48 protein-coding genes and 1 tRNA gene (2 of these 49 running past the window's edge) are annotated in these 56904 nt (G+C 70.0%); 25 read left to right on the top strand and 24 right to left on the bottom strand.

From position 1 onward, the window contains the following. The 6 genes from P2Q00_RS16730 to P2Q00_RS16705 all read left to right on the top strand — a co-directional run. Positions 1-1190, top strand: partial view of a sensor histidine kinase gene (locus tag P2Q00_RS16730; protein ID WP_275773323.1) — the 3' portion only. The gene continues 802 nt to the left of window position 1, outside the view; 1190 of the gene's 1992 nt are visible here — the last part of the coding sequence; its start codon lies beyond the left edge, outside the window; its stop codon occupies positions 1188-1190. A gap of 263 nt (positions 1191-1453) precedes the next feature. Beyond that, complete coding sequence (locus P2Q00_RS16725) at positions 1454-2509, top strand: peptidoglycan recognition protein family protein (RefSeq protein WP_275773322.1); 1056 nt, start codon at positions 1454-1456, stop codon at positions 2507-2509. A gap of 109 nt (positions 2510-2618) precedes the next feature. After that, on the top strand, positions 2619-4421 hold the full coding sequence (locus P2Q00_RS16720) for an ABC-F family ATP-binding cassette domain-containing protein (RefSeq protein WP_275773321.1): 1803 nt from the start codon (positions 2619-2621) through the stop codon (positions 4419-4421). Between the two features lie 166 nt (positions 4422-4587). Then, positions 4588-6231 carry an outer membrane protein assembly factor BamB family protein gene (locus P2Q00_RS16715; protein WP_275773320.1) on the top strand — a complete coding sequence of 548 codons (1644 nt, stop codon included), beginning with the start codon at positions 4588-4590 and terminating at the stop codon, positions 6229-6231. Positions 6232-6295: 64 nt separating this feature from the next. Further along, positions 6296-7987 (top strand): outer membrane protein assembly factor BamB family protein, encoded by a 1692-nt coding sequence (locus P2Q00_RS16710; protein WP_275773319.1) that lies wholly within the window; start codon positions 6296-6298, stop codon positions 7985-7987. Positions 7988-8257: 270 nt separating this feature from the next. Beyond that, positions 8258-8971 carry a helix-turn-helix transcriptional regulator gene (locus tag P2Q00_RS16705; RefSeq protein ID WP_275773318.1) on the top strand — a complete coding sequence of 238 codons (714 nt, stop codon included), beginning with the start codon at positions 8258-8260 and terminating at the stop codon, positions 8969-8971. A 56-nt stretch (positions 8972-9027) separates the two neighbouring features. Here the strand turns inward: P2Q00_RS16705 and P2Q00_RS16700 are convergent, their stop codons facing one another. Together P2Q00_RS16700 and P2Q00_RS16695 are read right to left on the bottom strand one after the other, a co-directional pair. Continuing rightward, positions 9028-9336, bottom strand: coding sequence for a hypothetical protein (locus P2Q00_RS16700; protein WP_275773317.1), 309 nt, complete (start codon positions 9334-9336; stop codon positions 9028-9030). Positions 9337-9357: 21 nt separating this feature from the next. Further along, positions 9358-11037 (bottom strand): sodium:solute symporter family protein, encoded by a 1680-nt coding sequence (locus P2Q00_RS16695; RefSeq protein ID WP_275773316.1) that lies wholly within the window; start codon positions 11035-11037, stop codon positions 9358-9360. A gap of 148 nt (positions 11038-11185) precedes the next feature. On the opposite strand from P2Q00_RS16695, the gene galT reads away from it, so the two are divergent. Genes galT through galK form a run of 3 tightly spaced genes read left to right on the top strand, consistent with a single transcriptional unit; the run spans position 11186 to position 14366 of the window. Then, complete coding sequence (gene galT / locus P2Q00_RS16690; protein WP_275773315.1) at positions 11186-12244, top strand: galactose-1-phosphate uridylyltransferase; 1059 nt, start codon at positions 11186-11188, stop codon at positions 12242-12244. After that, on the top strand, positions 12244-13212 hold the full coding sequence (gene galE, locus P2Q00_RS16685) for a UDP-glucose 4-epimerase GalE (RefSeq protein WP_275773314.1): 969 nt from the start codon (positions 12244-12246) through the stop codon (positions 13210-13212). The genes galT and galE overlap by 1 nt, the downstream gene beginning before the upstream one ends. Then, on the top strand, positions 13212-14366 hold the full coding sequence (galK, locus tag P2Q00_RS16680) for a galactokinase (RefSeq protein WP_275773313.1): 1155 nt from the start codon (positions 13212-13214) through the stop codon (positions 14364-14366). The genes galE and galK overlap by 1 nt, the downstream gene beginning before the upstream one ends. On the opposite strand, the gene P2Q00_RS16675 is transcribed toward galK, so the two are convergent. Beyond that, positions 14359-14802 (bottom strand): GNAT family N-acetyltransferase, encoded by a 444-nt coding sequence (locus P2Q00_RS16675; protein ID WP_275773312.1) that lies wholly within the window; start codon positions 14800-14802, stop codon positions 14359-14361. The two genes, galK and P2Q00_RS16675, sit on opposite strands and share 8 nt — an antisense overlap. A gap of 300 nt (positions 14803-15102) precedes the next feature. Here P2Q00_RS16675 and P2Q00_RS16670 point away from each other — a divergent pair, with 300 nt between their 5' ends. After that, positions 15103-15870 carry a LuxR C-terminal-related transcriptional regulator gene (locus P2Q00_RS16670; RefSeq protein WP_275773311.1) on the top strand — a complete coding sequence of 256 codons (768 nt, stop codon included), beginning with the start codon at positions 15103-15105 and terminating at the stop codon, positions 15868-15870. Here the strand turns inward: P2Q00_RS16670 and tamR are convergent. Then, positions 15829-16326, bottom strand: coding sequence for a MarR family transcriptional regulator TamR (gene tamR, locus P2Q00_RS16665; protein ID WP_275773310.1), 498 nt, complete (start codon positions 16324-16326; stop codon positions 15829-15831). The two genes, P2Q00_RS16670 and tamR, sit on opposite strands and share 42 nt — an antisense overlap. Before the next feature lie 89 nt (positions 16327-16415). Here tamR and P2Q00_RS16660 point away from each other — a divergent pair, with 89 nt between their 5' ends. Both P2Q00_RS16660 and P2Q00_RS16655 read left to right on the top strand, forming a co-directional pair. Next, on the top strand, positions 16416-17228 hold the full coding sequence (locus P2Q00_RS16660) for a trans-aconitate 2-methyltransferase (protein ID WP_275773309.1): 813 nt from the start codon (positions 16416-16418) through the stop codon (positions 17226-17228). A gap of 2 nt (positions 17229-17230) precedes the next feature. After that, positions 17231-17611 carry a VOC family protein gene (locus P2Q00_RS16655; protein WP_275773308.1) on the top strand — a complete coding sequence of 127 codons (381 nt, stop codon included), beginning with the start codon at positions 17231-17233 and terminating at the stop codon, positions 17609-17611. Here the strand turns inward: P2Q00_RS16655 and P2Q00_RS16650 are convergent. The 4 genes from P2Q00_RS16650 to P2Q00_RS16635 form a co-directional block, all read right to left on the bottom strand. Further along, entirely contained in the window at positions 17586-17834 is a 249-nt protein-coding gene (locus tag P2Q00_RS16650; RefSeq protein WP_275773307.1) for a type II toxin-antitoxin system RelE family toxin, read from the bottom strand. The genes P2Q00_RS16655 and P2Q00_RS16650 overlap by 26 nt on opposite strands. Next, entirely contained in the window at positions 17831-18085 is a 255-nt protein-coding gene (locus tag P2Q00_RS16645; RefSeq protein ID WP_275773306.1) for a type II toxin-antitoxin system Phd/YefM family antitoxin, read from the bottom strand. The genes P2Q00_RS16650 and P2Q00_RS16645 overlap by 4 nt, the downstream gene beginning before the upstream one ends. A 61-nt stretch (positions 18086-18146) precedes the next feature. After that, positions 18147-18824: a TetR/AcrR family transcriptional regulator gene (locus P2Q00_RS16640; protein ID WP_275773305.1), complete on the bottom strand. Its 678-nt coding sequence runs from the start codon at positions 18822-18824 to the stop codon at positions 18147-18149. Beyond that, complete coding sequence (locus tag P2Q00_RS16635) at positions 18821-19831, bottom strand: acyl-CoA desaturase (RefSeq protein ID WP_275773304.1); 1011 nt, start codon at positions 19829-19831, stop codon at positions 18821-18823. The genes P2Q00_RS16640 and P2Q00_RS16635 overlap by 4 nt, the downstream gene beginning before the upstream one ends. Positions 19832-20145: 314 nt before the next feature. On the opposite strand from P2Q00_RS16635, the gene ppc reads away from it, so the two are divergent. Next, positions 20146-22899 carry a phosphoenolpyruvate carboxylase gene (gene ppc, locus P2Q00_RS16630; protein ID WP_275773303.1) on the top strand — a complete coding sequence of 918 codons (2754 nt, stop codon included), beginning with the start codon at positions 20146-20148 and terminating at the stop codon, positions 22897-22899. Between the two features lie 76 nt (positions 22900-22975). On the opposite strand, the gene P2Q00_RS16625 is transcribed toward ppc, so the two are convergent. From P2Q00_RS16625 to P2Q00_RS16590, 8 genes are all read right to left on the bottom strand, one after another. Then, the gene (locus P2Q00_RS16625) at positions 22976-23644 is read right to left on the bottom strand and encodes an LPXTG cell wall anchor domain-containing protein (RefSeq protein WP_275773302.1); all 669 of its coding nucleotides are present in this window, start codon (positions 23642-23644) and stop codon (positions 22976-22978) included. A gap of 146 nt (positions 23645-23790) precedes the next feature. Continuing rightward, on the bottom strand, positions 23791-24306 hold the full coding sequence (locus P2Q00_RS16620) for a hypothetical protein (RefSeq protein WP_275773301.1): 516 nt from the start codon (positions 24304-24306) through the stop codon (positions 23791-23793). A gap of 52 nt (positions 24307-24358) precedes the next feature. Beyond that, positions 24359-24961 carry an aminoacyl-tRNA hydrolase gene (gene pth / locus P2Q00_RS16615; RefSeq protein ID WP_275773300.1) on the bottom strand — a complete coding sequence of 201 codons (603 nt, stop codon included), beginning with the start codon at positions 24959-24961 and terminating at the stop codon, positions 24359-24361. Between the two features lie 77 nt (positions 24962-25038). Beyond that, positions 25039-25638 carry a 50S ribosomal protein L25/general stress protein Ctc gene (locus tag P2Q00_RS16610; protein ID WP_275773299.1) on the bottom strand — a complete coding sequence of 200 codons (600 nt, stop codon included), beginning with the start codon at positions 25636-25638 and terminating at the stop codon, positions 25039-25041. A 180-nt stretch (positions 25639-25818) separates the two neighbouring features. Continuing rightward, the gene (locus P2Q00_RS16605) at positions 25819-26799 is read right to left on the bottom strand and encodes a ribose-phosphate diphosphokinase (RefSeq protein WP_275773298.1); all 981 of its coding nucleotides are present in this window, start codon (positions 26797-26799) and stop codon (positions 25819-25821) included. 75 nt (positions 26800-26874) lie between these two features. Further along, entirely contained in the window at positions 26875-28323 is a 1449-nt protein-coding gene (gene glmU / locus P2Q00_RS16600; protein ID WP_275773297.1) for a bifunctional UDP-N-acetylglucosamine diphosphorylase/glucosamine-1-phosphate N-acetyltransferase GlmU, read from the bottom strand. A gap of 121 nt (positions 28324-28444) precedes the next feature. Then, positions 28445-28516 (bottom strand) — tRNA-Gln (locus tag P2Q00_RS16595). Between the two features lie 22 nt (positions 28517-28538). Next, complete coding sequence (locus P2Q00_RS16590) at positions 28539-29399, bottom strand: hypothetical protein (RefSeq protein ID WP_275773296.1); 861 nt, start codon at positions 29397-29399, stop codon at positions 28539-28541. Positions 29400-29566: 167 nt separating this feature from the next. Here P2Q00_RS16590 and P2Q00_RS16585 point away from each other — a divergent pair, with 167 nt between their 5' ends. After that, positions 29567-30874 (top strand): sensor histidine kinase, encoded by a 1308-nt coding sequence (locus P2Q00_RS16585; protein WP_275773295.1) that lies wholly within the window; start codon positions 29567-29569, stop codon positions 30872-30874. Positions 30875-30892: 18 nt separating this feature from the next. Here P2Q00_RS16585 and P2Q00_RS16580 read toward each other — a convergent pair whose 3' ends face one another. Together P2Q00_RS16580 and P2Q00_RS16575 are read right to left on the bottom strand one after the other, a co-directional pair. Further along, complete coding sequence (locus tag P2Q00_RS16580) at positions 30893-31387, bottom strand: SUKH-3 domain-containing protein (protein ID WP_275773597.1); 495 nt, start codon at positions 31385-31387, stop codon at positions 30893-30895. A gap of 62 nt (positions 31388-31449) precedes the next feature. Then, positions 31450-31986, bottom strand: a complete 537-nt coding sequence (locus P2Q00_RS16575; protein ID WP_275773294.1) for a YwqJ-related putative deaminase — start codon at positions 31984-31986, stop codon at positions 31450-31452. A gap of 355 nt (positions 31987-32341) precedes the next feature. On the opposite strand from P2Q00_RS16575, the gene P2Q00_RS16570 reads away from it, so the two are divergent. The 3 genes from P2Q00_RS16570 to P2Q00_RS16560 all read left to right on the top strand — a co-directional run bounded on the left by P2Q00_RS16570 (position 32342) and on the right by P2Q00_RS16560 (position 37892). After that, positions 32342-33340, top strand: a complete 999-nt coding sequence (locus P2Q00_RS16570) for an SMI1/KNR4 family protein (protein ID WP_275773293.1) — start codon at positions 32342-32344, stop codon at positions 33338-33340. Between the two features lie 8 nt (positions 33341-33348). Then, positions 33349-36813 (top strand): SUKH-4 family immunity protein, encoded by a 3465-nt coding sequence (locus tag P2Q00_RS16565; RefSeq protein ID WP_275773292.1) that lies wholly within the window; start codon positions 33349-33351, stop codon positions 36811-36813. Positions 36814-37004: 191 nt separating this feature from the next. Then, the gene (locus P2Q00_RS16560; protein ID WP_275773291.1) at positions 37005-37892 is read left to right on the top strand and encodes a cellulose-binding protein; all 888 of its coding nucleotides are present in this window, start codon (positions 37005-37007) and stop codon (positions 37890-37892) included. Positions 37893-37967: 75 nt separating this feature from the next. Here P2Q00_RS16560 and P2Q00_RS16555 read toward each other — a convergent pair whose 3' ends face one another. From P2Q00_RS16555 to P2Q00_RS16545, 3 genes are all read right to left on the bottom strand, one after another. Beyond that, positions 37968-39581 carry a sodium/solute symporter gene (locus P2Q00_RS16555; RefSeq protein WP_275773290.1) on the bottom strand — a complete coding sequence of 538 codons (1614 nt, stop codon included), beginning with the start codon at positions 39579-39581 and terminating at the stop codon, positions 37968-37970. Next, positions 39578-40024: a DUF485 domain-containing protein gene (locus P2Q00_RS16550; protein ID WP_275773289.1), complete on the bottom strand. Its 447-nt coding sequence runs from the start codon at positions 40022-40024 to the stop codon at positions 39578-39580. Before P2Q00_RS16550 ends, P2Q00_RS16555 begins: the two co-directional genes overlap by 4 nt. Positions 40025-40238: 214 nt before the next feature. Continuing rightward, complete coding sequence (locus tag P2Q00_RS16545) at positions 40239-41651, bottom strand: MFS transporter (protein ID WP_275773596.1); 1413 nt, start codon at positions 41649-41651, stop codon at positions 40239-40241. Positions 41652-42167: 516 nt separating this feature from the next. On the opposite strand from P2Q00_RS16545, the gene P2Q00_RS16540 reads away from it, so the two are divergent. The 3 genes from P2Q00_RS16540 (at position 42168) to mfd (ending at position 49366) form a co-directional block, all read left to right on the top strand. Continuing rightward, entirely contained in the window at positions 42168-42956 is a 789-nt protein-coding gene (locus P2Q00_RS16540) for an ABC transporter ATP-binding protein (RefSeq protein WP_275773288.1), read from the top strand. After that, complete coding sequence (locus P2Q00_RS16535; protein WP_275773287.1) at positions 42953-45532, top strand: ABC transporter permease; 2580 nt, start codon at positions 42953-42955, stop codon at positions 45530-45532. Before P2Q00_RS16540 ends, P2Q00_RS16535 begins: the two co-directional genes overlap by 4 nt. A 303-nt stretch (positions 45533-45835) precedes the next feature. Then, entirely contained in the window at positions 45836-49366 is a 3531-nt protein-coding gene (mfd, locus tag P2Q00_RS16530) for a transcription-repair coupling factor (protein WP_275773286.1), read from the top strand. 87 nt (positions 49367-49453) lie between these two features. On the opposite strand, the gene P2Q00_RS16525 is transcribed toward mfd, so the two are convergent. Further along, positions 49454-49639, bottom strand: a complete 186-nt coding sequence (locus P2Q00_RS16525; protein WP_275773285.1) for an antitoxin — start codon at positions 49637-49639, stop codon at positions 49454-49456. A 204-nt stretch (positions 49640-49843) separates the two neighbouring features. Here P2Q00_RS16525 and P2Q00_RS16520 point away from each other — a divergent pair, with 204 nt between their 5' ends. Continuing rightward, positions 49844-50557 carry an HNH endonuclease family protein gene (locus P2Q00_RS16520; protein ID WP_275773284.1) on the top strand — a complete coding sequence of 238 codons (714 nt, stop codon included), beginning with the start codon at positions 49844-49846 and terminating at the stop codon, positions 50555-50557. After that, positions 50557-51303 carry a GNAT family N-acetyltransferase gene (locus P2Q00_RS16515; protein WP_275773283.1) on the top strand — a complete coding sequence of 249 codons (747 nt, stop codon included), beginning with the start codon at positions 50557-50559 and terminating at the stop codon, positions 51301-51303. The genes P2Q00_RS16520 and P2Q00_RS16515 overlap by 1 nt, the downstream gene beginning before the upstream one ends. A 46-nt stretch (positions 51304-51349) precedes the next feature. On the opposite strand, the gene P2Q00_RS16510 is transcribed toward P2Q00_RS16515, so the two are convergent. Together P2Q00_RS16510 and P2Q00_RS16505 are read right to left on the bottom strand one after the other, a co-directional pair. Next, positions 51350-52066 carry a hypothetical protein gene (locus tag P2Q00_RS16510; protein WP_275773282.1) on the bottom strand — a complete coding sequence of 239 codons (717 nt, stop codon included), beginning with the start codon at positions 52064-52066 and terminating at the stop codon, positions 51350-51352. 245 nt (positions 52067-52311) lie between these two features. Next, the gene (locus P2Q00_RS16505; RefSeq protein ID WP_275773281.1) at positions 52312-52998 is read right to left on the bottom strand and encodes an Rv1352/Rv1906c domain-containing protein; all 687 of its coding nucleotides are present in this window, start codon (positions 52996-52998) and stop codon (positions 52312-52314) included. 213 nt (positions 52999-53211) lie between these two features. Here P2Q00_RS16505 and P2Q00_RS16500 point away from each other — a divergent pair, with 213 nt between their 5' ends. The 3 genes from P2Q00_RS16500 to P2Q00_RS16490 form a co-directional block, all read left to right on the top strand. Further along, positions 53212-55581: an N-6 DNA methylase gene (locus P2Q00_RS16500; protein ID WP_275773280.1), complete on the top strand. Its 2370-nt coding sequence runs from the start codon at positions 53212-53214 to the stop codon at positions 55579-55581. A gap of 138 nt (positions 55582-55719) precedes the next feature. Beyond that, positions 55720-56310: a hypothetical protein gene (locus P2Q00_RS16495; protein ID WP_275773279.1), complete on the top strand. Its 591-nt coding sequence runs from the start codon at positions 55720-55722 to the stop codon at positions 56308-56310. A 38-nt stretch (positions 56311-56348) separates the two neighbouring features. Further along, positions 56349-56904, top strand: partial view of a serine/threonine-protein kinase gene (locus tag P2Q00_RS16490; protein ID WP_275773595.1) — the 5' portion only. It continues 938 nt past the right edge of the window; 556 of the gene's 1494 nt are visible here — the first part of the coding sequence; its start codon is at positions 56349-56351; the stop codon falls past the right edge of the window.

Raw genomic sequence — 56904 nt, 5'->3', positions numbered from 1 at the left:
CGACGGCGGTGACCGCGGGCTTCCTCAGGGGCTGGGACCCGGCGGTGTCCGGGGTCCTCAAGGGGCTCACGGCGGCCGAGACGGAAGCCGGTACGGCGGCCACGGCGAAGGCGGACCCGTTCGGCTGGGACACGCTGGGGGCGTCGGGGATCGCCGTGGTGCTCGGCCTGGTCGGTGTGCTGTTGTCGCTGCTGGTCTCCGTGCTGGTCGGTCGCGGTCTCATCGTCGAGTTGCTCGACCTGCGCAATGACGCCCTCGAAGTCGCTGGGCGCCGGCTTCCGCAGGCCATGCGCAAGCTGCATGCCGGGCAGGGTGTCGACATCGACGCCGAGGCACCCATGCGGCGTCTGGTCGGCGACGAACTCGCCCAGGTGGGCACGGCGTTGACGGCCGTCCAGCGGGCCGCGCTCAAGGCCGCTTCCGAGCGGGCCGAGCTGCTCAGCGGGATCTCCGGGGTGTACGTCAGCCTCGCGCGCCGCAGCCAGGTGCTGCTGCACCGTCAGCTGGACCTGCTGGAGGGGATGCAGCGGCGGCAGCAGGACCCGGTCGAGCGCCAGGACCTGTACCGGGTGGACTACTTGGCGACGCGGATGCGGCGGCACTCCGAGAGTCTGCTGATCCTCTCCGGTATCGCGCCCGGCCGCGGCTGGCGCGACCCGATCCCGCTGGCGGACGTCCTGCGCGCGGCCGTTGCCGAGATCGAGAACGCGCCCCGCGTGCAGATCTGGGCGGTGCCGAAGGTGTCCGTGGTGGGCGGCTCGGTCGCCGATGTGATCCACCTCCTCGCCGAACTGGTCGAGAACGCGGCCGCGTTCTCGCCGCCGAGCACCAAGGTGCAGCTGCGGGCTGCGCGGATGCGCGACGGCGTGCTCATCGAGGTCGAGGACAGCGGCTTCGGCATGAACGAGGACGCCCTCGCCGACGCCAACCGCAAGATCCAGTCGGAGAAGGTCGACCTCCTCGACGCGAAGCAGATCGGGCTCTTCGTGGTGAACCGGCTGCGCGAGCGGCAGGGGCTGCGGGTGGAGCTGCGTTCCTCGCCGAACGGCGGTGTGACGGCGGCCGTGCTCATCCCGGAGCACCTGACCCGCGACGACATGCCGGTGGGCGAACGCACTGCCGGCGGGCGGGGGCTGGCACCGGCCTCGGCGCTGATCGCACGGCACCAGACGGGCGGAGCGGGGGCGTGAGGCCGCGGCGCGATCGGGATCGCCGTACGCGATCTTCGCTCAATCTCCACACGAAAGTGCCGGATTTCTACATGGATGTACTGCAAACGCAGTACTGATGGGGCCAGTGGGGCGAATAGGGTCGGTTGAGATTTCAAGCGCCCGGTGCGGCACACCCGCACCGTCCGGCGCACCTCCGCCGTCTGCACAGCCGAAGGGTCACGCACGTGTCCGAATCCCCCACACCCGCCCATCGTAGGAAGCGCTCTCTGTCCCGTCGTGGCGTGATCGGTGCCGCCGCTGCCGTGGCCGGCGCGGCCGCCGTGACCCCGGCGGTCTTCGCGGCCACCGACTCCGGTTCCGGCGACGGTGACGGCACCGGGTCCGGCTCCGGCGGCTCCGGTACGACTCCGCAGAAGTTCCCCGCCACCCGGACCGAGGCCGCCACCGGCACCGGCGAGGCCACCACCGCCTTCGCCGCCTCCTACGTCGGTCTGCGCTGGTCCGGCGCGAAGGACGGCGCCGCCATCAAGCTCGCGGACGGCGCCTGGCAGACCCTGACCCCCGGCTGCGCGGCCGTCGAGGACGGCGGTACGGCCCTGGTCGCCGCGCAGAACGCCACCGCGTACGCGGTCAAGGCCCAGAGCGACGTCTCCGGCCTGCACTCGCTGGCGATCGACACCACCGACGGCCCCGGCCGCACCTTCGAGGTGCCGAGCGAGCCCACGCGCGTGCGTGGCGTCCGCTACCTCTCGCGTCCGGCCTGGGGTGCCGACGAGTCCAAGCGGTACAAGGACGGCAAGGTCAACTCGCCCGAGAAGTACTACCCGTTGCAGGTGCTCACGGTCCACCACACCGCGACGCCGAACGACGACCCCGACCCGGCCGCGACCGTCCGCGCGATCTACGAGTACCACGCGATCACCAACGACTGGGGCGACATCGGCTACCACTTCCTCATCGACGAGTCCGGCACCGTCTACGAGGGCCGCTACTCCGGCGACGACGGCATCCCGGCCTTCAACGAGGACGGCGACCTCGTCACCGCCTTCCACTCCGTGGGCTACAACTCCGGCAACCTCGGGATCGCCCTGATCGGCACCCTGCAGGACAAGGCGCCCACGGACGCGGCCAAGGCGTCGTTGATCCGCCTGGTCAAGGTGATCTGCCGGATCAAGGGCCTCGACCCGCAGGCGAAGGTCACGTACACCAACCCGGTGAACGGCGTGAAGAAGGACACCAACACCATCGGCGGCCACCGCGACTACTTCGCCACCGAGTGCCCCGGCCAGACGATGTACGACCTGCTCGCCGAGGTCAGGGCGGCCGTAGCCCGCTGATCTGCGGTGATCCGCCGCGGGATCGGTGACCGACCGGCGCACATTACGCTGGGAGGCTGACCCCCGCGGCGGAGCCGCACGTCGATACAGCCCCCCGGGCAGGAGCGTAATGGCCGTCAATCTGGTCAATGTCGAGAACGTCAGCAAGGTGTACGGCACCCGTGCCCTGCTCGACGGTGTCTCACTCGGCGTCTCCGAAGGGGACCGCATCGGCGTCGTCGGTCGTAACGGCGACGGCAAGACGACCCTCATCCGGATGCTGGCCAAGCTGGAGGAGGCGGACACGGGGCGGGTCACCCACTCCGGCGGGCTGCGGCTGGGCGTGCTCACCCAGCACGACTCCCTCGACCCGGCCGCCACCGTCCGGCACGAGGTCATCCGGGACATGGCCGACCACGAGTGGGCGGGCAACGCCAAGATCCGGGACGTGCTGACGGGGTTGTTCGGCGGGCTCGACCTGCCGGGCTTCCCGCAGGGCCTCGACACCGTCATCGCGCCCCTCTCCGGCGGCGAGCGGCGCCGTATCGCGCTCGCCAAGCTGCTCATCGAGGAACAGGACCTGATCGTCCTCGACGAGCCGACGAACCACCTCGACGTCGAGGGCATCTCCTGGCTCGCCCGCCATCTGCGCGAGCGCCGGTCCGCGCTCGTGTGCGTGACGCACGACCGCTGGTTCCTCGACCAGGTCTGCACGCGTATGTGGGACGTGCAGAAGGGCGACGTCTACGAGTACGAGGGCGGCTACTCCGACTACGTCTTCGCGCGCGCCGAGCGCGAGCGCATCGCCGCCACCGAAGAGGTCAAGCGGCAGAACCTCGTCCGCAAGGAGCTGGCCTGGCTCCGGCGCGGGGCACCCGCCCGTACGTCCAAGCCGCGCTTCCGTGTCGAGGCCGCCAACGAGCTCATCAAGGACGTACCGCCGCCCCGGGACAGCAGCGAGCTGATGAAGTTCGCCAGCTCCCGGCTGGGCAAGACCGTCTTCGACCTGGAAGACGTCACCGTGCAGGCCGGCCCCAAGGTGCTGCTCAAGCACGTCACCTGGCAGCTCGGCCCCGGCGACCGCATCGGCCTGGTCGGCGTCAATGGCGCGGGCAAGACCTCCCTCCTGCGGGCCATGGCCGAGGCGGCACGCACCGAGGGCGAGACGCAGCCCGTCGGCGGGCGGGTCGCCGTCGGCAAGACCGTCAAGCTCGCCTATCTCTCTCAGGAGGTCGCCGAGCTGAACCCGACCCTGCGGGTCCTGGAGGCCGTGCAGCAGGTGCGCGAGCGCGTCGACCTCGGCAAGGGGCGGGAGATGACCGCCGGGCAGCTGTGCGAGACGTTCGGGTTCAACAAGGAGAAGCAGTGGACGCCGGTCGGGGACCTGTCGGGTGGTGAGCGCCGCCGGCTCCAGCTGCTGCGCCTGCTGATGGACGAGCCGAACGTACTCTTCCTCGACGAGCCCACCAACGACCTCGACATCGAGACCCTGACCCAGCTGGAGGACGTCCTCGACGGCTGGCCCGGCTCGATGATCGTCATCTCCCACGACCGGTTCTTCGTCGAGCGCACCACCGACCGTGTGTTCGCGCTGCTCGGCGACGCCACCCTGCGGATGCTGCCGCGCGGCATCGACGAGTACCTGGAGCGCAGGCAGCGCATGGAGGAGGCGGTCGCGGCCGCCTCGCCCGTCGCGGCCAAGGCCGCCCCCGAGAAGAACGCAGCCGACCAGCGCGCCGCGAAGAAGGAACTCCAGAAGATCGAGCGGCAGTTGGACAAGGTCTCCGAGCGGGAGACCAAGTTGCACGCCCAGATCGCCGAGAACGCCACCGACTTCGCCAAGGTGGCCGAACTCGACGCCCAGCTGCGGGACTTGGCGGGGGAGCGCGAGGACCTGGAGCTGCGCTGGCTGGAACTCGCCGAGGAGGCGTGAAGGCTGGGTGAAGGCCCATAACGACGGCATCACGGGCCGGTTCTCCCTTGGGAACAGGGGTTGAACCGGCCCGGTGCGTTGTCAGTCGCGAGTGATAGAAAGAGCCGTCTGAGAGCTTTCCTCAGGGCTTGGCTAAAAATCAGTGACTGAACGGGGGAACGCGCTGATGACTCAGCCGCCCAACCAGCCGCCGTACGGCGGATTCGGGGCCCCGCCCCCACCACCCCAGGGCCCACCGCCGCCGCAGCCCGGTTACGGCTATCCCCAGGCGCCCCAACAGCCCGGCCCCTACGGCCAGTTCGGCCCGTACGGGCAGCCGCAGCAGCCGGGCCCGTACGGCGCGCAGCCCGGTTACGGCTATCCGCCGCAGCCCCAGTACCCCGGCTCTCCGGGCCCCTCCAAGGGCAGGGCCGGCCTGGTGATCGCGGCGGCGGTCGCCGCGCTCGCGGTCATCGGCACCGCCGTCTACGCCGTGACGAGCGGGGGCGACGACGACAAGAAGCCGGTCGCCGGGCAGAGCGGCGACGCGAAGCCCTCGACGTCCGGTTCCACGGGCGCTTCGGGTGGCAGCGGCGGCGGTTCCGACCCGGAGGGCCTCAACTCGGGCCGCCGGGCGGGCGAGGCGAAGGTCCTCTGGTACAAGTCGCCGCCGGACGCGCCCGGTGCAGGCGCCGAGGCACCCGGCATGTGGATCACCGACAAGGCGGCGGTGAAGGCGGCGTACAAGCAGGTCTTCGCCTACGACGTGGCCGACGGCAAGGAGGCCTGGGGCACCGTCACCTTCCCGCAGAAGATCTGCGCGGTCACCCAGCAGAAGTCGGCCGACGACAAGGTCGTGGTGGCGTACGAGAGCGGCACCGGCCAGCGCGCCAAGTGTGACCGGCTCCAGCAACTCGACCTGAACACCGGCGACAAGGGCTGGAGCGCCACGCTCACCGACGGCGCGCTGTTCGACAGCACCGTCGACATCACCCTCTCCATCACCGGCCGGACGGTGCTGGTGGGCCGCTCGCAGTCCGGGGTGGCGTACGACATCGACAGCGGCAGGAAGCTGTTCGACAAGAAGAAGTACGGCGACGCCTGCTTCCCGACCGCGTTCGCCGGCGGCAGCAGGCTGGTCTCCGTCTCGACCTGCGACGCCGGCGGTGCGAAGGAGCACGACGAGATCCAGGTGCTCGACCCGACGACCGGGCGGGCCAAGTGGACGCAGAAGTTCGACAAGGGCTGGTCGGTCGCCCGGACCTACTCCGTCGACCCGCTCGTCGTCTACAGCACCAACCAGGACAAGAAGGCCTGGAACATCTCGACCTTCGGCTCGAACGGCAAGTTCCGCTCCCAGGTCGGCTTCGACGAGAACTTCGCCCCCCAGTGCGGCTGGGCGCTCCTCGAACGTGACCTGACCGGCTGCAAGGGCGTCGCGGCCGACGCGAACACCCTGTACCTGCCGACCGAGGCGACCACCGGACCGAACGAGATCGTCGCGGTCGACCTCGCCAGCGGCAAGGAGAAGTGGCGCGTCAAGTCCCCGGCGGACCGGTCGATGCTGCCGGTGAAGGTGGCGGGCGGCAGGCTCGTCGCCTATGTGCAGCCGTCGTACGACGCGGGCGGCCAGGTCGTGTCGATCGCGACGACCGGCTCGACCCACCAGCCGGTGAAGCTGCTGCAGAACCCGCAGAGCACGGCGGCCCAGGAGTTCGCCCTCTTCTCCAAGACCTTCGACTGGGTCGACGGGCGCTTCTATGTCTCGCCCACCCGGATCAGCGGAAACGACGACGCGAAGGGCAAGTTGATGCTCGCCTACGGCAAGTGACCTCCCCCCAGGCCTCTTCCCAGGCCCCGTCGTCCCCGCCGCCCGCTCACGAGGTACCCACCCCATGACTCAGCCCCCGCCCCCGCCGCCCCACCAGCCCCCGCAGCAGCCGGGATACGGCTACCCCCAGGGGCCCCCGCCGCCTCCGCAGCAGCCCGGATACGGCTATCCGCAGGCACCGCAGCAGCCCAACCCTTACAGCCAGCCCGCGCCGCCGTATGGCCAGCCGCCGAACCCCTATGGCCAGCAGCCCGGTTACGGCTACCCGCAGGGCCCCGTTCCGCCGTACCAGCCCGCCGGGCAGCCCGGGGGCGCGGGCAAGAGCAAGTTGCCGGTGATCGTCGTCGCCGCGGTCGCCGCCCTCGCGCTGCTCGCCGGCGGCGTCTGGTACGCCACCTCCGGCAAGGACGACGGCAAGAACGGCGGCACGGCGAGCTCCAGCGGCGGCACCGGCGGCGGTGACACCGGGGGCACCGGCGGCAACACGGCCAAGGGTGCGGAGAAGGTGCCCGCTGACACCGGCGCGCGGATGCTGTTCAAGGTCCCGGTGCCCAAGGTCACGGACACCACCGTGGTGTCCGGTTCTTGGCTCACCGACAAGGCGTATGTGAAGAGCGGCGTCGCCGAGATCGACGCGTACGACCCCGACCGCGGCACCAAGCTGTGGACGATCAAGCTGCCCGGCCCGGTCTGCACGGTCAGCGACCACACCACCGACGACAACAGGACGGCCGTCGTCTTCCAGCCCAGCATGCCGGCGAAGGGAAGAACGGCGGGCTGCAGCCAGGTCGCGGCGATCGACCTGGACGCGGGCAAGAAGCTGTGGACGAAGTCGCTCGACTACGGCGGCCGGACGGTGACCTTCGAGAACGTCACCGTCAGCGCGAGCACGGTCGCCGCGGGCGGCAACTACGGAGGCGCCGCGTTCGACATCGCCGGCGGCAGACAGCTGTGGGCCCCCAAGCCGAACGACAAGTGCGTCGACGCCGGGTACGGCGGCGGCGAGAAGCTGGTCGCGGTGCTTAAGTGCGGCTCGTTCAACGAGCCGCAGCTGCACATCCAGACCATCGACCCGAAGTCCGGCGAGACGATCTCGGAGTACAAGCTGGCCACGGGCATCGAGTACGCCGCCGTGGTGTCGACGAACCCGCTGGTCATCGCCGCCGACGTTGGCAACAGCGCGGGCGACGGCAGTGAGATCTCGGACTTCTTCTCCATCGACAACAAGACCGGCAAGCTGATCACCCGCATCTCGGCGCCGGGCAAGGACTACGCGGCCCGCTGCGACGCGATCTCCGAGCTCGAACACTGCACCGGCATCGCGGTCGGCAACGGCAGGCTGTACCTCCCGACCGAGGACCACGACGGCACCCAGGGCTTCAGCCAGACCAACGAGATCGTCGCGTTCGACCTGGCCACCGGCAAGCAGAACGGCCAGCGCGCCGACGCCGGCGACGGCTACTCGATCACCCCGCTGCGCATGGACGGCGGCAATGTGATCGCGTACAAGCGCCCTCCGTACAACAAGGGCGGCCAGATCGTCAGCATCGACGGCGGCTCCTTCAAGGAGACCAAGCTGCTGGAGAACCCGGCGGCGGGGTCGGTGCGGGACCTGGAGACCACCATGTCGCCCGAATTCGCCGAGATCCTCTACTCGCAGGGCCACCTGTACATGGCCGGGCAGTTCGCCGACAAGCGGTCGAGTTCGGGCACGGGGGAGAAGGTCCTGGCGCTCGCGCTCGGCGCTGGCGGCTGAACCACTGGAGCCAGCCCTACGGCCCCGTCCCTGGTCAGGGGCGGGGCCGTGCGCGTACCGCCCATCACCCTCGAATACGCGGAAAGCCAGAAATTCCGTCGATCAGGGGCACTTCTCACCAGTAGGGGGAGCGCAATGTCGAACAAGCGTGTAGCTTCCGGGGGCATGAAGAGCGGGGGAGCCGGGAGGGGGCTCCTGTCCGTGCGGACCAGTGGGCATCCATAGTGGGGCATTCATGGAGATCCATTGGGGGGACTGGGGGGTTGCTCGATGGGAGTGCGGCTCATGGTGGTCGACGACCACCGACTGCTCGCCGAGGCACTGGCCTCGGCGTTGAAGCTGCGCGGGCACCGCGTGCTCGCCGCGGCGGCGCCTGCCGCGGGCGCGGCGGAGCTGGTGATCACCCGTGCACCGGAGGTGTGCCTGATAGGTACGGCGACACCGGCCGAGCCGGGCATCTTCGACCCGGTGGTGAAGATCAAGCGGGAGCGTCCGCAGGTGGCGGTCCTGGTCCTGGGCCCGGTGCCGAGCCCGCGCGGCATAGCCGCCGCCTTCGCCGCGGGCGCCTCGGGCTACGTACGCCATGACGAGCGCATAGAGGGCGTCGAGCGCGCCATCATGAAGGCGAGGGCGGGCGAGGCGGCGGTCGCCCCGCAGCTCCTCCAGGGAGCCTTCAGCGAGCTCCTCAACCCCGCCGCCCAACCGGACGACGAGGGCCAGCGCCTGCTCCAGATGCTCACCCCGAGGGAGGTCGAGGTCCTGGTCCGGGTCGCCGACGGCGAGGACACCCGCCTGATAGCGGCAGGCATGGGCATAGCCCCCTCCACCGCCCGCACCCACGTCCAACGAGTCCTGATGAAACTGGGCGTAGGCTCCCGCCTGGAGGCAGCGGCTTTGGCGGCGCGGACGGGCTTGCTGGACAGAGCGGGCCCGGTAACGCACTCGTCCCCGACGGATAGCGAGACGGTTCCGGAGCCCCCTTAAGGGGCGCGGGGAACTGCGCGACAAGCCCCCACAAACCCGCACCCGACAAACGGCAGTTACTCCGCCTGCTCCTCCGGAGGAGCAGGCGGCACCGCAGGCCGCAACTTCAGCCAAGCCAGGAAAAAGACACCCAGCAACAGCATCCCGATCCCGGTCCACAGATTGATGTTCACGCCCTGGGCCTTGTCGATCGCGGCGTCGTCGTCGGTGATCCCCGCAATCGTGACGATGACGCCGTACACAACGAACAGCCCACCGATGATTCGGCGCAGATCGAAGATACGAGCCGCCGTCGCCGACCGCTGCTGCAGCTCGGTGACCTCGCGCTGAACGTCTTGCTCGGAGTACTCGTGGTGCTCAGACATGGCTCTCCAATCCTCCCGCGATCAGAACGAGAACGGGATGTAGCAGGCGGCAGCCAGCACAACCGCACCCCACCCCAGCAGCGCCGGCCGGCGATACCACGCGTCGTCACCGGCGGCGGGCGGCTCGGCCATGCCGGGGGACCGGGTGCCGTACACCAGACCCTCCAGCTCCTCGGCCGGCTTCGGCGAGGTGAACAGCGACACGACGACCATCACCACCGCACCGGCCACGAACCCGGCGATCGCGGACACGAAGTTGGCGCCCTGGTCGGTGGGGATGCTGATGACGTCGTGCTTGTAGAGGACGAAGTAGTTGACCATCGCGGTCACCGTGCCCGCCAGCAGGCCCCAGAACCCGGACTTCGTGGACGCCCGCTTCCAGAACATGCCGACGATGAAGACGACGAACATCGGCACGTTGAAGAAGGAGAACAGCGTCTGGAGGTAGCTCATGATGTTCGAGAAGGATGAGGCGAGGAACGCCGTGCCCACCGAGGCGGCGACGCCGATCACCGTGATCAGCCGCCCGAAGCGGACGTAGTACTCGTCCTCGCGGCCCCTGACCACGTACCGGCCCCAGATGTCGTTGGTGAACACCGTGTTGAAGGACGACACATTGGCCGCCATGCCCGCCATGAAGGCCGCGAGCAGACCGGTCACCGCGATACCGAGGACGCCATTGGGCAGCAACTGCTCCATGAGGTACGGGATTGCGTCGTTGTACTGCAGGCCGGAGCCGGAGGTGCCGATCTTCGGGACCAGGACGGCGGCGACCAGGCCCGGGATCATCACCAGGAACACGATGAAGATCTTCGGGTACGCGGCGATCAGCGGAGTGCGCCGGGCCGCCGACAGGTTCTTCGCGGACAGCGCGCGCTGCACCTCCGCGAAGTTCGTCGTCCAGTAGCCGAAGGACAGCACGAAACCGAGGCCGAGCACGATGGTCAGCCAGTTCGCGCCCAACGGGTTGGTGCTGCCGATGCCGGTGCCGCCCCACGCGGTGGTGAAGTTCGCGCCGTGGGTCGCGGTGAGCTTGTCGGTCAGTCCGCCCCAGCCGCCGACCTTCTTCAGGCCCAGCACGACGAGCGGGATGAGCGCCGCGAGGATCACGAAGAACTGCAGCACCTCGTTGTAGATCGCCGACGACAGACCGCCCAGCGTGATGTACGCCAGCACAAAGGCGCCGGCGACCACGATCGCCACCCACTGCGGCCAGCCCAGCAGCGCCTCGACGACGATCGCGAGGGCGTAGAGGTTCACCCCGGCGATCAGGATGGCGGCGAAGGCGAACAGCGCCGAACTCAGCAGGTGCGCCCATTTGTCGAAGCGCAGCAGCAGCATCTCGGGAACCGAGCGCACCTTGCTCCCGTAGTAGAAGGGCATCATCACCAGGCCGAGGAAGACCATGGCGGGGATGGCGCCGATCCAGTACCAGTGCACGGTGTATGCGCCGTACTGCGCGCTGTTCGCGGCCATGCCCAGGATCTCGGTGGCGGCGAGGTTGGCCGAGATGAACGCGAGACCGGTGATCCAGGCGGGCAGCGAGCGCCCGGAGAGGAAGAAGTCGAGGCTGGTCTTCACCGACCGGCGGGCGGCGAATCCGATGCCGAGGACGACGGCGAAGTAGATGCCGAGGATCGTGTAGTCGAGCCAGTTCGTGGGGAGTCGGAGCTCGGCGGCCAGATAGGTGGGGGTGCGCATGCACGTATCTATGCCCTCCGTGCGCCACACACGCCTTGTCACGCCCCATGACCGTCCGTTCCCGGCCGCCAGACCATTGACGTCGCTGTTGCCTTGTGGTTTGTTATGTTGAGTTCTGTTGAGGGTTGCTTGGGTGAGGAGCCGTGGCGTGAAGAAGACCTCGACCTCGTTGGCCGACGGTCGCGAGCTCATCTACTACGACCTGCGTGACGACACCGTGCGCGACGCGGTGGACAAGCGTCCGCTGGAGCGGACCGTCACGACCTCCGAGGTCCGCCGCGACCCGCTGCTCGGCGACGCCATCGCCGTCGCCTCGCACCGCCAGGGCCGCACCTACCACCCGCCGGCCGACCAATGCCCGCTGTGCCCCTCCCAGGGCGACCGCCTGAGCGAGATCCCGGACTCGTCGTACGACGTGGTCGTCTTCGAGAACCGCTTCCCCTCCCTGGCCGGCGACTCGGGCCGTTGCGAGGTCGTCTGCTTCACCTCCGACCACAACGCGTCCTTCGCCGACCTCACCGAGGAGCAGGCCGCCCTGGTCCTGGAGGCCTGGACGGACCGGACGTCCGAGCTGTCGCATCTCCCTGCCGTGGAGCAGGTGTTCTGCTTCGAGAACCGGGGCGAGGAGATCGGCGTGACGCTCGGCCATCCGCACGGCCAGATCTACGCCTATCCCTTCACCACCCCGCGTACGTCCCTGATGCTGCGGCAGCTGGCCCAGCACAAGGAGGCGACCGGCGGTGAGAACCTCTTCGACGCCGTCCTGGAGCGCGAGCTCGCCGGTGAGCGGGTCGTCCTGGAGGGTGAACACTGGGTGGCGTTCGTGCCGTACGCCGCGCACTGGCCGTACGAGGTCCACCTGTACCCGAAGCGCCGTGTGCCCGACCTGCTCGGGCTGGACGAGGACGCGCGCACAGAGTTCCCCCAGGTCTATCTGGAACTCTTGAGGCGCTTCGACCGGATCTTCGGTGAAGGGGAGCCGCCGACGCCGTACATCGCGGCCTGGCACCAGGCCCCCTTCGGCGCGCTGGAGGAGTTCGAGGGCGTCAACCGTGACGACTTCGCACTCCACCTCGAGCTTTTCACCATCCGCCGAACCTCCGGCAAGCTGAAGTTCCTCGCGGGTTCCGAGTCCGGCATGAGTGTGTTCATCAACGACGTGCCGCCGGAGCGCGCGGCCGAGCGACTGCGAGAGGTAGCGAGTTGATGAGCGGTAAGTACCTGGTGACGGGCGGCGCGGGCTACGTGGGCAGCGTGGTCGCCCAGCATCTGCTGGAGGCGGGCCACGAGGTCGTCGTGCTCGACAACCTCTCCACGGGCTTCCGGGAGGGCGTCCCGGCCGGTGCGGCCTTCATCGAGGGCGACATCCGCGACGCCGCCAAATGGCTGGACTCCTCCTTCGGGGCGGTCCTGCACTTCGCCGCGTTCTCGCAGGTCGGCGAGTCGGTCGTGAAGCCCGAGAAGTACTGGGACAACAACGTCGCGGGCACGATGGCGCTGCTGGGCGCGATGCGCGAGGCGGGCGTCCGCAAGCTGGTCTTCTCCTCCACGGCCGCCACCTACGGCGAGCCGAAGGAGGTCCCGATCGTCGAGTCGGCACCCACCTCGCCGACCAACCCGTACGGCGCCTCGAAGCTCGCCGTCGACCACATGATCACCGGCGAGGCGGCGGCCCACGGCCTGGGCGCGGTCTCCCTGCGCTACTTCAACGTGGCGGGCGCGTACGGCGAGCAGGGCGAACGCCACAACCCCGAGTCCCACCTCATCCCACTGGTGCTCCAGGTGGCCCAGGGCAGGCGCGACGCCATCTCGGTCTACGGCGACGACTACCCGACCCCCGACGGCACCTGCGTCCGCGACTACATCCATGTCGCGGACCTCGCCGACGCCCACCTGCTCGCGCTGAAGGCCGCCACCTCCGGCGAGCACCTCATCTGCAACCTGGGCAACGGCGAGGGCTTCTCGGTCCGCCAGGTCATCGAGACGGTCCGGCAGGTCACCGGCCACCCCATCCCGGAGGTCGTGGCCCCGCGCCGCGGCGGTGACCCGGCGGCCCTGGTGGCGTCGGCCGCCACGGCCCGCGAGAAGCTGGGCTGGAACCCGTCCCGCGCGGATCTCGCGGGGATCGTCGCGGACGCGTGGGAGTTCGCGCAGAAGATCGCAAGGGAGCAGTAGTGCAGGCACAGCAGGTGCGGGACGGCTTCGTCGAGCTCTACGGGACCGAACCCGAGGGTGTCTGGGCGGCGCCGGGCCGCGTCAACCTCATCGGTGAGCACACCGACTACAACGACGGCTTCGTGATGCCCTTCGCGCTGCCGCACACCGCGGTCGCGGCCGTCGCACGGCGCACGGACGGTGTGCTGCGCCTGCACTCGGCGGACGTCGAGGGCGGCGTCGTAGAGCTGCGACTGGACGACCTGGCCCCGGATTCGGACCGCAACTGGACGGCGTACCCGTCCGGTGTCGTCTGGGCGCTGTGCGAGGCCGGCCACCCGGTGACCGGCGCGGACATCCACCTCGCCTCGACGGTCCCGGCGGGCGCGGGCCTGTCGTCGTCGGCGGCGCTGGAGGTCGTGGTCGCCCTCGCTCTCAACGACCTCTACGAACTGGGCCTCAAGGGCTGGCAGCTGGCCCGCCTGTGCCAGCGCGCGGAGAACGTCTACGTCGGCGCCCCCGTCGGCATCATGGACCAGACGGCCTCCGCCTGCTGCGAGGAGGGCCACGCCCTGTTCCTCGACACCCGCGACCTCTCCCAGAAGCAGATCCCCTTCGACCTGGCCGCCGAGGGCATGCGCCTGCTGGTGGTGGACACCCAGGTCAAGCACTCGCACAGCGAGGGCGAGTACGGCAAGCGCCGGGCGGGCTGCGAGCGGGGCGCGGCGCTGCTGGGCGTCGACGCACTGCGGGACGTCCCCTATGCCGAACTGGACGCCGCGCTGGAACGGTTGGGCGACGACGAGGAGGCGGTCCGCCTGGTCCGCCACATCGTCACGGAGGACGAGCGGGTGGAGAAGGTCGTAGCCCTGCTGGAGTCGGGCGACACCCGCGCCATCGGCCCGGTGCTGATCGCCGGCCATGCCTCCCTGCGCGACGACTTCCGCATCTCCTGCCCCGAACTGGACCTGGTCGTCGACACGGCCCTGGCCTCCGGCGCCCTGGGCGCCCGGATGACCGGCGGCGGCTTCGGCGGCTCGGCGATCGTCCTGGCGGAGGCGGCCGACGTGGACACGATCACCAAGGCGGTGGAAGAAGCCTTCGCGGCGGCGGACTTCACGGCACCGCGGGTGTTCGAGGCGGTGCCTTCGGCGGGGGCGCGCAGGCTCAGCTGAGCCGCTTCGTCAACGTGTACTCCGTGATCCCCGGCGGATAGTCGGGGATCACGCACACCACCTCATACCCCTGCTTCTTGTAGAAACCCGGCGCCTGGAAGTCCCAGGTCTCCAGGCGGGACGAGGTGCAGCCCCGTTCGGAGCGGGCGATTTTTTCCGCCTCCGCCAGGACGCGTGAGCCGAGGCCCGCTCCCCGCCACCGCTCGTCCACCCACAGATAGGCCACGTGCAGCCAGGCCGTCCAGGTGTGGCCCACCAGGCCGGCGGCCAGCTCGTCCTGGTCGTCCAACACCCAGACGTGGAGCGGAAGTTCGCGCTCCGCCGGGGTTTTGCGCAAGGCACGCAGGACGGGGGAGGCCTTGGTGTTGGTGTCGCGCAGCCGGGAATGGAGAAGATCGCGCCGGGCCCTGTCGACTTCTGTCTCAATACGAAACATGCGGCTCACGATAAACGCACTGGACAGCCAGTTCTGCAAATTACCTTCCGCTCCTGGCCCCCGGCCGTACCCTGATGAACAGCACCGGTGGGGGCCGGTGCCGATCAGGGGGCGAGACAGTCGGGTACGACGCCCGAAGTGGGGGTAGCAGTCTCCGCACGGCGGCGGCCGTGCGGTGTGCCGTTCCAGTCCTGGGTTTCAAAGGCGACCCGGGACGCTTCGGGCGCCGTACCTGCGCCCGTGCCGTCTCCCGACTATGGGGTATCCCCTGCTCTTCAAGAGCCTGGGGAAGGGGGTTTCGTGGTTCGCATCCGAGTCCTGGTCGTGGACGACCATCGCATCTTCGCCGAGTCGCTCGCCGCTGCGCTTGCGGCCGAGCCCGACGTCGACGTCTCCGCGGCCGGCAGCGGTCCCGCCGCGCTGCGCAGCCTGGAGCGTGCGGCAGCCGAGGGGCGGCGGTTCGACGTACTGCTCGTCGACTCCGACCTGGGCGGCAATGTGCCGGGCGTACGGCCCGCAGTGCCCGTTCAGGAGGCCAATGAGGACGGGCTCGTCGACGGGATTTCGCTGGTCGCCGGGGTGCGCACCGCGCAGCCGGGCGTACGGATCATCGTGCTCGCCGAGAAGGACGATCCGCGGCGCGCCGCGCTCGCCCTGCAGGCCGGGGCCTCCGGCTGGGTGGCCAAGGACTGCTCGCTGTCCCGGCTGCTCAATGTCATCCGAGGTGTCCTGCGCGACGAGACGCATCTGCCGCCCGCCCTGCTCACGGGCGTCCTGCGGGAGCTGACCGCCGCGCGCAAGCACCGCACCGAGAGCGAGCGGCTCGTCGAGTCCCTCACGCCGAGGGAGCGGGAAGTGCTGCGGTGCATGGTCGCCGGGCTGGGGAGAAAGGCGGTCGCCGAGCGGCTGTTCCTCTCGCCCCACACCGTCCGCACCCATATGCAGAACGTCCTCGGCAAGCTGGGCGTCCACTCCACCCTCGCCGCCGTCGCCCTCGCGCGCCGCGCCGGGGTCGGGCCCGTCGACCTAGCCGGGGATGTTGTCGAACGGGGCGGTCAACTGGCGTAGCAGCCCGGCGAGTTCACCGCGCTGGGCACCCGACAGCTCGGCGAGGATCGCGCGCTCCTGGTCCAGCAGTCCGGCCAGGGCCTGGTCCGCGCGGTCCCGGCCCTCGTCCGTCAGCCGCACCAGCACCCCGCGGCGGTCGCTCGGGTCGGGCAGCCGCTCCACCAGGCCCTTCTTCGCCAGGCGGTCGATGCGGTTCGTCATCGTGCCCGAGGTGACCAGGGTCTGCGTCAGCAGCTGCCCCGGCGAGAGCTGGTACGGCGTGCCTGCGCGCCTCAGCGCCGTCAGCACGTCGAACTCCCAGGGCTCCAGGCTGTGCTCGGCGAAGGCCAGCCGGCGAGCCCGGTCCAGATGCCGGGCCAGTCTGCTCACCCGGCTGAGCACCTCGAGCGGTTCCACGTCGAGGTCCGGACGCTCCCGGCGCCATGCTGCGACCAGTCGATCGACCTCGTCCTCCATGACGATCAGTGTAGTGGTTGTGTCGATGTGAAGTCTCTTGATGTCGAGTCTCTTGACATCGAGATAAGTGGGGCGGGAAGGTGACAGGCATGAGCACCCCCACCTGGGACCCGGCCCAGTACCTCCGCCACGCCGGCCACCGCGCCCGCCCCTTCACCGACCTCCTCGCCCGCATCCCGGACCTGCCCGAGGACCCGCCCCGCATCGCCGACCTCGGCTGCGGCCCCGGCAACGTCACCGTCCTCCTCGCCGACCGCTGGCCCGCCGCCCACATCACCGGCTACGACAACTCGCCCGAGATGCTGGACAAGGCCCACGTCGACCACGGCGGCCCCACCTCCGGCGGCGGCCGCCTCGACTTCGCCCCGGCCGACGTACGGACCTGGGCGCCCGCACAGCCGTACGACCTGATCGTCAGCAACGCCACCCTGCAGTGGATCCCCGGCCACGCAGAGCGTTTCGGGGAGTGGGTCGCCGGCCTGAAGCCCGGCGGCACCTTCGCCTTCCAGGTGCCCGGCAACTTCGGCGCCCCCAGCCACCAGCTCATGCGCGAACTCGCCCACTCCGCCCGCTGGAAGGACCGCCTCGCCGACACCCTCCGCCACGACGACGCCGTCCTTGCGCCGGAGACCTACCTGGAGCGCCTTACCGCGCTCGGCTGCACGGCGGACGTATGGGAGACGACATACGTCCATCTCCTGGCGGGTGAGGATCCGGTGCTGGACTGGGTGAAGGGGACCGGGCTGCGTCCCGTCCTCACGGCCCTCGCCGACGACCCGGCGGCCCGGAAGGAGTTCCTGGACGCCTACCGGGCGGCCCTGCGGGAGGCCTATCCGGCCGGTGCGCACGGTACGGCGTTCCCGTTCCGCCGTATCTTCGCGGTCGCCCGCAAGGAGGCGTGAACATGATCACCGCCGTCGATCATGTCCAGCTCGCCGTACCGGCCGGCACCGAGGACCGGCTGCGGGCGTACTACGTCGGCGTCCTCGGCATGACGGAGATCCCTAAGCCGCCGGTGCTGGCGGCGCGGGGAGGGTGCTGGTTCGGGGCGGGGGCGGTGCAGCTGCACCTGGGGGTCGAGAAGGACTTCCGGCCCGCGAAGAAGGCCCACCCGGGGCTGCGGGTCACGGACATCGAGGCGTACGCCGAGCGGCTCGCGGCGCGCGGAGCGCCGGTCACCTGGGACGACAATCTCCCAGGCCACCGGCGCTTCTACTCATCGGATCCGGTGGGGAACCGGCTGGAGTTCCTGGAGCCGGTCAGGCCGTCCGGCCGAGGTGGGTGACGAGGATGCGGATGACCTCGGCGTCGATGATGTACAGGACCCGGTACTCGTCGACACGAATGCGGCGGATGTTCGGGCCGTACGGCCTCGAACCAGTCGGTCGCGGATCGTGGGCCAACTCGTCGATGGCGTCCAGGACCTTGGCGAGTCCGGCTGGGTCTTCGGTCAGGAACCGCGCTGCCGCATCGAGGGCGTGCGGCTCGAAGATGATCTCGTAAGTCACGGCTTCTCAAGCCCCAGCCGCCTGCGCACCTCTGCCATGGGGATGCCTTCCCCCAGTGTTCCCTCGGCCTTGCGCCGCTGGTAGTCGGCGACGGCCAGAGCGTCTTCGAGATCCTCTATCACCTGCGGCGAGACGAGGAGCGCGGCCACGTGCCCATGGTCGGTGAGGGCGATGGTCTCGTGGTCGTGAGCCGCACGGCGGACCAGGTCGCCGAGCTGGGAACGGGCTGCGCTGATCGCGATCTGAGTCATGCAGCCATGATTCCACAAGGTGCATCTGGCTGCCCACTAGTGGCATCTTTTCCGGTGAACCTCAGCTCTTCCGGCGCCCGATCAGATGCGGCTTGGCCTCCAGGCCGTCCAGCCCGTGCCACGCCAGATTGACCAGGTGCGCCGCCACCTCCGCCTTCTTCGGGCGGCGTACGTCCAGCCACCACTGGCCGGTCAGGGCGACCATGCCGACCAGGGCCTGGGCGTACAGCGGGGCCAGCTTGGGGTCGAAGCCGCGCAACTTGAACTCGCGGCCCAGGATGTCCTCCACCTGCGTGGCGATGTCCGAGATGAGGGAGGCGAAGGAGCCCGTGGACTGCGGGATGGGGGAGTCACGGACCAGGATGCGGAAGCCGTCCGTGTTCTCCTCGATGTAGTCCAGGAGGGCGAAGGCTGCCTGTTCGCAGAGCTCCCGCGGGTGGCCTGCCGTCAGGGAGCTGGTCACCATGTCCAGCAGGCGCCGCATCTCACGGTCCACCACCACCGCGTACAGCCCCTCCTTGCCGCCGAAGTGCTCGTACACCACCGGCTTGGACACCCCGGCCTTCGCCGCGATCTCCTCCACCGACGTGCCCTCGAAGCCCTTGGCGGCAAACAGGGTGCGACCGATCTCGAGCAGCTGCTGGCGGCGCTCGGCCCCCGTCATCCGGGTGCGCCGCGTTCGCCGCGGCTTCTCATTGCTCGGGGTGCTGCTGGAGTCGGTCGCCACGGCGTCAATCATGCCGCCTTCGCCGACTCCTTCCGGGGCTCGGAGCCCTCCTGGCCGGTGTTACGGCGTGAATCGATACGCGAGCGTGACGGCCAGCGCACGTCGTACGCCCAGCCGAACGCCTCGAACCAGCGGATGAAGCGCGCCGAGGAGTCCAGCTGGCCGCGCTCCACACCGTGCCGCGCGGAGGTCGGGTCGGCATGGTGCAGGTTGTGCCAGGACTCGCCGCAGGACAGGACCGCGAGCCACCACACGTTGCCCGAGCGGTCGCGCGACTTGAAGGGCCGCTTGCCGACCGCATGGCAGATCGAGTTGATCGACCAGGTCACATGGTGCAGCAGAGCCACCCGAACGAGTGAGCCCCAGAAGAAGCCGGTGAACGCACCCCACCAGGACATCGTCGCCAGACCGCCGATCAGCGGGGGCAGAGCGAGGGACAGCGCCGTCCAGTAGACGAACTGGCGGGAGATCGCACGGATCGCCGGGTCCTTGATCAGGTCGGGCGCGTACTTGTCCTGCGGCGTCCGCTCCTCATCGAACATCCAGGCGATGTGCGCCCACCAGAGGCCCTTCATCAGCGCAGGCAGGGTCTCGCCGAAACGCCACGGGGAGTGCGGGTCGCCCTCCGCATCGGAGAACTTGTGGTGCTTGCGATGGTCGGCGACCCAGCGGACCAGCGGGCCCTCCACCGCCATCGAGCCGGCGATGGCGAGCGCAATGCGCAGGGGGCGCTTCGCCTTGAAGGCGCCGTGGGTGAAATAGCGGTGGAAGCCGATCGTGACGCCGTGGCAGCCGAGGAAGTAGAAGAACACGAGCAGACCGAGGTCGAGCCAGCTCACGCCCCGGCCCCAGGCCAGCGGCACCGCCGCGACCAGCGCCAGGAAGGGGACGACGATGAAGACGAGGAGCGCGATCTGCTCGACCGACCCCTTCTTTTCGCCGCCAAGCGTTGCCGAGGTGAATGAGGTGTCGTTGTTCGCCTTCGGGGCGTCGTCGATCACATCGGAACTTGTGGTCATGGGGCGTCCCCTGTGGGGTCGAGGGTTTTGAGACGAGGTGCCGGGCCAGCTGCGGGAACCTTGCCCAGGTTCCGTTACAACGGTCCCTACGGTTCCGTAACCTACGGCGTCGTAAGTATGGCAGCGAGTCGCCCGGCGGCAAGAGCCCGAAATCATGCGCGTCCGCATGGACACCTATCCTGGAGTCGGTCGGACAGCGCGGTCCGCTCTGAACTTCTTCCCGGATGCCAGGGCCGTATGCGGCGCCCGCCGCGCGGCCCCTGCCGCCGGGTTCCCCTCCCGGACGAGCTTCAACACTGCAAGGAGCCGCACCTGTGAGCAGTGCCGACGACCTGACTACGAGCACCACGTCGACCAGCAGCGAACTGCGCGCCGACATCCGGCGGCTGGGAGACCTCCTCGGCGAGGCCCTCGTCCGACAGGAGGGCCCCGAGCTGCTGGAACTCGTCGAAAAGGTCCGCCGCCTCACCCGCGAGGACGGAGAGGCCGCCGCCGAACTGCTGCGCGGCACCGAACTGGAGACCGCGGCCAAGCTGGTCCGCGCCTTCTCCACCTACTTCCACCTGGCCAACGTCACCGAGCAGGTCCACCGCGGCCGCGAACTGCGCGAGCGCCGCGCCGCCGAGGGCGGCCTTCTCGCCCGTACCGCCGACCGGCTGAAGGACGCCGACCCCGAGCACCTGCGCCAGACGGTCCGCCACCTCAATGTCCGCCCCGTGTTCACGGCGCACCCCACCGAGGCCGCGCGCCGCTCGGTCCTCAACAAGCTCCGGCGCATCGCAGCACTCCTGGAGACCCCGGTCATCGAGGCCGACCGCCGCCGCTACGACACCCGACTGGCCGAGAACATCGACCTCGTCTGGCAGACCGACGAACTGCGCGTCGTACGCCCCGAGCCCGCCGACGAGGCCCGCAACGCCATCTACTACCTGGACGAACTGCACGCGGGCGCCGTCGGCGACGTCCTGGAGGACCTGACGGCGGAGCTGGAGCGGGTCGGCGTGAAGCTCCCCGACGACACCCGCCCCCTCACCTTCGGCACCTGGATCGGCGGCGACCGCGACGGCAACCCGAACGTCACCCCCCAGGTCACCTGGGACGTCCTGATCCTCCAGCACGAACACGGCATCAACGACGCCCTGGAACTCATCGACGAACTCCGCGGCTTCCTGTCGAACTCCATCCGCTACACCGGCGCCACCCAGGAACTCCTGGAATCCCTCCAGGCCGACCTGGAACGCCTCCCCGAGATCAGCCCCCGCTACAAGCGCCTCAACGCCGAGGAGCCCTACCGCCTCAAGGCCACCTGCATCCGGCAGAAGCTGGAGAACACCAAGCAGCGCCTCGCCAAGGGCATCCCGCACGAGACGGGCCGCGACTACCTCGGCACCGCCGAGCTGCTGGCCGACCTCACCCTCATCCAGACCTCCCTCCGGGAGCACCGCGGCGGCCTCTTCGCCGACGGCCGCATGAACCGCACCATCCGCACCCTCGCCGCCTTCGGCCTCCAGCTCGCCACCATGGACGTACGCGAACACGCCGACGCCCACCACCACGCCCTCGGCCAGCTCTTCGACCGCCTCGGCGAGGAATCCTGGCGGTACACCGACATGCCCCGCGAGTACCGGGCCAAGCTCCTCGCCAAGGAGCTCAGGTCCAGGAGGCCCCTGGCCCCCACCCCGGCACCCGTCGACGCACCCGGCGAGAAGACCCTCGGCGTCTTCCAGACCGTCAAGCGGGCCCTGGAGGTCTTCGGACCCGAGGTCGTGGAGTCGTACATCATCTCGATGTGCCAGGGCGCCGACGACGTCTTCGCCGCCGCCGTACTGGCCCGCGAGGCCGGCCTGATCGACCTGCACGCCGGCTGGGCGAAGATCGGCATCGTGCCGCTCCTGGAGACCACCGACGAGCTCAAGGCCGCCGACAACATCCTGGAGGACATGCTCTCCGACCCGTCCTACCGGCGTCTGGTGGCGCTGCGCGGGGACGTCCAGGAGGTCATGCTCGGATACAGCGACTCATCGAAGTTCGGCGGCATCACCACCTCGCAGTGGGAGATCCACCGCGCCCAGCGCCGCCTGCGCGACGTCGCCCACCGCTACGGCGTACGCCTCCGTCTCTTCCACGGCCGCGGCGGCACCGTCGGCCGCGGCGGCGGCCCCTCCCACGACGCGATCCTCGCCCAGCCCTGGGGCACCCTCGAAGGCGAGATCAAGGTCACCGAGCAGGGCGAGGTCATCTCCGACAAGTACCTCGTGCCCTCCCTGGCCCGCGAGAACCTCGAACTGACCGTCGCGGCCACCCTCCAGGCCTCCGCCCTGCACACCGCCCCCCGCCAGTCCGTCGAGGCACTCGCCCGCTGGGACGCCGCCATGGACGTCGTCAGCAACGCCGCCGAAGCCGCCTACCGCAGGCTCGTCGAAGACCCCGACCTGCCCGCGTACTTCTTCGCCTCCACCCCCGTCGACCAGCTCGCCGACCTGCACCTCGGCTCGCGGCCGTCGAGGAGGCCCGACTCCGGCGCCGGCCTCGACGGCCTCCGCGCCATCCCCTGGGTCTTCGGCTGGACCCAGTCCCGGCAGATCGTCCCCGGCTGGTACGGCGTCGGCTCCGGCCTGAAGGCGCTGCGCGAGGCAGGCCTGCGGCAAGAAGGGGACACCGTGCTCGACGAGATGCACGAACAGTGGCACTTCTTCCGCAACTTCATCTCCAACGTCGAGATGACCCTCGCCAAGACCGACCTGCGCATCGCCGCCCACTACGTCGACACCCTCGTCCCCGACGACCTCAAGCACGTCTTCGAGACCATCAAGGCCGAGCACGAACTCACCGTCCGCGAGGTCCTGCGGGTCACCGGCGAGCCCGAACTCCTCGACGCCACCCCGGTGTTGAAGCAGACCTTCACCATCCGCGACGCCTACCTCGACCCGATCTCCTACCTCCAGGTCACCCTCCTCAAGCGCCAGCGCGACGCCGCAGCCGCCGGCGAACAGCCCGACCCGCTGCTCGCCCGCGCCCTGCTGCTCACTGTCAACGGCGTGGCCGCGGGCCTGCGCAACACCGGCTGACCCATACACACACAGGGGTGCCCCGAGCTTCGTACAAGCTCGGGGCACCCCTGTTTTCTTCTGCTTTTCCTCTACGTCAGGACCGGCGCCGCCGGAGCATCAGGTAACCGCCCGCCGCCAACAACGCGGCCGCACCACCCGAGAGCAGGCCCACCGGGGCACCGTTACCGGTCTCGGCGAGGTCGTCGCCGGAGCCGCCCTGCGGGGACGCGGAAGCGGACGCGGACGCAGCCCCCGAAGAAGGCGCGGACGAAGACGCGGTCGAGGGCGAGGACGCCGGCGAAGACGAAGACGCCGACGGGGCAGGCGTCGAACCGCTGCCGCCCCCCTCCGAGCCCTTGCAGTCCGTCCAGAACACCTTGTGCTTGGCGGCGCCGTTCTCACCGTCGAAGTTCCAGAACAGCTTGTAGTGCCCGTCGGGCAGCGACAGATCCGCCGTACGGCCATGGCCTTGAGCATCCAGCGTGATGGCACCGGTCTTCACGGTCGCGCCCTTCGTCGCAGCCGTAGGAGCCCAGGCCTCGATGTGCCAGTCGACCTGCTGGACGGCATCGAAGCCGAACGCATCCAGATAGAACGTGCAGACGTGCGGCTCGTTGCGCTTCAACTCCTCGCCGGTGGTGGCGTCATGGATCTTCACGGTCCCGTTGTCACCGGGAGCGGTGGCGTGAGCGGCGACCGGCGCGGACAACAGCGCCGCCGCGGCGACGGCGGACAGGGCGCCGGCGCGAGTGAGGGTACGCATGGGGCAGTCCATCTTCGAGTTACGGACGGGAAGATGTGGAGGGGGCGGCTCAGCATCCAGCCATGCCTGACTCAAGGTCAATCACGAACAGACAACACAACTGACAAGACACAGGCTCTCCACAACACGGAGAACGGGGAATCTCGTCAGATAGTCACGAAAGCCGCAGTGAGCAGCGCGATCCCCGACCCCGCCAGCACCCACCCGGCCCGCGTCCGCCCCAGCCCCCCGGCCACCACCACCGAAGCCAGCAGCAACGCCCCGCCGAACGGAACCCACGCATACAGGATCCCCGCCGGCCCCGACCGCACGACCTCATCACCGCCCGGCTTCACCACGACCGTGTACGTCTGCCCCTTCCGCACCGCAACCGTCTTCTCGATCACCGCCCGGTCACGACCCGAAGAACCCTGCGAAATAGGCGTATAGCGACCCGTGCACGTATCGTCCGCGCACCGCGTCACCTCGATCGTGCCGCGCTCCCGCCCCTTCGTGAGCATCACATACGGAGCCGTCCGCCACGACGCCCACACCCCCGCGACCAGAATCAGCACCGCGACCGCACCCATCGCCGCGAGACGCCCGAACCGCAACGCGGCGACCGAGCCCTGGCGCGAGACCCGATGGGAAGAGACGGCAGTGGCAGGCATGGCCGGGATCATTGGCCATGCCCCCACACCAGGTCAACTCCAGCCGCCCCCGGCGGGCGACAAGTCAGGAGTTGTACGTGCTTTGCGCCCGCTCCAGCCCCTCGATCACCAGACACTCCACCGCATCCGCCGCCCGGTCCACGAAGTAGTCCAGCTCCTTGCGCTCCGCGGAGGAGAAATCCTTCAGCACGAAGTCCGCCACCTGCATCCGCCCCGGAGGCCGCCCGATCCCGAACCGCACCCGGTGATAGTCCGCGGTGAAGGCCTTCGTCATCGACTTCAACCCGTTGTGCCCGTTGTCCCCACCACCGAGCTTCAGCCGCAGAACGCCGTAATCGATGTCCAACTCGTCATGCACAGCAACGATGTTCGCCACCGGCACCTTGTAGAAATCCCGCAGCGCATTGACCGGACCACCCGACAGATTCATGTACGACATCGGCTTCGCCAGAATCACCCGCCGGTTCGCCGGCCCCGGCGGCCCGATCCGCCCCTCCACGACCTGCGCCTGCGCCTTGCCCGCCCGCTTGAACCTCCCCCCGATCCGCTCGGCCAGCAGATCGGCCACCATGAACCCGACGTTGTGCCGGTTCATGGAGTACTCGGGCCCGGGATTCCCGAGGCCCACAACAAGCCAGGGGCCATTGGCGGGGGTGGTCACGTCCATAACTCCTTGATACGCGCCAGCCGCTGCCCCCCGAGGGAACAGCGGCTGAACGAACCGTTGAATGCGGCCGGTGAGGATCAGGCCTCGGCGACAGCCTCTTCGCCCGCGGCCTCCCCGCCCTCAGCGGCCTCCTCCGCCTGCGCGGCCAGGACCTGCAGCACGACGGCGTCCCCGTCGACGGCCAGCGTGGTGCCGTTCGGCAGCGCGATGTCCTTCGCGAGGATGGCGGCACCGGCCTCCAGGCCCTCAACGGAGACGGTGACCGACTCGGGGATGTGCGTGGCCTCGGCCTCGACCGGCAGCGCGTTCAGAACGTGCTCCAGCAGGTTCCCACCCGCAGCCAGCTCGCCCTCGGTGTGCACCGGGATCTCGACCGTGACCTTCTCGCCACGCTTGACCAGCAGCAGGTCGACGTGCTCCAGGAAGCCCTTGATCGGGTCACGCTGCACGGACTTCGGGATCGCGAGCTCGTTCGCCTTGCCGTCGATGTCCAGAGAGATCAGGACGTTCGGCGTACGCAGCGCAAGCAGCAGCTCGTGGCCCGGAAGGGTCAGGTGCAGCGGGTCGGAACCGTGACCGTACAGAACACCGGGAACCTTGGAGTCACGACGGATACGACGGGCCGCACCCTTGCCGAACTCGGTACGGGACTCAGCGGAGATCTTGACCTCGGACATGATCACTCCTCGTAGAAAACAGAACGGACGTGGTCACCCGGCCACGAACGGCCTGCTACGAAGAGCGCGTCGATAACGGAGGCGTGGCCTCCCTCGCCGAGCAACTGGAGAAGTCTACTCGGCGCGGGAGGCCACAGGAAAATCGATCATGCAGAAGCGTTTTTACGGCTCAACGAGCGCTCACTGCTCGTCGAACAGGCTCGTCACCGAACCGTCCTCGAACACCTCACGCACCGCACTCGCAATCGTCGGCGCAATCGACAGAACCGTGATCTTGTCCAGATCCCCGCCCAGCTCACCCGGCGTCGGCAGCGTGTTCGTGAACACGAACTCACTCACCCGCGAGTTCTTCAGCCGATCCGCCGCCGGACCGGAGAGCACACCGTGCGTCGCCGTCACAATGACGTCCTCCGCACCATGCGCGAACAGCGCATCCGCCGCCGCGCAGATCGTGCCACCCGTGTCGATCATGTCGTCCACCAGCACACAGACCCGACCCTTGACCTCACCCACAACCTCATGGACGGTCACCTGGTTCGCCACGTCCTTGTCACGACGCTTGTGCACAATCGCCAGCGGCGCACCCAGACGGTCGCACCAGCGGTCCGCCACCCGCACACGCCCCGCGTCCGGCGAGACCACCGTCAGCTTGTCGCGATCGACCTTCCGACCCACATAGTCCGCAAGAAGCGGAAGAGCGAAGAGATGATCCACCGGGCCGTCGAAGAAACCCTGGATCTGATCCGTGTGCAGATCCACGGTCAGAATCCGGTCCGCACCCGCCGTCTTCATCAGATCCGCGATCAGCCGCGCCGAAATCGGCTCACGACCACGGTGCTTCTTGTCCTGCCGCGCGTAACCGTAGAACGGCACGATCACCGTGATCGAGCGGGCCGACGCACGCTTCAGCGCGTCGATCATGATGAGCTGCTCCATGATCCACTGATTGATCGGAGCCGTGTGGCTCTGGATCACAAAGCAGTCCGCACCACGCGCCGACTCCTGATAACGGACGTAGATCTCACCGTTGGCGAAGTCGAAGGCCTTCGTCGGGACAACCCCGACCCCCAGCTGCTCCGCAACCTCCTTGGCAAGCTCGGGGTGGGCGCGGCCGGAGAAGAACATCATCTTCTTCTCGCCGGTCGTCTTGATCCCGGTCACAGCTGTCTCCTCAGAGGTGTCTCAACTGGGTGTGCACTTATCACGGTACGCCGTGTTCGACGCACCCGTTTCCGGTCAGTCTTCGCTCTCGACCTGCCGAGAAGCCGCCTCCGCCGCCTTCGCAGCCGCGCTCCCCGGACGCTTACGAGCCACCCAACCCTCGATATTCCGCTGCTGGCCACGGGCCACAGCCAGCGAACCGGGCGGCACATCCTTCGTGATCACGGACCCCGCGGCGGTGTACGAGCCGTCCCCAACCGTGACGGGAGCCACAAACATATTGTCCGAACCCGTCCGGCAATGCGACCCCACCGTGGTGTGGTGCTTCTCCTGCCCGTCGTAGTTCACGAACACGCTCGCGGCACCGATGTTGGTGTACTCACCGATCGTCGCGTCACCGACATAGGAGAGATGAGGAATCTTGGTCCCCTCCCCGATGGCAGCGTTCTTCGTCTCGACGTACGTACCGATCTTGCCCTTCGCACCGAGGCTGGTGCCCGGGCGGAGGTAGGCGTACGGACCCACCTTCGCCTGCGGCCCGACATACGCACTGACGGCCACCGTATTGTCGACCCGGGCGCCGGCGTCGACACGGGTGTCGGTGAGCCGGCTGTTGGGACCGACCTCCGCGCCCTCGCCGAGATGCGTGGAGCCGTGCAGCTGCGTGCCCGGGTGGACGACCGCGTCCTGCTCGAACGTGACCGTGACATCGATCCAGGTGGTCGCGGGGTCGATGACCGTCACCCCGGCAAGCATGGCACTGGTCAGCAACCGGTCGTTGAGGATGCGACGGGCCTCGCTCAGCTGCACACGGTTGTTGATCCCGGCGATCTCACGGTGATCGGCAGCAACGGACGCGCCCACGCGGTGACCCGCCTCGCGGAGGATGCCGAGGACGTCGGTCAGGTACTCCTCGCCCTGGCTGTTGTCCGTACGGACCTTCTTGAGGGAGTCGAAGAGCAGCTGACCGTCGAAGGCGAAGACGCCGGAGTTGATCTCGCGAATGGCGCGCTGTTCGTCGGAGGCGTCCTTGTGCTCGACGATCTCGGTGACGGCGCCGGTCGCCCCGTCGCGGACGATACGGCCGTAACCGGTCGCGTCCGGGACCTCGGCGGTCAGGACCGTGACGGCGTTGGAATCGGCGGAGTGGGTGGCCGCGAGCTGCCGGAGCGTCTCGCCGCTGAGCAGCGGCGTGTCTCCGCACACGACGACCACGGTGCCGTCGACGCTGCCGCCGAGGGACTCCAGGGCGATGCGTACGGCGTGCCCGGTGCCGTTCTGCTCAGCCTGCACCGCGGTGCGTACGGCGGGGTCGATCTCGGCGAGGTGCGCGGTGACCTTCTCGCGCGCGTGCCCGACCACGACGACGAGGTTCTCGGGCTCCAACTCACGGGCGGCGGCGAGCACATGGCCCACGAGGCTGCGGCCGCAGATCTCGTGCAGGACCTTGGGTGTGGCCGACTTCATACGGGTGCCCTCACCCGCTGCGAGAACGACGACGGCTGCCGGGCGAATGGCGCTCACGGGGTTGCCCTTCGGCTGTGGAGTGGGTGGGGACATCCGCAGGATACCGGGGCGTTTCGTGGGGGACATGGGAGCGGGCCCTGACAGTGCTGTCACCGGTCAGGGCCCGAACGTAGATGAGCTCCCCCGCCAGGACTTGAACCCGGACAGATGGCACCAAAAGCCACAGTGCTGCCAATTACACCACGGGGGAATAATTCGACTAAACCGGACATTTAGTCAGGTCGTCGAGCGGCGGCTCCTACTATGCCGTACCAGGAGCCCTCCATGCGACGGTATAGGTCGGCGCTCTGCCGAACGTAGATCACGAGGCAGCCGTGGTAGGTGTCGCCGGTGTTCTTGCGGACCGTCCGAGGGTTGTGCTTTTTCAGCGTTGCCTTGCTGAGCGCCGACACGTCGACGTCCACCACGTCGGCCCAGAACTGCTCGGCGGCTGCTACGTCAGCGGACTCGTGGATGCTGACCCGGAGGGTCAAGCGGTCTCTGGCCACCTCCAGGAGCTCGAGCCAGCGCAGGAAGAGCCGGATTACGTTGGGGTCGCTGTTGATGAACTGCAAGACCTCGGTCCGACGGTGTGGCTTGTCCTTGGCGCCCTCGGCCCAGTAGAGGGCAACGCCGGCGATGAACAGCTCGCGGTCCGACAGCTCGCCCACCGCTGCCGCCGCGGTCAGCTTGGTTGCCTGGCGCTCTTGGTCTCGGGAGGCGTGCAGTCGCGCCAGCCCCTCGTTCATGCGCGCCCGCTGTTCCTCTGGCGTGCACTTGGGCTCCGGGTGCGGCAGATCTCGCACCCAGAGCGACACCGAGCTCTTGGAGCAGCCCAACTCCGCCTGGATCTGGTTGTACGTCCGGCCCTGCTGCCGCAGTTCCCGCGCCCTCTCGCGGAGGTCGTCCTTTGCTCGCGGGCGTTTCGTCCATTCCGGAGGCGGCTCGCCCTCGACGAGGCGCTGCAGTGTCTCCTTGTTGTGGACCTGGAGCTCGTCCCGGATCTGCCGAAGGCTGTAGCCCTGCCGCCGTAGCGCAACCGCCTGTTCCCGCAGTCCCTCGAAGTCGGCGTATTTGCCATGTGGATGTGCCATGGGCACACCGTCCGGGCGGAATGCGGGCTTCCGGGGGCGAACAATGTGCGATTCAGCAGTTCGAGGGATATCGGGCGGTTTCGCTTACGTTCGGTTACGGAGTGTGGTGTAGACCCGTCACCGAAACTCGCCGGAAAACGGGGCGCGGACGCCCGTAGGCTGGAGGCATGACCACGACGGGGGAAGAGCGCGCGGCGGCCCGGGGAGGGCCGTGGTGGTGGGCCAGGTGGCGCAGTGCGGCGTTGGATGTCGGTCTGGCGTTGGCGTCTGCGGTGGAGTGTGCGTTCGAGGGGGTCCGGTTCGCGCGGGACGCGGGGATTCCGGTGGCCGCGGGGGTTGTTTTCGGGGTGTTGACCGGGTCGGCGCTGCTGGTGAGGCGGCAGTGGCCGATTGCTGTTGTTCTTGTTTCGATCGCGATTGCCCCGGCCCAGATGGGCTATCTGATGGGGATCGTGGGTCTGTACACGCTCGCTGCTTCCGAGCTGCCGCGGCGGATCATCGGCTCGTTGGCGGGGATGTCGCTCGTCGGCATGTTGATCGTGATGTTTGTGCGGGTGCGGCAGGACATGGCGCGGGGGAGCTGGGATCTGGGGGATTGGTTCGTTCCGTTTGCTGCGATCACCACCGCGATCGGGATGACTGCGCCGCCTCTGCTGCTGGGTTTGTATGTGGGGGCGCGGCGTCGGCTGATGGAGAGTCTGCGGGAGCGGGCGGACAGTCTTGAGCGTGAGTTGCAGTTGCTTGCGGAGCGGGCTGAGGAGCGGGCCGAGTGGGCGCGGAATGAGGAGCGGACTCGGATTGCGCGGGATATGCATGACGTGGTGGCTCACCGGGTGAGCCTCATGGTCGTCCACGCCGCCGCCCTGCAGGCCGTCGCTCGGAAGGATCCCGAGAAGGCTGTGAAGAATGCGGCGCTTGTGGGGGATATGGGGCGGCAGGCGTTGACCGAGTTGCGGGAGATGCTCGGGGTGTTGAGGAGTGGGGACGGGGGTGTGCGGCGGGCCGAGCAGGCCGTTCCGCTTGCGGCGGTGAGGGTGGCTGCTGCGGTGGCGGCTTCGAAGGCTGCCGATGAGGGTGAGGGGCCCTGTCTGTTGGAGTTGGAGGAGCTTGTCGGGCAGTCGGCGGCCGCGGGGATGGTCGTGGATCTGTCCGTCGAGGGGGATGTGCGGGTGTATGCCGCCGAGATCGAGCAGACCGCGTATCGCGTCGTGCAGGAGGCGTTGACGAACGTCCACAAGCATGCGGCGGGGGCTAAGACGTATGTGCGGCTTGCGCATCGGGTGTCGGAGATTGCGATGCAGGTGGAGAACGAGCCGCCGCCGGAGGTGCCGTCTCAGGCGGCTGCGCGGTTGCCGTCGGGGGGCAATGGGCTGGTGGGGATGAAGGAGCGGGTGACCGCGCTGGGTGGGGTGTTTGTGTCGGGGCCGACGGATGCGGGGGGTTTCCGGGTGTCGGCGGTGATTCCGGCGGCGTAGTGCCCGTCCTGGAGGGGTTCAGCCTGCGGTGAGGCGTACCGGTTCTATGCCTGAGACGAGGGCGGCGAGGGCCTGGTCGATGTCGGGGCCGAGGTACCAGTCGCCTGTGTGATCGAGGGCGTAGACGCGGCCTTCGGCGTCGACGGCGAGGAGGGACCGGGTGTCGGTCTCGGTGCCGAGGGGGCTGACTTCGGTGTCGAGGGCGCGGCCGAGGTCGCTGAGGGTGCGGGCCATGTGGAGGCCGTGCAGGGGGTCGAGGTGGAGGGCTGCGGGGGCGACCTGGCGGCCGGGGCCGGTGGGTGTGAGGTGGAGGCCGCCGAATTCGGCCCAGGCTTCTACGGCGGCGGGGAAGACGGCGTGGCGGTGGCCTGCGGGTGAGGCGTGGTCGCGCAGGGCGTCGGCCCAGATCTCGGCCTGTTTTATGTCCCAGCGTCCGGGTTGCCAGCCGGCGGCGCGCAGGGCGGCGTCGACGGGGACGGGGAAGCGGGTGGTCGAGGTGCGGTCGGGGTGCATCTGCCCTTCGATCGTCGAGTTTGTTGAGGTCATGGCTGAGGTCACAGCTGTGCGTCCGGGGCTCAGTCGTCTGTTGCCGCGGGGTCGACGATGCGTACGCCGAAGTGGGCGCTGAGGGCGGTGCAGGCGCGGCAGGGGGCGGCGAAGCTGCCGTGCAGGGGGTCGCCGTCCTCGCGGATGCGGCGGGCGGTGAGTTTGGCCTGCTTGAGGGCTTTGCGGGCTTCGCCGTTGGTCATGGGTTTGCGGGTGGCGCGCTTGCTGCGGGCGGCGTCCGCGGTGGCTATGTGGCGGGAGATGAGGATGGTTTCGGCGCAGCGGCCGGTGAAGCGGTCGCGTTGGGCGCTGGTGAGGGTGTCGAGGAAGTCCTGGACGAGTGGGTGCAGGGGTGGGGGCTGGTCGCCGCGGGCGGCGGTGCCGGTGAGGGTGGCGCCGCGGACGGAGAGGGCAGCGGCGACGGTGGGGAGTATGCCGTCGCGGCGGTGTTGGAGGGCGGGTGCGTGCGGGGTTTCGGTGGCGCTCCACCCGATGCGGGGGTCGCCGGACGGCCCTGTGTGCGGTGCCGTGTGTGGTCCCGTCTGCGTCGCGTTCATGATCGTCATCCCCTCCCGTGCCTCCCCCGGACGTCACAGAGTGCCAAATGGCGTGGCTGGTGCGGAAGCTGGGGCGGTGCGACACGCCCGGGTTTGGGCGGGCTGTCACGGCAGGGTGACGGCTGGTCACGGAAGCGGAGGGCGGCTGACTGGTGCCCGGTGACCGGTGCGGTCGTACCGCATAGGCTGTCGGCACCGCGATTGGTGCGGCGACGCTTGTTGACATGCGCGGTGGCGCGTGGTGACGGGTGTGGTGACGGTCGAGACGGAAGTCGAGACGGACGAGACAGTCGATACGGGGCGTGACGGGCGGTTTTGGCCGGTCGTTGCGGGTCGTACCTGAGTGCCGCAGGGGGCAACCGCCATGACGACAGGTCGGCTCGGGCAGCAGGCCGCGCCGCCGAATGCGGCGTACGCCGGGCAGGTCGTGCATTTCCCGGATCCGGTCCGGGCTGCACGTCACCCGAGAGGGGTACGTGTTGACGAGCGTGGTTACCCCGATTTCTCGGCCTACGCGCGTGCTGCTGCGGAGATTGCGGAGCCGCCGGAGGGTTTCGGTGTCGACGAGCTGCGGCTGACGGACTATGTGTCGGCGAATGCGGCGTTGGCGGCGACGGGTCATGAGTTGTGGGACACGGTGCCTGCGGTGGCGACGCCGCACGGTTGGACGTGGCATCACGTGGTGGGTGCGCGGCGGCTGGAGCTGGTGCCGGTCGAGGTGAAGGCGTTGTTGCGGCATCACGGTGGGATCGCGACGTCGGCGGTGGATCAGGGGAAGCGGGGGACGCGGCCGCTTCAGGAGACCCGTCCCGCGCATTTCGGGCTGCCGAAGTCGGGTGTGGCGGTGACGGAGTTGCAGGTGCAGGGGGTCGAGGAGGACCTCGGGTATCGGTTGCCGGGTGCGTACCGTTCGTTCTTGAAGGTGGCGGGTGGGTGTGCGCCGGTGGGTGCGGCGCTGGATGCCGAGTTGGGGTTGTTGATCGACCAGCCGTTCTTCACGGTGCGGGACGAGGCGGCGGTCAATGATCTGGTCTACGTCAACAAGTGTCTGCGTGACCATCTGACCAAGGATTACTTGGGTGTTGGGTTTGTGCAGGGCGGGTTGCTGGCGGTGAAGGTGAAGGGCGAGCGGCTCGGTTCGGTGTGGTTCTGCGCCTACGACGACGCCCGGGATGTGGATCCTTCGTGGGCGCCGGCGGACCGGGTGGAGCGGTTGCTGCTGCCGTGCGGTGAGGACTTCGATGCGTTTCTGTCCCGACTGGCGGGCAATCCGCCGGAGTTGGAGACGGTGGCGAATCTGATGGTGGACGGCGGTTTCGCGCGTCCCGTTCCTGTGTCGTCCGTCTCTTCCGTGGGGGAGTGAGCGTTGCGATGGTGACTTTCGCGCAGGCGCAGGAGCGCGCCGAGGAGTGGATCAACGGTGATGTGCCGTCGTACCAGCATCGTGAGGTGCGGGTGCGGGAGTTCGGGCTCGGGTTCGTGGTGTGGGCCGAGGATCGGGCGGACGGGCCGCGTTCGGACGGGGGCCTGCAGCGGCTGGTGATCGCACGGGACAGCGGTGAGGCGACGTTGTGGCCGTCGTTGCCGGTGGGTGAGGTGGTTCGCCGGTACGAGGAGGAGTACGGCCGTTCGGACGAGGCGCCGGAGCCGGTGCCTGCGGCTTCGGCTCGGGTGGATCTGAATCAGACGTCGTTCCTGTTGAGTCCGCCGGAGTGGTTGCAGGAGGCGGCGGACAAGTTGGGGATGGCGGATCGGCGGGCCGGTGCGGGGGCGCCTGCGGCTGCGGCTGGTTCGTCGGGTGACGGTGCGGGGTGGCCGGCGGCCGGGGCGAGTGGTGGCGCGGGTGCGCCGGTCGGGGCGACTCCCTGGGCCGGGACCGACACCAACGGCGGCGGCGAGGACCTTTCCGTGCCGCTGCCCGCGACGGTGTTCGCGCCGCCGCTGAGCGACGCCGACCCGGACACACCGCCGGACGCCGAGACGACCCGGATGGCGGGCGGCAGCCGGCTGCCACGGACGGCGGTGGAGCCGGCGCTTGAGGAGCCGGGTGCGCCGGGTGGGACGCCTGCGCCGCCGTCTTCGGGGTATGGGTATCCGGGGGGTGCGGCGGGTGCCGGTCCGGTGCCGGGTGCGTCGTCCTCGGGGGCTCCCGTGCCGGGTGGGACGCCTGCGTCGTCCTCTTCGGGGTATGGGTATCCGGAGGGTGCGGCGGGCGTCGGCGCGGTGCCGGGTGCGCCGCCTTCAGGGGCTCCTGTGCCGGGTGGGACGCCTGCGTCGTCCTCTTCGGGGTATGGGTATCCGGAGGGTGCGGTGGGTGCCGGTCCGGTGCCGGGTGCGCCGCCTTCAGGGGCTCCTCTGGCGGGTGGCACACCGCCGCCGCCTCCTCCTTCGTCGTACGGCTATCCGCAGGGGCCGGGGGCCACGCCTCCGCCCGTGCCGCCGGTGCCTTCCTACGGCTACCCGCAGGGGCCCGGCGGGGCGCCGGATGCCCCGGGGCGGCCGCTCGCGCCCAACGCCGGGGACATCGCCGACGCCGCGACGAGCAAGGCCGCTCCTCCGCCGCGCCGGGGTTCGGTCACGCCGCCTCCGCCGGGCGCCCCCGGGATGCCGGGTGCGCGGCCGGGGAGCGCGCCTCCGCCTCCGCCCGGGGCCGGTGCGGGCGGGTACGTTCCGACACAGCTGGTGTCGGCGCTGGGTCCGGACGGGCCCGAGGGCGCTGCCGGGCCGGGGGCTCCGCAGGCGCCGGGGGCCCCGGGGGGTGCACCGAGTGCTCCTGGTGGCCCGAACCTGCCTGGTGCGCCGAACGCGCCTGGTGTGCCGAATCAGCCTGGTGTGCCGAACGCGCCTGGCATGCCGAACCCGCCCGGTGCCCCGAACCCGCCTGGTGCGCCGAACCAGTCCGGTGCGCTCAACGCGCCTGGTTTGCCGAACCCGCCCGGTGCCCCGAACCCGCCCGGCGGTACGCCTCCGGGGAGTGTCCACCAAGCCGCCACGATGCTCGCCGATCCCGGTCGTATGGGCCCGGGCCGGGGGGCGCCGCAGCCTCCGGGTGCTCCTGGTGTTCCGGGTGCGGCGGGTGGGCCGCTGGCTCCGGGCGCTCCGGGTGCCCCTGGTGTTCCGGGTACGCCCGGGGCGCAGGCATTCCCCGGTGCCCCGGGCGTACCCAGCCCGTCCGGCGCTTCTGGTGCTCCATTCGCCCAGGGCGGTCCTGGCATGCCTCCCTCACCTCAGCCTCCTGCTGCTCCGGGTGCGCCTGGCTCTCCGGGTGTTCCGCAGCATTCGGGCGCTCATGGCGCTCATGGCGCTCCGGGTGGTCTTGGTGGTCCGCCGGCTCCGGGTGCTCCGGGCATGCCTGCCTCACCCCAGCCCCCGGGTGTCCCGAGCGGCCCCGGCGTCCCCCAGCCCCCGGGTGCCCCCGGTGCTCCTGGCGGCCCTGGCATCCCGCAGCCTCCCGGCGTTCCGGGCGGCGTCGCCCAGCCCCCTGCCGCCCCTGGTATGCCCGGTGCTCCCGGCGCCCCCGGTGCGTCCGGCGGTGCGGCCGGCGGTGCGGCCGGCGGCCCTGGTGCCCCGCAGCCCCCCGGCGTTCCGGGCGCCCCTGGCGTCGCTCAGCCCCCTGCCGCCCCCGGCATGCCCGGTGCTCCCGGCGCCCCCGGTTCGCCCGGTGGGCGAGGTGCCGTGCACCATGCCGAGACCGTGCTGGCCGGGCCTCCGGTGGGTGCGCCCGGTGCTCCCCCGGTCGGTGGGCCCGGTATGCCCCCGCCGCCGCAGGCGTCCGTGCCGCCCGGTGGCCCCGGTATGGCGCCGCCCGGGCAGGCCGTGCCGGGTCAGCCGCCGGCGTACGGCTATCCGCCGCCGCAGGGGCAGCCGACCGTCGGCCCCGGCTATCAGGCCGTGTTGCGCTACCGCGCGCAGGACGGGTCCGAGCAGCAGTTGATCCGGCGGTCCGCGCCGGGCACGCCACACCCGGAGTGGCAGATCTTCCACGAGCTGCGCGGTATGAACGTGCCGCCGGACCAGGTGCTGGAGCTGCACACGGAGCTGGAGTCGTGCGAGCTGCCGGGTGCGTACTGTGCGCGGATGATCCGGGAGCAGTGGCCGCAGGCGCGGATTGCGTCCATCGCGCCGTACGGGACCGATCACGCGAGCCGGCAGCAGGGCATGCAGCAACTGCTGGTCCACCAGGGCGAGTTGCACCAGGTGGCGGACGGGCCTGCCCGCCCGGCGCCGGTGCGGGCGCCGTTGCCGCCGGTGCAGGCGGCGCCGCCGATTCCGCCGGAGGCGGTGGGGCAGGAGCTGGCGGGTGCGTTCGGGCCGGGGGTGTTCCGGTTCGAGCAGCAGGCGGTGTCCCGGCAGGGCGTTCCGCCGGTGGTGGCGCACTCGTTGGTGGCGGCGGGGCTGCCGGCGGACATGGGGCCGTTCTTCTGGGCGCAGGCCCAGCCGGGGCGGCCGGTGCCGACGCTCGCCGAACTGGCGCAGGAGCGCGGTGTGCAGCCGGCCTCGGACGCGGGCTCGTACCTCGTCATGGGCAGTGACTTCGGCCGGGCGATCTGTGTGCAGTACGGCACCGCGAACATCGTGGCCGTGCCGGTGGAGGCGGGGCCGGGCGGGGCGCCCGTGCCGCCGCAGTTCGTGAACACGGGGCTGCCCGAGTTCCAGCGGTGCCTGGCGCTGCTCGGCCGGATGTGGCGGCTGAGGTTCGGGCTGAACCAGGAGCAGGCGGGCCGCTGGACCGTCGACTTCCAGGCCCAGCTGGCCTCCCTCGACCCGGCGGCGCTCGGGTCGCCGGAGAGCTGGTGGTCGGTGCTGCTGGAGCAGATGTGGGACGGGTTGCTGTGACGCGCCACCCCTGAGGTGCTCGCGTGCGAGGGGCCGGGCCGGTCGTTCTGACCGGCCCGGCCCTTTTGTGTCTGCGGATGCACCATGCGGATGCACCTGCGGAGTGTCGCGTTATGAACCCTTACACCCGATATATCAAGATGTGCGCCAAATCATCATTTCGCTCCTGTTCGGCGGAGAGGGGTTCCAGGATGAGTGGCACACCGGTCTCGCTCCACGGCTTCGGGGCCGTACGGGGGCGCGGTTACTGTCCCGAGCAGGTCGAGGCGTTCGCCGACGCCCTCTCCCTGGACCGGGACGCCGCCTGGGAGCGGGCAGCCCGGCTCACCGTGCTCGCCAAGGACATGGAGATGGAGGCCGCGGAGCTGCAGGAGACGGTGGCGCAGCTGGCCCCGCAGACGTACGAGGCGCTCGGGGAGAGCGCCCGGCATCTCTTCCGGCTCGGGCAGGAGGAGGGCGAGGCCGTACGGGAGCGGGCCCGACAGGAGGCGCAGCGTCTTGTGGCGGAGGCGCAGGCGTATGCGGCCGGCGTACTGGATGCCGCGCAGGCGCACGCCGACTCCGTACACGCCGATGCCGAGGAATACGCCGGTCAGCGGCTCGACGCGGCGCGCGCCGTGGCCGACGAGCTGCGTGTCGGCGCCCGGCGTGCGGTGAAGGAGAGCCGTGGTGAATCGCTGGGCGTGCTCCGGGAGCTGCGGCAGCGCGCCACCGTGGAACTCGCCGAGCAGGCCAAGGGGTTCGCCGACCGGTGGGACGAGGTGGAGCAGGCTGAGGCCGAGCGCGCGGCCGCACTCGATGCGCGCGAGGAGATGCGGGTGGAACGGGCGGAGGCGGAGGTGGCCCAGGCGAGGCGGGCGCTCATGGAGGCGGAGGAGTTCGCCCACCGCTGCCAGGAGGAGGCCAACGAGCGTGCCGCCGAGATCCTCGCGGGGGCGCGGCTGCGGGAGGAGCAGATCGTCCGGGAGACGGAGCAGGTGCTGCGGGAGCACGAGGAGCGGTCCGTCGAGATGCAGGTGCAGATGGACAACGTACGCAGCAGTCTTACGGCGTTGACGGGTTCGGCGTCGGGGGAGTGACGGGCGGGACGGAGGCGCCCGGCACAGGCCGCGCCTCCGTCCCGCCGACCACAGTCGTCATCCGCCGACCAGGGGTCACCCGCCCCTGCGGACCGCCCCCGCGAGGATCCACCCCTCCACCGCCTCGTACTGGCGGCGCTGTTCCTCCGAGGCCCGGCGGCCGGAGGCCACCGTGCCGAGCCAGCCGAAGGCGAAGCCCAGGGGGATCGTCAGCAGGCCGGTGGTCGTGAACGGGAACCAGTTGAAGTCGGCGTCGGGGAAGGCGGCGACGGGGGAGCCGGAGACCAGGTTGGTGCCCGGCATCACGAGCAGGACCGCGAGCGTGCCGCCGATCAGGGTGCACAGCAGGCCCGTACGGGTGTAACGGCGCCAGAAGAGGCTGTAGACCAGGGCGGGGGCGATGGCGGAGGCGCCGAGGCAGAAGGACAGGGTCACCAGGGGCTGCAGGCTGCGGTGCTGGACCAGGGTGGCCAGCAGGATCGCCGGGATGCCCACCGCGAGGGCCGAGAGCCGGGCCAGTGTCATCTCGCGGCGCTCCGACATCTCCTGCACGCGCGCGGCGAAGACGTCGTGGGCGAGGGAGTTGGCGCAGGCGAGGATCATCCCGGCGACCGAGGCGAGCAGGGTCAGGAAGATCGCCGTGGTGACCGTGGTGAACAGGAACGTCTCCGACGCCGACACGTCCGTACCGAAGGCCGCCCGTGAGCCCAGCAGATACGCCGTGTTGCCCTGCGGGTCGGCCTGCGCGATCACCGCGCGCCCGATCAGTGCCGTGGCGCCGAATCCGACGACGGTCATGATGAGGACGAACAGCACCACCGACGACACCGCCCACGACATCGAGCGGCGCACCTGACGGGCGCTGCGGGCGGTGTACATGCGCATGGTGACGTGCGGCAGACAGGCGCCGCCGAGGACGACCGTGAGCTCCGAAGTGATCATGTCCAGACGGGGGTTGGAGCTGCCCGCGAACTCGACGCCGGAGTGCAGGAAGGCGGAACCGACCCCGCTCTGTGCGGCAGCCGCGTTGAACAGCGCCCCAGGATCCCAGTCGAAGCGCCGCAGCACGAGCAGGGCGACCACGGCGCCCGAGCCGAGCAGCATCACGATCTTCAGGATCTGGATGAGGGCGGTGCCCTTCATGCCGCCGATCGCCGCGTAGCTGATCATCAGCGCGCCCAGCCCGATGATGCAGCCGGTCTTCAGCGCATCGCCGGAGAACCCCAGGATGAACGCCAACAGCTGTCCCGTTCCCGCCAGTTGGACCAACATCAGCGGCATCAGCGCGGCGATGGTCACCACGCATGCGGTGATACGGATGCCGCGCCCGGGCATACGGCGGGCCAGCGCGTCGCCCATCGTGAACCGGCCCGCGTTGCGCAGGGGTTCGGCCAGCAGGAACATCAGCAGCATCAGTGACAGGGCGGTGCTCAGGGCCAGCGCGATCCCGTCGTAGCCGCACAGGGCGATGACTCCGCCGGTGCCCAGCACGCTCGCCGCGGAGATGTAGTCGCCGGCGATCGCGAGGCCGTTGCGCATGGGGGAGAGGGAGCCGTAGCCGGTGTAGAACTCGTCGAGGTCGTCGCCGTCCGGGCCGGTCATCACGCACAGCAGCAGTGTGATCGCGGCGACGGCGGAGAAGGCGACGAGTGACATGGCCTGCGTGTTTCCGCTGAACCCGTTCGTCATCGTGCCGCCTCCCGCTTGGCGTCCAGTTCGGACTGCTTGCGGATGCGGTCCGCGATCGGGTCGACATAGCGGCGGGCCGTGTGCTCGTACAGCGCGATCGCCAGCCAGGTCACGGGTATCTGCAGCAGCGCGAGGAGCAGCCCGGTCGGCAGTCCGTCGGTGACGGTGCTGGTCATGAACGACGGCGCGAACGCCGACAGGATCAGGAACAGCGTGAAGTAGCCGAGCGCGGTGAGCGTGGCGGTACGCCGCTGCCACCGGTGCGCACTGCGCAGGATCCGCAGGTCGCTGTGGTGCCCGAGGGCGGGCTGCGCGGGCCGGCGCTGTCTGGCCGGTTCGGGCGGTGGGGCGGGGGGCTGCCACGGGTAGGTGGCGTCGTACGACGGGGGCGTGTGCTGCGGTGGACGGCGGTACGGGTACGACGAATACGGGTCGTAGGACATCCCGTTGCTCCTTGCGTGGCTCGGGTCCTGTGCGGGGACCGCAGGGAGGTGGGGGGCGTGCGGAGCCACGCACGCTACTCGCCGGTTCGGGGCCGCGCGAGGTTTTCACCAAACTGGCCGGTCGGTATGCGCTTACTATTCTGACCTGCGGTGTTACCCGCGTTAACTCGGACTTTTGAGGTCGGGAAGCGGCGGACGCGCCGCCGCCGGATCGTCAGTCCTTGAGCACCGGGAAGCGGCGAGGCGCCAGGAACAGCAGCACCAGGAAGGCCGCGGCGGCCGCGCACCCCGCGCCCAGATACACCGCGTGCACCGCGTCCGCGATCGCCCGCCGCGTCGCCTCGGGTACCGCACCCGCGTCCAGTCCCCGTGTCACCGAGTCGAGGTCGCCCGCGCCGCCCAGCCGCGAGGCCAGCACGCCGTTGGCCACCGCGCCGAACACCGACGCACCGATCGTCTGGCCGGTCTGGCGGCAGAAGAGGACGGACGCCGTCGTCGTGCCGCGTTCCGCCCAGCCCACCGTCGACTGCACCCCCACGATCAGCGGGAGTTGGAACAATCCCAGCGCGCCGCCCAGCAGCAGCATCAGCAGCGCCGGCTGCCAGGCCTCGCCCGGGTACGGCAGGAACGGGAACGCGAACAGGATCAGGGCCGCCACGCCGATGCCCAGCATGGCCGTGTTGCGGAAGCCGATCCGCCGGTACACGTGCTGGCTCAGGGCCGCCGAGACCGGCCAGCTCAGCGTCCAGACCGAGAGGACGAAGCCGGCCGCCACCGGGGCCAGGCCCAGCACGGACTGTGCGTACGTCGGCAGGAACACCGCCGGTGCCACCATCAGCAGCCCCAGCGCACCGAGTGCGAGATTGACCGCGGCGATCGTACGGCGCCGCCACACCCACCCGGGGATGATCGGCTCGGCCGCCCGGCGTTCGACCAGAACCACAACACCAGCCAGCCCAAGTCCCGTACCGAACAAGGTAATTGACGGCACTGACAGCCAGGGCCAGGCCACCCCGCCCTGCACCAGGGCCGTGAGCAGGACGCCTCCGCACGCGAACACGGCCAGCGCGCCCTCCCAGTCGATACGGGGGCGTCCGCTCGACTCCCGTTGCGGCTCGTGCAGATGGCGGACGATCAGCCACAACGCCACCGCGCCTATGGGGAGGTTGACGAGGAAGATCCAGCGCCAGTCGGCGTAGGCCGCGAGGATGCCGCCGATGCCCGGGCCGGCGACCGCCGACACCGCCCACACCGTGGACAGTTTGGACTGGATCTTCGGGCGGTCCTTGAGCGGGTAGAGGTCGGCCGCCAGGGTCTGGACCGTGCCCTGGAGTGCGCCGCCGCCCAGGCCCTGGAGGATGCGGAAGGCGATCAGCGCCCCCATGTTCCAGGCCACCGCGCACAGCAGCGAACCGAGCAGGAAGACCGCGGCGCCCGCTATCAACACCGGCTTGCGGCCGAAGGTGTCCGACAGCTTGCCGTAGACCGGGAGCGTCACCGTCACGGCGAGCAGATAGCCGGAGAAGAGCCAGGAGAAGACCGAGAAGCCGCCCAGATCGCCGACGATCTGCGGGACGGCCGTCGAGACGATGGTGGAGTCGAGGGCTGCCAGCGCCATCGCCAGCATCAGCGCGGCCACGACGGCGCCGCGTCTGCCGGTGTCCTTCTGGCGCTCGTCCGTCACCGACGCCTGTATGTCTGTGTCCCCTGGGTCCACGGGATTCCTTCCCCCTGCATCTATCTGCCGCCGAACACTCTCCCACTTGACCCTCACGTCGCGGCAGGGTGGAAGCTCGGTGGACCGGTGGGTGGAGCAGAACCCCGAGAACGTCTCCACCCGTCGGTGGACTGCCCCTAGGGGTTCCTCCGTACTACGGCCCGGGGAGGGTTCGTACCGCCGGAGGAGGAGAGGGGACCGGGGGCGTCCTTAACCTGGTCTTACGCCGCTGGGGAGCCGGTGAGGGGTGGTTGACCGAACCGGCGGGGGTGGGGTTTTCCCCAGCAGAAGAGGGTGCCGAGCACCAGCGCGCCGGACCCCTCTGCGAGGCCAGACTCATCCGCGTAACCAACACAGCAAGTCCGGCAGGACCGAGCCGACGCAGCACACGTGCGTCACCTTCGTAACCGACATAGGAGACTTACCATGACTTCGGCCGTGACCATTCCCAGGCACGGGGGCACTGGAGGGCGTACGGCCGTCGCTGCGCGAGCGCGGCAGGTCGTCAAGGCGTACGGGGCCGGGGAGACCCGTGTCGTCGCTCTCGATCATGTGGATGTGGACATCGCCCGCGGGCAGTTCACCGCGATCATGGGCCCCTCGGGGTCCGGCAAGTCCACGCTCATGCACTGCCTGGCGGGCCTCGACACCGTCTCGTCGGGGCAGATCTACCTCGACGAGACCGAGATCACCGGGCTCAAGGACAAGAAGCTCACTCGGCTGCGCCGGGACCGGATCGGGTTCATCTTCCAGGCGTTCAACCTGCTGCCGACGCTGAACGCGCTCGAGAACATCACGCTGCCCATGGACATCGCCGGCCGCAAGCCCGACAAGCAGTGGCTGGCGCGCGTCGTGGACACGGTGGGGCTGAGCGACCGGCTCAAGCACCGGCCGACCCAGCTCTCCGGCGGTCAGCAGCAGCGGGTCGCCGTGGCCCGGGCGCTGGCCGCCCGCCCCGAGATCATCTTCGGCGACGAGCCGACCGGGAACCTCGACTCCCGTGCGGGTGCCGAGGTGTTGGGCTTCCTGCGCAGGTCGGTCGACGAGCTCGGGCAGACCATCGTGATGGTCACGCACGACCCGGTGGCCGCCTCGTACGCGGACCGTGTGCTGTATCTCGCCGACGGCAGGATCGTCGACGAGATGTACAAGCCGACCGCGGACGCCGTCCTCGACCGTATGAAGGACTTCGACGCCCGGGGGCGTACGTCATGACCGTCCTGAAGACATCGATGCGCAACTTCTTTGCGCACAAGGGGCGAATGGCCCTCTCGGCCGTTGCCGTCCTGCTGTCCGTCGCCTTCGTCTGTGGAACTCTCGTGTTCACGGACACCATGAATTCCACCTTCGACAAGCTGTTCCAGGCCACCTCCTCCGATGTGACGGTCAGCGCCAAGGGCGCCTCGGACAGCGGGGAGACGACCTCCGACAACGGCAAGCCGCCGGTCATGCCGGCCTCCGTCGTCGGCAAGGTGCGGGCGGCCCAGGGGGTGAAGTCGGCCGCGGGGACCGTCTTCTCGACCTCCGTGACCGTCGTAGACGCCCAGAAGAACAACCTGTCGCCGAAGGGCGGCGGCCCGACCATCGTCGGCAACTGGAACTCCAACGACGCCCGCACCATGAAGATCACCTCCGGTACGGCGCCCAAGGGGCCGGACCAGGTGATGGTCGACAAGGACACCGCCGACAAGCACCACCTGAAGCTCGGTGACTCGCTCGCCGTGATCAGCGCGGTCGGCACGCACAACGCGAAGATCTCCGGCATCGCCGACTTCCAGGTCACCAACCCCGGTGCGGCGATCTTCTACCTGGACACCAGGACGGCGCAGGAGACGCTCGTCGGCAGGACCGGCGTCTACACGAACGTCAACGTCACGGCCGGGTCCGGGGTGACCGACCCGCAGCTGAAGAAGAACGTCGTCGCGGCGCTCGGCACCGGCTACAAGGTGCAGACCGCCAAGGAGACCGCCGACGCCAACCAGAAAAACGTCGAGGGCTTCATGAACGTCATGAAGTACGCGATGCTCGGCTTCGCCGGGATCGCCTTCCTCGTCGGCATCTTCCTGATCATCAACACCTTCTCGATGCTGGTCGCGCAGCGGACCAGGGAGATCGGTCTGATGCGGGCCATCGGGTCCAGCCGCAAGCAGGTCAACCGGTCCGTGCTGGTCGAGGCGCTGTTGCTGGGCGTCTTCGGGTCGGTGCTCGGTGTCGGTGCGGGCGTCGGGCTCGCGGTCGGGCTGATGAAGCTCATGGGCTCCATCGGCATGCACCTGTCGACCGCCGATCTGACGGTCGCGTGGACGACTCCGGTGGTCGGCCTCCTCCTCGGCGTCGTCGTCACGGTCCTCGCCGCCTACCTGCCCGCACGCCGGGCCGGCAAGGTCTCGCCGATGGCCGCGCTGCGGGACGCGGGAGCCCCGGCCGACGCGAAGGCCGGGCGGATACGGGCCCTGGTGGGCGTGGTGCTGACCGGTGCGGGCGGCTACTGCCTCTACCTGGCCGCGAACGTCGACAAGGCGAAGGACGGCTCGCCGTGGCTGGGCCTCGGCGTCGTGCTCTCGCTCATCGGGTTCGTCGTCATCGGCCCGCTGCTCGCGGCCGCCGTGGTGCGGGTGCTGGGCGCCGTGCTGCTGCGGATGTTCGGTCCGGTCGGGCGGATGGCGGAGCGGAACGCGCTGCGCAACCCGCGCCGTACCGGTGCCACGGGTGCCGCCCTGATGATCGGGCTCGCGCTGGTCGCCTGTCTCTCGGTGGTCGGCTCGTCGATGGTCGCCTCCGCCACGGACCAGCTCGACAAGACCGTCGGCACGGACTTCATCATCCAGAACGACAGGGGCCAGCAGGTCACTCCGCAGGCCGTGCAGGCGGTGAAGTCGACGCCGGGTCTTGAGCGGGTCACCGAGTACAGGACGACCAAGGCCGACTACACCACCCCCGACGGCAAGGTCCTCAAGGACACGGACATCACGGCGGCCGACCCGACGTACGCGACCGACCTGCGCAAGAAGACCGTCGCCGGGAACCTCAAGGACGCCTACCTGCCGGACTCGATGTCCGTGCACGAGAAGTTCGCCAAGGCCCACGGGATCCACCTCGGCTCGAAGATCGACGTCAAGTTCAAGGACGGTGCCACCGCGCATCTGACGGTGCGCGCGATAACCACCAGCGACGACGTGATCGACCAGGGCGCGAAGTACATCTCCATCGCCACGCTTGCCAAGTACGTGCCGGCCGACAGGATGCCCCTCGACGAGCTGGTCTTCGCCACCGCCAAGAAGGGGCAGCAGGATGCCGCGTACAAGGCGCTGAAGTCCTCGCTGCACGAATACCCGCAGTTCAAGGTGCGCGACCAGACCGACTACAAGCAGGCGCTGAAGGACCAGATCGGCCAGCTGCTGAACATGATCTACGGCCTGCTGGCGCTGGCGATCATCGTGGCGATCCTGGGTGTCGTGAACACCCTGGCCCTGTCGGTGGTCGAGCGGACGAGGGAGATCGGCCTGATGCGGGCGATCGGTCTGTCGCGGCGGCAGCTGCGCCGGATGATCCGCATGGAGTCCGTGGTCATCGCCCTCTTCGGCGCCCTGCTGGGCCTCGGCCTGGGCATGGGCTGGGGCGCGACCGCCCAGAAGCTGCTGGCCCTGGAGGGCCTGAAGGTCCTGGAGATCCCCTGGCCGACCCTGACCGCGGTCTTCCTCGGCTCGGCCTTCGTGGGCCTGTTCGCGGCACTGATCCCGGCGTTCAGGGCGGGCCGGATGAACGTGCTGAACGCGATCGCCACCGAGTAGCGATCGATTCGCAGCCACCGCACACGGGGGTTGCGGGGGAGCGCCCGGCACCGGGGAGTCTTGGGGGACTCACCGGTGCCGGGCAGTTTGTTGTCTTTCAGCCTGTCCGGCGTTTGAGGACGAGGCCCCTTAAGGGCCGATCGGGGGTCCAGGGGGCGGAGCCCCCTGGTACGTCGGCTGCAGCGCCGGAGGTTATCCACAGCCCCGGCACCCACGCGGAGCGCGTCGTAGGCTGGAGACCCCCCGGCCGGTCACCGCGTCGGGCGATTAGCGTTGCCCACCCCCGGACGAAAGCCGCCCCGAATGAGCCTGCACGGTCTGCTCGACGCCGTCGTCAAGGACACCGCCCTCGCAGAAGCCGTCAAGGCGGCCGCAGACGGCAACCGCATGCATGTCGACCTGGTCGGCCCCCCGGCGGCCCGCCCCTTTGCGGTCGCCGCACTCGCCCGCGAGACCGGCCGCCCCGTGCTGGCGGTGACGGCGACGGGGCGGGAGGCGGAGGACCTGGCCGCCGCCCTGCGCTCGCTGCTGCCGTCGGACCGAGTCGTGGACTACCCGTCCTGGGAGACGCTCCCGCACGAGCGGCTGAGCCCCCGCAGCGACACCGTCGGCCGCCGCCTCGCCGTCCTGCGCCGCCTCGCCCACCCCCGCCCCGACGACCCCGAGACCGGCCCGGTCTCCGTGGTCGTGGCGCCCGTACGGTCCGTGCTGCAACCGCAGGTCAAGGGCCTCGGCGACCTGGAACCGGTCGCCCTGAGGACCGGGCAGACCGCCGACCTGAACGAGATCGTGGAGGCCCTCGCCGCCGCCGCGTACGCGCGCGTGGAGCTCGTCGAGAAGCGCGGCGAGTTCGCCGTGCGAGGCGGGATCCTCGACGTGTTCCCGCCCACCGAGGAACACCCCCTGCGCGTGGAGTTCTGGGGCGACGACGTCGAGGAGATCCGCTACTTCAAGGTCGCCGACCAGCGGTCCCTGGAGGTCGCCGACCACGGGCTGTGGGCGCCGCCCTGCCGTGAACTTCTGTTGACGGAAGACGTACGCACGCGTGCGGGTGCCCTCGCCGAGCTCCACCCGGAGCTGGGCGAGCTGCTCGGCAAGATCGCCGAGGGAATCGCCGTGGAAGGCATGGAGTCCCTGGCTCCCGTCCTCGTCGACGACATGGAGCTGCTGATCGACGTCCTGCCCAAGGGCGCCATGGCCGTCGTATGCGACCCGGAGCGGGTACGCACGCGTGCCGCTGATCTCGTGGCGACCTCCCAGGAGTTCCTGCAGGCGTCCTGGGCGGCGACCGCGGGTGGCGGCGAGGCGCCGATCGACGTCGGTGCGGCCTCGCTCTGGTCCATCGCCGACGTCCGGGACCGGGCGCGTGAGCTGGACATGATGTGGTGGTCGGTGTCGCCGTTCGCGGCGGACCTCGAACTGGACGCAGACACCCTCAAGTTCGGCATGCACGCCCCCGAGACCTACCGCGGCGACACCGCCAAGGCCCTCGCCGACACCAAGGGCTGGCTCGCCGACGGCTGGCGCACGGTGTTCGTCACCGAGGGCCACGGCCCGGCGGCCCGTACGGTCGAGGTGCTGGGCGGCGAGGGCATCGCGGCCCGCCTCGACGTGGAACTCGGCACGATCTCCCCGTCCGTCGTGCACGTGGCGTGCGGCTCGATCGACTACGGCTTCGTCGACCCGGCGCTCAAGCTCGCGGTCCTGACCGAGACCGACCTCTCCGGCCAGAAGGCGGCCGGCAAGGACGGCGCCCGGATGCCGGCCCGCCGCCGCAAGACCATCGACCCGCTCACCCTGGAGGCGGGCGACTACATCGTCCACGAGCAGCACGGCGTCGGCCGCTACATCGAGATGGTGCAGCGCACCGTGCAGGGCGCGACCCGCGAGTACCTGGTCGTCGAGTACGCCCCCGCCAAGCGCGGCCAGCCCGGCGACCGCCTGTACATCCCCACCGACCAGCTGGAGCAGATCACCAAGTACGTCGGCGGCGAGGCCCCGACCCTGCACCGCCTGGGCGGCGCCGACTGGACCAAGACCAAGGCGCGCGCCAAGAAGGCCGTCAAGGAGATCGCGGCCGACCTCATCAGGCTGTACAGCGCGCGCATGGCCGCGCCCGGCCACACCTTCGGCCCGGACACCCCCTGGCAGCGCGAGCTGGAGGACGCCTTCCCGTACGCGGAGACCCCCGACCAGCTCACCACCATCGCCGAGGTCAAGGACGACATGGAGAAGTCGGTCCCGATGGACCGTCTGATCTGCGGCGACGTCGGTTACGGCAAGACGGAGATCGCGGTGCGGGCGGCCTTCAAGGCCGTACAGGACGGGAAGCAGGTCGCGGTCCTCGTCCCGACCACGCTGCTGGTGCAGCAGCACTTCGGGACGTTCAGCGAGCGCTACTCCCAATTCCCCGTCAACGTAAGGGCGTTGAGCCGCTTCCAGACGGACACCGAGGCGAAGGGCACCCTGGAGGGACTGCGCGAGGGCTCGGTGGACGTCGTCATCGGCACCCACCGCCTCTTCTCCTCCGAGACGAAATTCAAGGACCTCGGCCTGGTCATCGTCGACGAGGAGCAGCGCTTCGGCGTCGAGCACAAGGAGCAGCTGAAGAAGCTGCGCGCGAATGTGGATGTGCTGACCATGTCCGCGACCCCGATCCCCCGCACCCTGGAGATGGCGGTCACCGGCATCCGCGAGATGTCGACGATCACGACCCCGCCCGAGGAGCGGCACCCGGTGCTCACCTTCGTCGGGCCGTACGAGGAGAAGCAGATCGGCGCCGCCATCCGCCGTGAACTGCTGCGCGAGGGCCAGGTCTTCTACATCCACAACCGTGTCGAGTCGATCGACCGGGCGGCCTCCCGGCTGCGCGAGATCGTCCCCGAGGCGCGGATCGCCACGGCCCACGGCCAGATGTCCGAGTCGACCCTCGAACAGGTCGTCGTCGACTTCTGGGAGAAGAAGTACGACGTCCTCGTCTCGACCACGATCGTCGAGTCCGGTATCGACATCTCCAACGCCAACACCCTGATCGTGGAGCGCGGCGACAACTTCGGCCTCTCCCAGCTGCACCAGCTGCGCGGGCGGGTGGGGCGTGGCCGCGAGCGCGGTTACGCCTACTTCCTGTACCCGCCGGAGAAGCCCCTGACGGAGACCGCCCACGAGCGTCTGGCGACGATCGCCCAGCACACGGAGATGGGCGCGGGCATGTACGTGGCCATGAAGGACCTGGAGATCCGCGGAGCGGGCAATCTGCTGGGCGGCGAACAGTCCGGCCACATCGCGGGCGTCGGCTTCGACCTGTACGTGCGGATGGTCGGCGAGGCCGTCGCGGACTACCGGGCCTCCCTGGAGGGCGGGGTGGAGGAGGAGCCGCCCCTGGAGGTCAAGATCGAGCTCCCGGTCGACGCACACGTCCCGCACGACTACGCCCCCGGCGAGCGCCTGCGCCTGGCGGCCTACCGCGCCATCGCCTCCGCCAACACGGAGGAGGACATCAAGTCCGTCCGCGAGGAACTCGTCGACCGCTACGGCAAGTTGCCCGAACCGGTGGAGAACCTGCTCCTGGTGGCGGGCCTGCGCATGCTCGCCCGCGCGTGCGGCGTCGGTGAGATCGTGCTGCAGGGCAACAACATCCGCTTCGCACCGGTGGAGTTGAGGGAGTCTCAGGAGCTCAGGGTCAAGCGCCTGTACCCCGGGACCGTCATCAAGCCGGCGGTCCACCAGGTGCTGGTACCGCGCCCGAAGACGGCGAAGGTGGGCGGAAAGCCTTTGGTCGGGCGGGAGTTGCTGGGCTGGGTGGGGGAGTTCCTGGCGTCGATCCTGGGGTCGTAGCCGCAGAGTATGTGTCGGGGGGCGTGGCCCCAGGGCGCGTAAAGCCGTCCGCGGGAGGCGGGTTCCGCGGACGGCTGCACAGTGGCCTTACGGCTGTTCGGGCCTGTCGCGGTCCATGCCGAGCTGCCCCTCGATGCGCTGCTGGGCTTCGTCGACCTGGCTCTCGTACTTGTTGCCCGTTCTCTCGTTCACCTTCCGCTCCGCGGCGTCGGACATCTGCTTGGCCTTGTCCTGCGCCTGGCGGTTGCTCTTGAACCTGTCGAAGATGCCCATCCAGAGCTCCTTCCGAAGGTGACTCAGGAACGACGATACGGCCGATATGTGTTGAATGCCCACTTGGGGCTGGTTGTGGTCTGGACCTCATGAATGCCTCTGTGCGCCCTCTCGCTACGGTGTGCGGAAACTCGTACGGGAAAGCCGTACGAGAGGAGACCGCCCGTGCGAGGGCGGGTCGCACAGGCAAGGGGAGGGCGCACCATGAGGCGTCTGAGGGGCGGGGCGGCGGCCGCCATGGTGCTGGTGTTCGCCGTGGCCGGGTGCAAGGCGGAGACGAAGACCGGGTCCGGCGGGCCGCAGGAGACCGGGGGCTCGGGCGCCGCGCTCACGGCCGCCGAGTCGCTGACCGTGAAGGGACGGGCGCCGAAGACGGGTTACGCCCGGGACAGGTTCGGCACCGCCTGGGCGGACACCGACTCCAACGGCTGCGACACCCGGGACGACATCCTCAAACGGGACCTGGCGGACGTGAAGTTCACCGACGGCAAGTGCAAGGTGTCGTACGGCGTACTGGAGTCGGACCCGTACTCCGGCACGAAGGTGACCTACCGGCGCGGCAGCAGCCTGGTCGACATCGACCACCTGGTCGCCCTCTCCGATGCCTGGCAGAAGGGCGCCAAGTACTGGGACGCCCGCAAGCGAATAGCCCTCGCCAACGACCCGCTCAACCTCCTCGCCGCCGGCGCGAGCGCCAACCGCTCCAAGGGCGACGGCGACACGGCGACCTGGGTGCCGCCCAAGGCCTACCGGTGCGCGTACGTCGCCTCCCAGGTCGCCGTGAAGAAGAAGTACGGGCTGTGGGTGACCGCCGCCGAGAAGGCCGCGATGGAGAAGGTGCTCAAGGAGTGCCCGGGGCAGAAGCTGCCCTCCGGCGGCAACCCGACGGAGGCACCGGCGCGGTTCCACGCGAACTGATGAGAGATCTGAAGGTGTCGAGTCTCGCCGCACGTCCCGAGATGCTGCAGGCGGTGCTCGACATGCCCGACAGTTGGGCGGAGTTCACGACCCAGGACCCGGTGGGCGACTCCCACTACGGGCGGATCCCCGTCGAGTTCCCGCAGCACGTGCTGTTCGCCGAAAACGAGCGGGGCGAAGTCGTCGCGCACGCCTACAGCGTGCCGTTCCGGCTCGACACCGAGGGCCGGGGCGAACTTCCCGACCGCGGCTGGGACCAGGTCCTCGTGTGGGCCTTCGCCGACCTGCGCCGCGGGGTGCGCCCCGACACCGTCAGCGCGATCTCGATCGTGGTCCGCCCGGACGCACAGGGCCTCGGCCTGTCCGGGCGGATGCTGGAGGCGATGCGGGACAACGCCCGCACCCACGGCTTCACCGAGGTCGTCGCCCCGGTCCGCCCCAGCGCCAAGCACCTCGAACCGCACACCCCGATCGAGGAGTACGCGCACCGGGTGCGGGAGGACGGCCTGCCGCACGACCCGTGGCTGCGCGTCCACGCCCGAGCCGGGGCGGCCGTCGAACGCGTGGCGCCGGCCTCCATGACCGTCGCCGCCTCCCTGGAGGAGTGGCGCGGCTGGACCGGGCTGCCCTTCGACACCCAGGGCGACATAGAGGTGCCCGGGGCGCTGGTGCCGGTGCGCTGCGAACCGGAGCGCGGGTACGCGGTGTACGTCGAGCCCAACGTGTGGATGCGGCACCGGCTGTAGGGGAGACGGCGGCGCCGGGCGGTCAGGACCGGCCGCCCGGCTTCGCCTACTTCTTCAGCGCCGCGAGGACCGTCGTCGTCACCTTCTTCGCGGACGCGGCACCGTTGTCGCCGCCCGCCGTGGACAGCACGGTGACCACCGAGTTGCCGGACCGGGTCGCGATCAGGGTGGTGCCGTTCTCCCAGGTGCCGCTCGTCAGCGTCATCGTGTAGGCCTCGTCCCCGAGCCCGGCCGTGGACCTGCCGGTGAGCTTCACCTTGGCGTGCGCGTCGGTGTCCGTGAACGTGGCGCACTCGGCGGCGACGGTCTGCAGGCCCTTCATCACCGCGGCGGCCGTGGTGCCCTGGAAGGTGTCGATCTCCTGGGCGACCTCCTGCGTCTTGTCCTTGTTCGCGTAGTCGTTCTGCGCGAACGACACGCCCCCCTTGTAGCCGCTCACCTGGATCCAGGACGTGGCTTCCAGCCTGGTGCAGTCCGGCTTCGCGGTGCTCCTGGCGGACACGGACTGAAACGCGCCGCCGGTGTCCGAGGAACCGTCGGCCTCCAGGGCGAGCCCGGCGGGGAAGGCCGACGCGGGCGCCAGCGCCTTCTTCAACTGCGTACCGGTGGGCAGACCGGCGTTGGGGTCCTTCGCCTTGGCCGCGCCCGCACTGTCGGAGGAAGCCGCGCCCCCGTTGTCGGAGGAACCGGACGAGCAGGCGGTGAGGGCCAGAGGGAGCGCCGCGACGGCGAGCAGGGTGGCGATACGAGGCGAGAGACGCATGACAGTCCTTCAAAGGATGGTGCTGACGGGGAAGCGCACGGCATGCCGTACGCGGGCTGGAAGCAGCCGGGGCGCGGGGGGTGGGACCGCCCGTGGAGGCCGGTGGAACCGGCTCGGTGAGCGGCGAGCGGTAATGGTAGATGCGGGGGGCGGGGCAGCCGGATCCGAGGGGGCCCGGGCGGCCGGGGACCTGGCGCCGGGCCGGGTGCCCGGGCCGCGCCCCGACGGTCACGGGAAGGGCCGGGTCACGCCGTCTTCCTCCAGTCGCCGCAGCCGGTCGTCTTGAAGTAGCCGTCCGAGGCGCTGATCGTGACGACGGCCGTGCCGGTCACGTTGTTGTTCGCGATGATCGAGTGGAGCGAGTGGTCGGCGTCCTTGGTGCGCTCCCAGTAGCAGGAGCCGTCGGTGTTGCCGGTGGACCTGTAGGTGCCGGGGGCGATGTCGGTGCCGACTCCGAACATCCCGCCGTCGCCGGCCATCGTGGCGGCGGGCGTGCCCTTCGCCCTGACGTCGACGGCCTCCCAGTCCTTGCAGCCGTTGGACTTGAAGAGCTTGTCGGTCGCCTTGACGGTGACGTAACTGGTGCCGCTGACATTGTCGTTGGCCAGGATCGAGTCCGTCTCGCCCTTGGCGTCCCTGGCGCGCTCCCAGTAGCACATGCCGTCGGTGTTGCCGGTGGTGCGGTAGGTGCCGGGCTTGACGTCCGAACCGACCTGGAAGTCGCCGTCCCCCGCGAACGCGGCCTTCTTCTTCCCGGCGGCCTTCTTCTCTGCGGCCTGCGCCTTCTTGCCCCCGGAGCCGTGCTGCGCGGAGGTGGAGGAGTGTGTGCCGGAGGCGGAGCCGTTTCCGTTGGCGCCTGCGTTCGCCGATACGACGCCGATGACCACGACCCCCACGACGGCGCCCAGCGCGATCTTGCCCTTCATGCCCATGGCGATGTCCCCCCTCGGATACGGCGACCGGCGACCGCCGTCGTTCGCCGGTCGGCCACCGTTCGCGGTGTTCGCTGGGTCAATAACAGCAGAGCGTGTGAACCGAGTCAACACGATTCACAAGACCAAGTGTGTACACGGGCGTGAATGCATGGATCTTGCGTACGTCGGTATGCTCGGCGTCACAGTGCGACAACGAAGGGAGTCGGGCGGGTGCAGGACAACGCGACAGAGGTGACCGCCGCCGGAATCGCCCGGCTCGCAGGCGTCGGCCGTGCCGCCGTCAGCAACTGGCGTCGCCGCCACGCCGACTTCCCCAAGCCCGTCGGCGGCACCGAGACGAGCCCGTCCTTCGCACTCGCCGAGGTCGAGGCATGGCTGCGCAAGCAGGGCAAACTCGCCGAGGTCCCGCTCCGCGAGCGCGTCTGGCAGCAGCTTGCCGGACATCCCGAGGGCCCGGTCACGGCGTTGCTGCACGCCGGCTGTGTACTGCTGCTCCTCCATGACCGGCCGACTGTGTGGCTGGAGGCGAGCGCGGGGTCGGACGAGCGGCTGGTGGCGATGCTGACGGGGGCACTGGAGGAAGTGCTGGTGCCGCGCTTCGGGGCGGCGCGGCGGAGACGGGGTGTTCACGGCGGGGCGGCTGGAGGTACGGCTTCGGGTGTTCACACGCGGCCGGCCGGAGGTGCGGCTTCGGGTGTCAACACGCGGGCGGCCGGGGGCGCCGTGTCCGGTGTGGACACGCGGGCGGCCGGGGCTGCCGAGTCCGGTGTTCACACGCAGACTGCCGGAGGCACGGTGTCCGGTGTTCACACGTCGGCGGCCGGAAGCACGGTATCCCGTGTGAACTCCCCGCTTGCTGTGAACTCCCCGAACTCCCCACTCGCCGTGAACACCGAACAGCCCGTTCACCCGGCAACCGGCGCGAGCGGATCGGCGGCTGTGAACACCCCACCCGCCGTTCACGCCCCCTCCGGCCCCCAACTCCTCCCCTCCGCTCCCCTCCTGCGCGGTGTCGCCGAGCTCGCCGCCGAGTCGGGCGCCCGGCAGACCTTCGAGTTCCTGCTCGGCCGGCATCTCGACGCCAACCCGCGCCAGTACACGCTCACCCCCGCCGAACTCGCCGGTCTCATGGCCGACCTGGCGGGTCCCGCCCGCACCTTCCTCGACCCCGCCTGCGGCACCGGCGCCCTTCTGCGCTCCGTCACCCCCCGCCCCGACCAGGAGCTGTACGCCCAGGACAGCGCCCCCGAACTCGCCGCGCTCACCGCCCTCCGGCTCGCCCTGCACACGCAGGCCACCGTGCGCGGCGCCACGGGCGACACCCTGCGCGCCGACGCCTACCCCGGGCTGCAGGCCGACGCCGTCCTGTGCCACCCGCCGTTCAACGAACGCAACTGGGGCCACGACGAACTCGCCTACGACCCCCGCTGGGAGTACGGCTTCCCGGCCCGCAACGAGTCCGAGCTGGCCTGGGTCCAGCACGCCCTCGCCCGCCTCAAGGACGGTGGCACCGCCGTCCTCCTCATGCCGCCCGCCGCCGCCTCCCGCCGCTCCGGCCGTCGCATCCGCGCCGACCTGCTGCGCCGCGGCGCCCTCCGCGCCGTCATCGCGCTGCCGCTCGGGGCTGCACCCCCGTACAACATCCCGCTCCACCTGTGGGTGCTGCGCCGTCCCGACAAGGCGCCCGCGCAGCCCGAGGTGCTGCTCGCCGACACCGGGCAGTTCGCCACCGAGGGGCGCGGCGGGCCCGACTGGCGGGCCGTCCGTGAGGCCGTGCTCGACGTCTGGGGCGCCTTCGACCGTGCCGGCACGCTGCAGGAACGTCCGGGTCTGGCCCGTTCCCTCCCCGTCATCGACCTTCTCGACGACGACGTCGACCTCGCCCCGGCCCGCCATCTGCCGCCCCCGGCCGCGGCCGACGGCGCCGACGCGCTCACCGCCGTACGCGAACGCCTCGGTGAGACCCTGCGGCTGACCGCCGACCTCACTCCGCCGCCCGCGGATCACGGACAGCCCGCGCCCCGCTGGCCGTTCACCACCGTCGGCGAATTCGCGCGCGGGGGCGCCCTGGTGATGCGTACCGGCGGAAACGGCGGTCACGCGCGCGTGCCCGTGCTCACCGACCACGACGTCCTCGCCGGAACCGCCCCGTCCGGTGCGCTCCCCGAGAGCGACGAGGACGCCGTGCTGACACAGCCGGGCGACGTCGTCGTCCCGGTGCTCGGCGGCGGCTCGGTCGCGCGCGTGATCGACGACGCGACCGCGGGCGCCGCCCTGGGGCGCAACCTCGTGCTCCTGCGCCCCGATCCCACCGCACTCGACCCGTGGTTCCTCGCCGGCTTCCTGCGCGGCACCGCCAACAACCGCCAGGCCAGCAGCTACGCGTCCACGGCCACCCGCCTCGACGTACGCCGCCTCCAACTGCCCCGGCTGCCCCTCGAAGAACAGCGGCGCTACGGCGAACGCTTCCGCGCCCTGGACGAGTTCGAGGGGGCGCTCAGGCATGCGGGCCGGCTCGGGGAGCTGCTCGTGCGCGGGATGTACGACGGGCTGACGGACGGGACGGTCGCGCCGGACTGACGCCGGGCCGATGCCGGACTGATGCAGGACAACGGTCCGGACAACGGTTCGGTACAAGCCGTGACCGGTTGTCCTTGTCGGCCTATACGCTCGGACTCAGCGTTTGTGTTCGTCCCCATCAGGCCTCCAGGAGCAGCCATGCAGGGCCACGGCTTCGCCGCGCCTCCGCCGCGCCGACCCTCGACCGGGGTGTTGGTGCTGCTGCGCGTGATCTTCGTGGCGGTGCCGGTCCTCAGCATCGGATTCCTGGCCTGGGTGGCGACGCTGCGGGCGGCGATCGTGACCCGCAAGCGCGGCGACTGGTGGATCTTCGCCGGATCGCTGGCGGTCCTCGGCATCAGTTTCGGCTTCCTCGCCACCGACCACACCGACGACTTCAGCACGCCGAACGGCAACACGGGCATGATCATCCTGCTGCTCAATGCAGCAGCCTGCACCGCCTATTACCTGTACGCGGACATACAGCACTACGGGCCGCGCCACACCGGCCATCCGGTGCCCCCGGCCCCGGGCATGGGCTACGGCTACCCGCAGCCCCCGTCGCCGTACGCGGCCACCCACCCGCAGACGCCCGTGGTGGCAGCGCCCCCCACGCCCGTACCGCCGCCCCCGCCGCAGCGCCCCGCGCCCGCCCGTATCGACCAGGTGCGCGCCGAACTCGACGAGCTCAGCGACTATCTGCGACAGCATCCCGGCCACACCGACGGCCACCACGAGGGCGGAAGGTGACCGTGGCGGCAGGACGTGTCGTCGCCGGCCGCTATGCGCTGTCCACGCTCATCGGGCAGGGCGGCATGGGCCAGGTCTGGACGGCGTACGACGGGCGGCTCGACCGGCGGGTGGCGGTGAAGCTGCTGCGCCCCGACAAGGTGGCCGGGCAGGAGGCCGACGAACTGCGCCGCCGCTTCGTGCGCGAGTGCCGGGTCACCGCGCAGGTCGACCACCCCGGCCTGGTCACGGTGCACGACGCGGGCAGCGAGGGCGAGGAGTTGTTCCTCGTCATGCAGTACGTCGACGGTGCGGATCTGTCCGACCACCTTGCCGAGCACGACCCGTACCCGTGGCAGTGGGCGGTCGCGGTCGCCGCGCAACTGTGCGCCGTGCTGAGCGCCGTGCACGCCGTGCCGATCGTCCACCGCGACCTCAAGCCGCGCAATGTGATGGTGAAGCAGGACGGCACGGTCACCGTCCTCGACCTGGGCGTCGCCTCCGTCATGGACGCCGACACCACCCGTCTCACCCACACCGGCACGCCCATAGGCTCGCCCGCCTACATGGCGCCCGAGCAGGCCATGGGCGGCGCGGTCGGCCCGTACACCGACC

Source organism: Streptomyces coacervatus (assembly GCF_029223485.1).
In the GTDB taxonomy this organism is placed as follows: domain Bacteria; phylum Actinomycetota; class Actinomycetes; order Streptomycetales; family Streptomycetaceae; genus Streptomyces; species Streptomyces coacervatus.
Note: the sequence above shows the minus strand (reverse complement) of the source record. Positions and strands in the feature narration are given on the sequence as shown.

What these genes read in the sequence shown, in the direction of transcription:
- P2Q00_RS16580 (WP_275773597.1), bottom strand. Translation starts at nt 31,387, where the DNA reads ATGCACCCCGACCGCACCTCGACCACCCGCTTCCCCGTCCCCGTCGAC.
- P2Q00_RS16545 (WP_275773596.1), bottom strand. Translation starts at nt 41,651, where the DNA reads ATGCTGGCGATGGCGCTGGCAGCCCTCGACTCCACCATCGTCTCGACG.
- P2Q00_RS16540 (WP_275773288.1), top strand. Translation starts at nt 42,168, where the DNA reads ATGACTTCGGCCGTGACCATTCCCAGGCACGGGGGCACTGGAGGGCGT.
- P2Q00_RS16620 (WP_275773301.1), bottom strand. Translation starts at nt 24,306, where the DNA reads ATGATCCCGGCCATGCCTGCCACTGCCGTCTCTTCCCATCGGGTCTCG.
- P2Q00_RS16715 (WP_275773320.1), top strand. Translation starts at nt 4,588, where the DNA reads ATGACTCAGCCGCCCAACCAGCCGCCGTACGGCGGATTCGGGGCCCCG.
- P2Q00_RS16720 (WP_275773321.1), top strand. Translation starts at nt 2,619, where the DNA reads ATGGCCGTCAATCTGGTCAATGTCGAGAACGTCAGCAAGGTGTACGGC.
- P2Q00_RS16705 (WP_275773318.1), top strand. Translation starts at nt 8,258, where the DNA reads ATGGGAGTGCGGCTCATGGTGGTCGACGACCACCGACTGCTCGCCGAG.
- P2Q00_RS16515 (WP_275773283.1), top strand. Translation starts at nt 50,557, where the DNA reads ATGAGAGATCTGAAGGTGTCGAGTCTCGCCGCACGTCCCGAGATGCTG.
- P2Q00_RS16535 (WP_275773287.1), top strand. Translation starts at nt 42,953, where the DNA reads ATGACCGTCCTGAAGACATCGATGCGCAACTTCTTTGCGCACAAGGGG.
- P2Q00_RS16590 (WP_275773296.1), bottom strand. Translation starts at nt 29,399, where the DNA reads ATGGCACATCCACATGGCAAATACGCCGACTTCGAGGGACTGCGGGAA.
- P2Q00_RS16505 (WP_275773281.1), bottom strand. Translation starts at nt 52,998, where the DNA reads ATGGGCATGAAGGGCAAGATCGCGCTGGGCGCCGTCGTGGGGGTCGTG.
- P2Q00_RS16510 (WP_275773282.1), bottom strand. Translation starts at nt 52,066, where the DNA reads ATGCGTCTCTCGCCTCGTATCGCCACCCTGCTCGCCGTCGCGGCGCTC.
- P2Q00_RS16645 (WP_275773306.1), bottom strand. Translation starts at nt 18,085, where the DNA reads ATGACTCAGATCGCGATCAGCGCAGCCCGTTCCCAGCTCGGCGACCTG.
- P2Q00_RS16655 (WP_275773308.1), top strand. Translation starts at nt 17,231, where the DNA reads ATGATCACCGCCGTCGATCATGTCCAGCTCGCCGTACCGGCCGGCACC.
- P2Q00_RS16640 (WP_275773305.1), bottom strand. Translation starts at nt 18,824, where the DNA reads ATGATTGACGCCGTGGCGACCGACTCCAGCAGCACCCCGAGCAATGAG.
- P2Q00_RS16575 (WP_275773294.1), bottom strand. Translation starts at nt 31,986, where the DNA reads ATGACGATCATGAACGCGACGCAGACGGGACCACACACGGCACCGCAC.
- P2Q00_RS16560 (WP_275773291.1), top strand. Translation starts at nt 37,005, where the DNA reads ATGAGTGGCACACCGGTCTCGCTCCACGGCTTCGGGGCCGTACGGGGG.
- P2Q00_RS16695 (WP_275773316.1), bottom strand. Translation starts at nt 11,037, where the DNA reads ATGCGCACCCCCACCTATCTGGCCGCCGAGCTCCGACTCCCCACGAAC.
- P2Q00_RS16525 (WP_275773285.1), bottom strand. Translation starts at nt 49,639, where the DNA reads ATGGGCATCTTCGACAGGTTCAAGAGCAACCGCCAGGCGCAGGACAAG.
- P2Q00_RS16520 (WP_275773284.1), top strand. Translation starts at nt 49,844, where the DNA reads ATGAGGCGTCTGAGGGGCGGGGCGGCGGCCGCCATGGTGCTGGTGTTC.
- P2Q00_RS16710 (WP_275773319.1), top strand. Translation starts at nt 6,296, where the DNA reads ATGACTCAGCCCCCGCCCCCGCCGCCCCACCAGCCCCCGCAGCAGCCG.
- P2Q00_RS16550 (WP_275773289.1), bottom strand. Translation starts at nt 40,024, where the DNA reads ATGTCCTACGACCCGTATTCGTCGTACCCGTACCGCCGTCCACCGCAG.
- P2Q00_RS16625 (WP_275773302.1), bottom strand. Translation starts at nt 23,644, where the DNA reads ATGCGTACCCTCACTCGCGCCGGCGCCCTGTCCGCCGTCGCCGCGGCG.
- P2Q00_RS16585 (WP_275773295.1), top strand. Translation starts at nt 29,567, where the DNA reads ATGACCACGACGGGGGAAGAGCGCGCGGCGGCCCGGGGAGGGCCGTGG.
- P2Q00_RS16565 (WP_275773292.1), top strand. Translation starts at nt 33,349, where the DNA reads ATGGTGACTTTCGCGCAGGCGCAGGAGCGCGCCGAGGAGTGGATCAAC.
- tamR (WP_275773310.1), bottom strand. Translation starts at nt 16,326, where the DNA reads ATGGAGGACGAGGTCGATCGACTGGTCGCAGCATGGCGCCGGGAGCGT.
- P2Q00_RS16555 (WP_275773290.1), bottom strand. Translation starts at nt 39,581, where the DNA reads ATGACGAACGGGTTCAGCGGAAACACGCAGGCCATGTCACTCGTCGCC.
- P2Q00_RS16610 (WP_275773299.1), bottom strand. Translation starts at nt 25,638, where the DNA reads ATGTCCGAGGTCAAGATCTCCGCTGAGTCCCGTACCGAGTTCGGCAAG.
- P2Q00_RS16570 (WP_275773293.1), top strand. Translation starts at nt 32,342, where the DNA reads ATGACGACAGGTCGGCTCGGGCAGCAGGCCGCGCCGCCGAATGCGGCG.
- P2Q00_RS16660 (WP_275773309.1), top strand. Translation starts at nt 16,416, where the DNA reads ATGAGCACCCCCACCTGGGACCCGGCCCAGTACCTCCGCCACGCCGGC.
- P2Q00_RS16635 (WP_275773304.1), bottom strand. Translation starts at nt 19,831, where the DNA reads ATGACCACAAGTTCCGATGTGATCGACGACGCCCCGAAGGCGAACAAC.
- P2Q00_RS16675 (WP_275773312.1), bottom strand. Translation starts at nt 14,802, where the DNA reads ATGTTTCGTATTGAGACAGAAGTCGACAGGGCCCGGCGCGATCTTCTC.
- galE (WP_275773314.1), top strand. Translation starts at nt 12,244, where the DNA reads ATGAGCGGTAAGTACCTGGTGACGGGCGGCGCGGGCTACGTGGGCAGC.
- P2Q00_RS16700 (WP_275773317.1), bottom strand. Translation starts at nt 9,336, where the DNA reads ATGTCTGAGCACCACGAGTACTCCGAGCAAGACGTTCAGCGCGAGGTC.
- mfd (WP_275773286.1), top strand. Translation starts at nt 45,836, where the DNA reads ATGAGCCTGCACGGTCTGCTCGACGCCGTCGTCAAGGACACCGCCCTC.
- pth (WP_275773300.1), bottom strand. Translation starts at nt 24,961, where the DNA reads ATGGACGTGACCACCCCCGCCAATGGCCCCTGGCTTGTTGTGGGCCTC.
- P2Q00_RS16495 (WP_275773279.1), top strand. Translation starts at nt 55,720, where the DNA reads ATGCAGGGCCACGGCTTCGCCGCGCCTCCGCCGCGCCGACCCTCGACC.